The sequence below is a fragment of the Pantoea sp. ACRSB genome (assembly GCF_022346905.1).
Lineage (GTDB): Bacteria > Pseudomonadota > Gammaproteobacteria > Enterobacterales > Enterobacteriaceae > Pantoea > Pantoea piersonii.
On sequence record NZ_JAKRNL010000001.1, the window covers coordinates 1,182,565 to 1,239,731 of the forward strand.

A 57,167-nucleotide genomic window follows, 5' to 3' on the forward strand; every position below is an offset into this window, starting at 1 on the left:
CAGCCGCTCGCGCAGTTTGGCCGCCAGCGGATCCTGAATCGTCTTCGCCAGATCGGCGACCTGAATCTGCGTCGGATCGATCTGGCCGCCCGCGCCGCCGGTGGTGATCAGTGGGATCTTATTGCGGCGGCACCAGGCGATCAGCGCCGCTTTCGGACGCACGCTGTCGATCGCATCGATCACATAGTCATAGCCCGCCGCCATCAGTTCCGCCGTGTTATCCGGCGTAATAAAATCGTCGATGCAGATCACTTCGCAGTCGGGATTGATAGCGCGCAGGCGCTCAGCCATCACTTCGGTTTTCGCCTTACCGACGTTGCCGTTCAGCGCATGGATCTGACGATTGGTATTGGTGATACAGACATCATCCATATCGATCAGGGTAATTTTGCCAATGCCGGTGCGCACCAGCGCTTCCGCCGCCCAGGAACCGACGCCGCCGATACCAATAACGCAGAAGTGCGCCGCGGCGAAACGCGTCAGCGCTTCCTGCCCATAGAGACGTGCCGTACCGCCAAAACGCTGACGCCAGGCCTCGTTAACCACACTCATAATCAACCTTGTCACGTCATACGGGCCACACGGCCCGCAGAGAAATCAGTTTGAACCCAGTAACAGAGAGCCATTATCGCCGTTTTGCGGGTTGCTGAACAGCGGCTGTCCGGCGCCCGGCGCGGCTTTCAGTACCCAGACGCGGCCGTAGTGGTTGTAAAAGCCCGCCAGGTGCGCCGCATCAGGCCCGATGCCCTGATAGATATCAAAATGCTGGCCCTTAATCGCGCCGCCAACGTCCAGCGCCACCATCAGGCGCATCTCATATTTACCGTTGAACTTGCCCTTTTCATTTAGCTGCGGCACTTCCGCCAGCAGCGCGGTTCCCGCCGGGATCAGCGAGCGGTCCGACGCTACCGAGGCTTTCGCCACCAGCGGCACCGCGCTGGCGCCACGCACCGGCGTATAGGGTTCCGGCTTAAAGAAGACGAAAGACGGGTTCGTCTCCAGCAGCGCGCGCACCTCTTGCGGGGAGTGCGCTGCCGCCCAGTCGCGGATAGCCTGCATCGACATATCTTCGCGCTTAACTTCGCCGCGATCGATCAGCTCTTTGCCAATGCTGTGATAGGCCCAGCCGTTTTTGCCGCCGTAGCCGAAAAAGGTCATCGGGCGGCCGTCGCCGTAATCCACATAGCCGCTGCCCTGCACGTCCATAATAAAGTTATCGATTAGCGAGTTGCTCCAGCCGATAACATAGCGGTCGTCCAGCGCGCCGCTATAGATAGAGGCGCGGCTCGGCAGCTTCGCTCCGCGCTTGCGCGGCGGCATCCGGTAGATGGGATACTGGAATTCGCCCTGACGCGTGTAGCGCGCCTGCACAACCGGCGTGTAGTAGCCGGTAAACTGCACGTTGCCATAGTTATCGGTCCCCTCCATCTGGAAGGCGTTCAGACCGAACTGACGCAGCTGGCGCGTATCGGCACCGGCCATCAGCCAGTTCTCAATCGCGCTGTAGGTGCCGGTGTGGCGTCCATAGAGAGCCGAGGAGGCGTACTGTATCTGTCGTACCTGCTCGCCGAAGTCTCTGCCGTTTACCGGTCGGCCTTTGGCGTTGGGCTGATTGACCAGCGCCAGCGGCTGTTCCAGCTTGCCATCTTTATATTGCTGCCCGCGATCGGTTGGTTTTGAGCTACAACCCGCCAGCAGCGCAAACATTGCACCAGTAAGTACATACTTCGCCCAGTGTCCTTTATTCATCGCCGTCTCTTATTCATTAGTGTTCGTCGCCACGCGACGATAGCAAAGCGCCTGACAGATTGAAATCCGCTAGCTCTTTCCACGCGCGCAGCTGTGCGATAATTAGCCAGATGGAGAAAATATTCAGCAAACAGCAGTCAATTTGGCGCTTCGCGGCAAAAAGGGGTTGCATCATCAGCTCCGCGAGGTATAGTGCGCATCCACGGACGCGGGATGGAGCAGCCTGGTAGCTCGTCGGGCTCATAACCCGAAGGTCGTCGGTTCAAATCCGGCTCCCGCAACCAACTCTTCTGATGAAGAGACAATGTGAAAAGTCGCAATGCGCACTACGGACGCGGGATGGAGCAGCCTGGTAGCTCGTCGGGCTCATAACCCGAAGGTCGTCGGTTCAAATCCGGCTCCCGCAACCAACTCTTTTAACGAAGAGCCAAAGTAGCAAGACGCAAAGCGCAAGACGGACGCGGGGTGGAGCAGCCTGGTAGCTCGTCGGGCTCATAACCCGAAGGTCGTCGGTTCAAATCCGGCCCCCGCAACCAATCATTTAAGCACCTGAAAGGGTGCTTTTTTGTTTTTGTGCTTTATGAAAACGGGACAGCATGCGCTATCCCCCTCTTCTTTAACGACGCGCCAGCGCCCCGCCATTATCAAAATAGGCTTTTATCCCGTGAAAAATCGCCTCGGCAACCTGCTGCTGATAACGGCTGGTGCGTAGCTTTCGCTCCTCTTCCACATTGCTGATAAAGGCGGTCTCCACCAGAATTGACGGGATATCCGGCGCCTTCAGTACCGCGAAGCCAGCCTGATCGACGGTACGCTTATGCAGATGGTTGATGCGCCCCATACGATGCAGCACCTCTTTGCCAAACTTCAGGCTGTCGTGAATGGTCTGCCGCTGCACCATATCGAACATGGTGTGGTCGAGGTAGCGATCGCCGCTTTTGCTGACGCCGCCAATGAGATCCGATTCGTTTTGCGTCTGCGCCAGGAAACGCGCTGCCGCCGAGGTCGCCCCTTTGGTCGAGAGCGCGAACACCGAAGAGCCACGCGCGCTGCGGCTGGTAAAGGCGTCGGCGTGGATAGAGACAAAGAGATCGGCGCGCTGCTTGCGCGCTTTCGCCACCCGAACCCGCAACGGAATAAACACATCCTCGTTGCGCGTCATATAGGCCTTCATATTCGGCTCTTTGTCGATCAGCGCTTTTAGCCGTCGGCCAATCTTCAGCACGATATCTTTTTCGCGCGTCTTGTATTTGCCATGCGCGCCGGGATCTTCGCCGCCGTGGCCGGGATCGATCATGATGATCATCGGCCTGTCGCGCCCCGCCTTACCAGGCAGCGGCGCGGTCGCCGGTTCATTGCGTTCCAGATCGCCCTGGTTGTAATCCTTAAGCAGCGCCAGCAGCGGATCGTCAACCGAGGTGTCCTGGCTGGGATAAAGATCTACCACCAGCCGGTGTTTGATCCCAGCCACCGGCGCCAGAGTGAAGGTTTTTGGCGCGACGTTGCGCTTTAGCTCCAGCACGATACGCACAGTACTGGCGTCGAACTGCCCTACCCGCGCATTTTTGATAAAGGGATCGTTAACGCGTACCAGCTTATCGACGCCTTTCAGCACCGGGTTGAGGTGCATATCTTTAATATCGATTACCAGCCGATCCGGATGCGTAAGCGCAAACTGCTTATAGTGAAGCGGCACGCTGGATTCCAGCGTCATGCGCGAGTAGGTCGAGGAGGGCCAGATACGTACCGCGACAATATGATTTTTCGCTGCCAGGCCTGCGCGGCTGACACTCAGCAGCAATAATGCGCCTGTACCCTGCAAGAGCCTTCTGCGGGAAATAAGAGGATTTGATTCTGACATGCCGCCCCAGCTGCTCTGTTCTGTCTAAAAAAGCGCCACTTCAATAAACGGCGGTAAAAACTTTAGCCCATACCTTTGGCCAAGTCATCCTGGAAAAGCTAAATAATGCAGCCTCTTAGCGTCTGACGCACCCGAAAAAACGTAAATTTACGTCAGGTTTAATCCTTGCAAAAGTGGCGCTGAAAGAATAAAAATACAGAAATTACGAATAATCATTCATTGAGGTTTGCCGTGAAGGAACGTAGTACTGAGCTGGTTCAGGGTTTTCGCCACACCGTTCCCTATATCAATGCCCATCGGGACAAGACCTTTGTCATCATGCTGGGCGGCGAAGCGATCGAGCACGAAAATTTCTCCAGTATCGTCAACGATATTGGTTTACTGCACAGCCTCGGGATACGTCTGGTGGTGGTGTATGGCGCGCGTCCGCAGATTGACGCCAGCCTGGCGGAGCATCAGCTGGAGCCGGTTTACCACAAGCACACCCGCGTCACCGATGCGCAATCGCTGGAGCTGGTGAAGCAGGCGGCGGGACGGTTACAGCTCGATATTACGGCGCGGCTTTCAATGAGCCTTAACAACACGCCGCTGCAGGGTGCGCATATCAATGTCGTCAGCGGCAACTTTATTATTGCGCAGCCGCTGGGTGTGGATGACGGCGTGGATTACTGCCATAGCGGGCGTATTCGCCGCATCGACGAAGAGGCGATCCATCGGCAGCTGGATAACAATGCAATCGTGCTGCTCGGCCCGGTGGCGGTTTCCGTTACTGGCGAGAGCTTTAACCTGACGTCGGAAGAGGTCGCCACCCAGCTGGCGATCAAGCTGAAGGCGGAAAAAATGATTGGTTTCTGCTCCGAGCAGGGGGTGACCAGCCGCGACGGCGCGATTATCTCTGAACTCTTCCCGAATGACGCGCAGGCGCGCATCGAGGAGATGGAGAGCGACGGCGACTATCTGTCCGGCACTGTACGTTTCCTGCGCGGCGCGGTAAAAGCCTGCCGGAGCGGCGTGCGCCGCAGCCATCTCATCAGCTATCAGGAAGATGGCGCGCTGTTGCAGGAACTCTTTTCACGCGACGGTATTGGCACGCAGATCGTTATGGAGTCGAGCGAGCAGATCCGCCGCGCCACTATTAACGATATCGGCGGCATTCTGGAGCTGATCCGCCCGCTGGAGCAGCAGGGTATTCTGGTGCGTCGCTCGCGCGAGCAGCTGGAGATGGAGATCGACAAGTTCACCATTATCATCCGCGACAACCTGACTATCGCCTGTGCAGCGCTCTACCCCTTTATGGATGAGAAAATTGGCGAAATGGCCTGCGTGGCGGTGCATCCAGACTATCGCAGCTCCTCACGCGGCGAGATGCTGCTGCAGCGCGTTGCGCTTCAGGCGCGACAAATGGGGCTGGAGAAGCTGTTTGTTCTGACGACGCGCAGCATTCACTGGTTTCAGGAGCGCGGCTTTACGCCGGTGGATATTGAGTCGCTGCCGGAGAGTAAAAAGCAGATGTATAACTACCAGCGGCGCTCTAAGGTGCTAATGGCGGATCTGACCTGATTCAGGCCAGCCACTGTACTCTCGCCTTTTCAGGCGGCGCCAAATCCTGAAGCGTGGGCGGCATGGGCCGTGGAGCAAAGCGTCCCGCGCCAGGGAAGGCGCGGGCCGAGCGGGCAAGGATGCGAAAGCGACTTTGCGTAACGGCCCATGTCGCTCGCGCCAGCGCCTGATGCGTCCTTTTAAACCAGACTAAGCCTTTCCACCAGCCCGCTGCGGCGCTGAGTTTGCAGCTGCACCGCGCGCTGAAACACCGCAGGCTCGCTGTAGAGCGTCAGCCGCTTGCGCGCGCGGGTAATCGCGGTATAAACCAGCTCGCGCGTCAAGACTGGCGAAAACTGAGCGGGCATCACCAGCGCGGTATGTTCGAACTCCGACCCCTGCGACTTATGCACCGTCATCGCCCAGGCGGTATCGTGCGGCGGCAGGCGGCTCGGCTGTACCGCCTTCACCGAACCATCCGGCAGCGGGAAAAAGACCTTCAGCTGATTCTCTGCATCGCGCAGGGTAATGCCGATATCGCCGTTGAAAAGCCCCAGCGCGCTGTCGTTTCGCGTCACCATCACTGGCCGTCCCGCATACCAGCGGCTGCCAACTGCCGGACGGCGGATACGCTGCAGCTGAACCAGACGCTGCTCGATGCGCTGATTCAATCCCTGAACGCCAAAGGGCCCGTCGCGCAAAGCGCAAAGCAGCTGATAGCGGCTGAACGCCTGCAGGATCTCCTCAACCGGCGCGCGCGCCTGCACTAATTTCAGGTAGGGACGGTAGCCCTCCGCTACGGCATCAAGCATGGCCTGATAGGCTTCGCCACTCTGCAGCGCCTGAAAATCGATATCCTCAAAGGCGGCGTTAATCACCGCCTCGACCTCACGCGCATCGCCGAGATTGACCGCGCGCGCCAGCTGACCAATGCCCGATTTCGCGTCGAAACGGTAACTTTTGCGCAGCAAACAGATACTGTCACGCACGTCGGGCGCGCGCGCGTCATCCGCACCGTCGAGCGCACACTGCGTCAGCGCCACCAACTGCTGCGCGCGCGACAGGCTGTAGCCCGTTTCAGCGCAGCGACAGATATCGCCCAGTACCGCGCCCGCTTCCACCGACGCCAGCTGATCGCGATCGCCAAGGAAAATCACGCGCGCATGGTCGGGCAGCGCCGCGATCAGCTTCGCCATCATCGAGAGATCGACCATAGAGGCTTCGTCCACCACCAGCACATCGAGATGAAGCCGGTTCGAGGCGTGATAGCGCAGCCGCTGCGTATCGGGCTGCGCGCCCAGCAGGCGATGCAGCGTTGTGGCTTCGCTGGGAAAACGCGCCCGTTCCTCGTCGCTTACCGACAGCGCCTGCAGCGCCTGACCGAGCGATTCGGTAAGGCGCGCCGCCGCTTTACCGGTCGGCGCCGCCAGTTGAATACGCAGGCTGCTGCGGCTCAGGCGGATCATCGCCGCCAGCAGCTTCGCCACGGTGGTGGTTTTGCCCGTCCCGGGGCCGCCGGATATCACCGCCGTTTTGCGCGTCAGCGCTACGGCGGCGGCAATTTTTTGCCAGTCATCGGGACGATCGCCGAACAGCGTGCTCAGCACGTTCTGCGCCGCGGCGATATCCATCTCCGCCATCTCCGCCTGTCGGGTGAAAAAGCGCGCCACCTGGCCTTCGCTTTGCCACAGGCGATGCAGATAGAGCCGCTCATGATTGAGCACCAGCGGCGTGGCGATGCCGCCATCGCTCAGCGCCGGCCAGCCCGATAGCGCCGTTTTCCAGCATGGCGGCGCGCCCGCTGCGCGCCATAAAGCCTGCGCCAGTTCGGGGTGACGTCCGGCAAACAGCGTCTCTGGGGTCAGATGCGCCAGCGGCAGGCAGACATGGCCGTCGCCCGCTTCGGCGCTGACGCAGGCGGCCGCCAGCAGCCATGCAGGCTGTGAGGCGTCGGCCAGCAGCCGCGCGAACTGGAGATCGAGCGACCGCAGCAGACGTTTCTCTACCGCCTGATCGAGCAATGACACTATCTCCGTCATACTTCCTCCTCTTTCGGGCGACGAAACAGCGCGTCCAGCCCGTCGACGAATGCCGCCGACGGCCGCGCGGTAAAGATGCCGTTTTCTGGCGAACTGTCATCGACGCCGCGCAAAAACAGATAAAACACGCCGCCAAAGTGGCGCTGATAATCATAACCGGGCAGACGATGCTGCAGATAGCGATGCAGCGCCAGCGTATAGAGCTGGTATTGCAAGTCGTAGCGGTGATCCACCATCGCCTGCGCCATCGCCTCTGGGGTATAGGCCGCTTCGCTGTCGCCTAGCCAGTTGGATTTATAATCCAGCAGATAATATTGACCGTTCCAGCGAAATACCAGATCGATAAAGCCTTTCAGCATGCCTTGCACCTGATGAAACTCCAGACGCGGCGCGCGCGCCGACAGCGCATCGTGCTGGCGCATCAGCGCATCCAGCTCCGCTGCGTTAAGCATGCGCTCCAGCGGCAGATAAAAAGCCATCTCCACCAGCCGGTCATGGTTTTGCAGCGCGCCCAGCGTCAGCCCGTCGCGATTAAGCGGCGTATGCAGCACGCGCGCGATCCACGCCTCCAGCACCGGCAGCCAGTGCGGGGGGTAGCCGTTCTGTTCCAGTTGCGTCTCCAGCAGCGTCCGATCCGGCGGCCGGGTAAAATCGAGCGATTCAAACAGGCCGTGCAAAAAGGTGCCCGGCGCCGCGCCGCGTGGAAAGTGATGCGGCGTCAGCACGTTCTCCGCTTCGCCGCCCTCTTCGCCAGCCGCGTCGATATCGAAAGTGGGCATCGCTTCCAGCAGCGGCGAGCTGTTGTGCTGCTGTAAACCTGAGTAGCTGGTGACGCGCCAGGCGTCACGTAGGTCGCGCGTGACCTGACGGCTGCTGAGCGCATCGTCGGGCGGTGCCTGCTCGCGCCAGTTTTCGCCGGGGATCAGATCGTCGCTCACTACCTCGGTATCACCATCCGCCAGCGTCGCCAGGCAGGTGCGCAGACGGTCGGCGTCGCCGCTCTCTCCCTGCTGCACCAGATAGCCCAGCGCGCTTTTGTGCAGATCGCTGTCGCCCTCTTTTTTGCGCGCGCCTTTAAACAGCGGCGCAATGCCGACGCTGCAGTGGTACACCGAACGCGTCAGGGCGACGTAAAGCAGGCGCAAATCTTCCGCCAGTCGCTCCTGCTCCGCCAGCTCCATGCTCTGCTCGTCGCCCTGCACGTCGAGCAGCGTCGCGAAGCTCTCCCGGTCGTGATAGAGCGCGCTGGCTGCCTCGCGAAAGCCAGCGGCGAAAGGCAGCCACACCAGCGGGTACTGTAATCCTTTGGATTTATGGATGGTAACGATCTGTACCAGATGGCGATCGCTCTCCAGGCGCAGCTGCTGATCCGCCGACTGGCTATTGGGCCGGGCGATCTGCTGGGCGAGAAAGCGCACCAGTGCATGGGGACTGTCGAGCTGCGTCGAGGCCTCTTGCAACAGCTCGCCAAGGTGCATCAGATCGGTGAGCCTGCGCTCGCCGTTCTCCGAGGCCAGCATATTTTCCGCCAGCTGCCGCTGATTCATCACGTCGCGCAGCATTGGCAGCACGCCGCGCTGGTGCCATAGCTGCTGCCAGCCGGCGAACTGCTCTACCAGCGCATCCCATTCGCGCTCGTTCTGGCTCAGCGTATCCAGCGAGGCGGCGTCGATAGCGAAAATCGAGGTGGCGAGCGCGCTGCGCAGCAGACGCTCCTGCTCCGGCGCCTGTATCGCCTGCAACAGCCACAGCAGCTCACGCGCCTCGGGAGTGGTATAGACGCTGTCGCGGTTGGAGAGGTAAACCGATGGAATCGACAGGCCGTTCAGCGCGTCACGAACCAGGCCTGCTTCGTTGCGGCTGCGCACCAGTACGGTAATATCGGACGCCTGAACCGGCCGCAGGTTATCGCCCTTGCCCAGCAACGCGCGCCCCTGCTGTCCGGCCACCAGCCAGCGGCTGATATCGGCGGCGCACTGCTGCGCCATAAATTGCTGATAGTCGCTTACGCCCACGCCGTCGCCGGGCTGCAGCCAGAAACGCAGCGCCGCCTGCGGCTGCGCATCTTTCAACAGCGTCAGATGCTGATTCGGCTCGGCAGGATTAACCGGCAGAAAAGGGATAGCTGAAAAGAGAAACGGCGAATCCATGCGGGCGAAGAGGCGGTTTACGCTCTGCACCATTCCCGGCGACGATCGCCAGTTGGTATCAAGCGTGTAGTGGGCGCTGACCTCGCTGCGCGCGCGCAGATAGGTAAAAATATCGGCGCCGCGGAAGGCGTAAATAGCCTGTTTGGGATCGCCGATCAGCAGCAGCGCCAGCTCAGGCTGATTAAGATAGAGCGTGCGGAAAATACGGTACTGTTGCGGATCGGTATCCTGAAATTCATCGATCAGCGCCACCGGAAAACGGGTGCGGATAGTGTCGGCCAGCAGCGTGCCGCCCGGCTGCTGCAGCGCCTCGTCAAGCCGGCTCAGCAGATCGTCGAAGCCGAGCAGCGCGCGCAGGCGCTTCTCTTTGCGCACCGCGTCGCGCACTTCCACCAGCGCGCGGGCGATAACCAGGTCACGTAGCGACAGCGGCTCAGCGAGAAAGGCCTCTACCGCCTGAAACAGCGGATGCTGCGGCGGCTCGCCTTTTTTGGTTTTTTCCAGCAGCACGCGCTGGGCGAAACGCTCCAGCTCTTTAGGAAAGAGATAGTCCACCGTTTCGCTGTTGGCCCACTGGGTGATCTTCGCCACCCAGAGCGGCAGATATTTGCTGCTGTAGCTGCGCTTATCAACGCCGGACTGGCTGACGATGCCTTCAACTTCGTCGCTTACCGCCTGCCACTGCTGCTTCATGGCGCTGATGCGCGCCAGGTTGGCGGCGTGGCGCGTCGCAAGGGTTTCATCGTCGGCAGGTGGACGCTTCAGGCGCGGCGACTCGCCCTGCAGCCAGGGCCGCAGCGTCGTCAGCAGGCTTTCGGGTCCGTTCCACTCAGCGATAATGGCGCGCGCCACCTCCAGCGTCAGCGGATAGCAGTGGCGTCGCCAGAAGTCCGCCGTCGCCTGTTTAAACAGCGCCGCCTCATCCTCTATCAGCTCTTGCTCGAACAGCATGCCGGACTCAAAGGCGTTCAGGTTAAGCATGCGCTGGCAGAAGCCGTGAATAGTGAATATCGCCGCCTCGTCCATCTGACGCTCCGCCGCCAGCAGCAGCGAAGCGGCCTGTGAGAGATCGTCAATCTGGCCCAGCAGCTGCGCCAGCATCGGATTACTGCTGGCGCCGCGCACGCAGGCCAGCCGCAGCTCATGAATATTTTCGCGGATGCGTCCGCGCAGTTCAGCGGTGGCGGCCTCGGTAAAGGTCACCACCAGAATTTCTTCGACCGACAGCGGGCGGCTGTAACTGTTTTCGCCGCCCAACCCCAACAGCAGGCGCAAATAGAGCACGCCGATAGTAAAGGTTTTGCCGGTTCCCGCCGAAGCCTCGATCAGACGCTCGCCGCGCAGCGGCAGCGTCAGAGGATTCAGCGACTCAGGGTAACTCATTGCGTCTCACTCTTAACCGGTAGCGACTGCTGCAGTTTCGCCACCTCATTCCAGGTTTTCCATCCGGGCAGCCGCGCAAAGGCGACTTTTTCCGCGCTGTTGCCCGCAATCTGCGACGTCATCGCCATGCCCTCTTTTTTCATCACGGCACGGTGGAAGAAGTCCGCCAGTTCGCCCGGCGTCAGCTGCTGGATCGCTTCTATAACTTTCTGTCGGGTATCGAAGGCGTAATTCTGGCGATCGAAATCCCGGCTGTAGCGCGACGCCTCTTCATCCAGGGTTTGCGGCCGCTGCTTCAGCTGATTAATCATTGCCTGCTGATACTGGGCGAAGTCGCTCTGCGGCATGGCGCGCAGCCGTTTTTCCGCCTGCGGATAAAAAGCCTGATAGCGCTGCAGCAGGTAAGCGGGCTGCTTGCTGTTGCTTTGCAGCAGGAAGCCGATGCCCCACTGGCGGCCGACCGGCATCTGGAAAGCGAATACCGCATAGCCCAACTGCTCCTCGGTGCGCAGCTGATTGTAGAACCAGGGCTGCACGATCTGACTCAGCATAGAGCTGTTCGCCATGCTCTGATATTCGCCGTAGCCGAGCGGCACATAGAGCGCCGCCAGCGCCGAATCGGTGCTGCTGCCGGTTTTTTGCAGGTTGGCTTTCACGGGCTTAGCGAAGGAAACATAGTTGTTGCGCCAGAGCTGCGTACCCTGGGTCTGCATCTGCTGCTTCAGCTCGCGGCCAAGCTGCGTCACGCTGTCGGCGCTGAGATTGCCGACCGCCAGCAGTTCAGGCGTCGCATGATGGATCAGATTGTCGCGATACGCCACTACCTCGTCGAGCCCGATCGCTTTGACCAGCGCGCGGCGCGTCTCGCGCTGCGTATAGGGCAGCTGCGACAGCATCTGCATCGGCTGGATAGCCATCTCAAACGCTTTGCCTTTGTCCGCCGCGTCCAGCTGATCCAGATACCAGGATTTCGCCTGCTCCAGCTGCTGCGCCGTCGGCTGGAACGTGGCATAGCCTTCGACCAGTTTTTTCAGCAGCGTCGGCAACCGCTGGGTAAAGCCGCTGGCGGTGAACACCAGCCCGTCATTTTCACTGGTAGAGAAGCTGATGCCGCCGACCGAGGCCTGCGAGTTAAGCTCATCCAGCGCCAGGCTGGAGAGATAATCGTTCAGGCCGAACAGCACCTGCTGGCGCGCGTCGCTGATGGCGTGCTGATTGCGCAGCGCCAGCATCACCGAGGCTTTCGGCTCGCTGGCGTAAAACTGGCTGGGCATCCAGTAGATGGGCATGCCGAAGTCATTGGCCAGCGAAACCGGATGGGTATAGCTTTTGCCGTCCTGCGTGATCAGGGTGAAATCGTCAGGAATATAGGGGTTCAGCGTCGGCATTGAGAGCTGGATATGGCTGGCGCGCTGTCGCCAGTCGGCGAAGGTCTGCTCGCTGATACGATCGACCTGATAGGGCGCATTAACAAAGTAGGCCACTTTGTTGTGCGGCTCCTGCGGGCTGATATACCAGATGCGCGCATGCTGCGGCGTCATCTCATCAAGGCGCGCCTTAATGGCGGCGGCGTCGTAGTCATCGGCCAGATAAGGCGCATCCAGCGTATGCTCAACCGGCACGCGCAGCATGGTGTCCGCCAGCCATTCAATGTAATCCATATCGCGCGTCAGCGAGGGATAACGAAAATCGAGCGCCAGCACGTGGGAGACTTCGTCAAAGTAGCGCTTGTCGATGCCCTGCTCGCGCAGCATGGCGATATAGCTGAAGATCGCCGCCACCACTTCATCGCGCTGCGCCAGACCTTTATCGGTGAGCGAGGCGGTAATAGCGAAGACGCCGCTGCTGCGTTCGCTCATCGGGTCGGCGCCGGCATTGACGCCGTCGGCCAGCCCCTGCTTTTGCAGCCAGTCGACCAGGGTATTTTTGCTGCGGTTGCCGATCAGATAGCCGATCAGCGTATCGGTTTTGCTGCGGAAGCGATCGCTGTTATTCGCAATGCGGAACTCAATCTTGAGCTGCTTGCGCGGCTGTGCCGGGACATAGTGGATCACGATGCCCTGCTGCGCCTCGGTAACCACAGGCGCCTCGATAGCCGGAACCGCCGCATCGTGATTCGCGATGCGGCCAAAGGTGTTGGCGGCGATCTGCGCCATCTCCGGCAAGGGTTTGTTGCTGTAGAGCACCGCTTTCATCAGGTTGGCGGAGTAATGGGTATGGTAGAACGCCGACAGCGCATCCAGCAGCTTGCTGTCCGGCTTATCTTTCAGCGTATCGAGATTGCCGCCAGAAAAGCGCGAGCCGGGATGCGCCGGATTCAGCGTCTCCGCGCCGACCTGCGCCATACGCAAGCCGTCGCGCGAGCGCGCCATCGTCAGCTCGGCGTTGACGGCGTTACGTTCGCGATCGGCGTTAACCGGATCGAGCAACGGCGCAGCCAGCGCGTCCGCCATGCGGTCCACCGCCGGTTCCAGCGCATCGTTTTCCACCTCCAGGTAGAACGCGGTGCGGTAAGAAGCGGTGCTGGCGTTGTGGCTGCCGCCATGCTTTTTCAGGAACTCCGCCAGGTTATCCGGCTGCGGATAGCGCTGCGAACCCATCAGCACCATATGCTCCAGAAAGTGCGCCAGTCCGAGCTGTTGATCCGGATCATCCAGCGAGCCGATCGGCAGCGTCAGCGCCGCCAGCGATTTTGGCGCCTGCGCGTCGGAGACCAGCAGTACGGTCAGGCCGTTGTCGAGCCTGATAGCCTGATACTGGCGCGGATCTTTTTCGCTTTTGCGAATGGCTTCATTAACCGGCGTCCAGCCCGTCGCGGCCTGTGCCAGCGAGGCGCAGGTCGCCAGGCTCAACATTAGCGCCGCTATCCAGCGAGCGTATCTACGCATGTAAACCCCTTCTGTTACCCTTGAAACTGCGCTGCCGGGCAGGCGCAGCCGAAAATGGTTCAAACTGACGTGACCTTTTTATCGGGCGTCGACGCGTCAGAGCTCGTCGCGCCGCTTGCTATTCATCATCCAGGTGGGCCTGCAATACCGGCAGATACCAGCGTTGCGCGGCCTCGGTGATCTGCGCTATCTGCGCCTCGTTCAGGACGCGGCACAGTCGTTGCAGGTAGGGATCGCCGCCCTCACCTTCCTGCTGATAACCGCCTGTCCAGGCCTGCAGCAGCCGATTGCGCGCCTTGACCTGGGTGGCTTCATCCAGCAGCAACTGCTGCGTTTTTTTGTCGTAGCTTGCCGTCAGCCAGGCGCCGCCGCTCTTGTTCAGCAGCAGCAGCGGTTGCGACATGCCTTGCTTATAACCCTGCATATAGCGCGTCAGCATCGCCTCGGCCTCTGGCTGCGGCACCGCCGCAAAGCGCCAGCGGCTGTTTTCTCTGCCCATCATGCGGCTTTCGCCGCTGCCGCCCAGCGCGCAATAAATCAGGTGCTCCAGCCAGAGCAGCAGGCCGTCGTTCATATTAAGCACGCCGGGACGCCAGCGCAGCAGACCGTCGTGCTGTACCTGCGTCAGCCAGCCGGTCAGCGTAACGCCGTCAAGCGGCAGATTCACCTCCCAGCTCTCGCCCTCGCTGCGCTGCTCAATGACCGCCGCCGCTACTTCCTGCATCTCCTCCTGCTGCGCCTGCCAGAAGAGTTCGCCGAACGCGCCGTAAGGCAGATTGCCCGCCGCGCGATGCAGGGCGTACAGTCGCTGCGTATCTTCGCCCTCCACCAGCGCGTTCAGCAGCTCGGCGTTGATCTGGTACCGCTCCAGACTGTCGAGCGCGAAAGGCTCATTGTCTGACAGCTCCGTCTCCTCCAGCCAGAAGGTGACGCCGAGCCGCTGATGAAACCAGGCGCGCACCGGATGACGCCAGAAGCGCAGGAACTGTTCGCAGGAGACGGACTCCATCTCCGACAGCGGCAACGGCTGGACAAAGTCGGGCTGCGCCTCGCCTTTTCCCTGCGCGGCGGGCAGCCATTCGCGCGCAAAGCTGTGGCATCGTGACTGCGGCTGAAAATTTTCCGCGGCGAACGGCATACGGCTGTGCAGATGCTGAATATGCTGCTGTACGCGCTGCGCGCTCTCATCCAGCTCTTTTGCCTCATCGCCGGGCAGACAGAAGCTCTGGCCAATGTAATCCAGCAGCTCTGTGACCAGCACAGAAGGATAGCGTTCCGTATTATCCTGAATTGCGCGACCGATATAGCTGATATAGAGCCGATCCTGTGCCGAAAGCAGCGCTTCAAGAAACAGATAACGATCGTCGTCGCGTCGGCTGCGATCGCCTTTGCGCGTCTGTTGCTGCATCAGGTCAAAGCCCGGCGCCGGCAGCGTGCGGGGATAAACGCCGTCGTTCATGCCAAGCAGACAGACCACGCGGAAGGGGATCGAGCGCATCGGCATCAGCGTGCAGAAGTTAATCTGTCCGGCGAGGAAGCGCTGGCTGATGCGCTGCTGATCGAGACGCGCGCGCAGATCGTCGCGCAGCAGCGTCACCGGGATAGCGGCCTGATAGCGCGCGGCCTGCCCATATTCGATCAGCTGCTTCCACTGCTCCTCTACCAGCAGCAGCGCCGCGTCCGCTTCGGCGTCGCCGTGAAAGAAGTCATTAATCATCTCCCGACAGAGCGGCAGCCACCCCTCCAGCGGTCGGGATTCGCTGAGACGCGCGCGCCAGTGGTTCAGACGCATCAGCAGCTCCGCCAGATGACCGGCCAGCTCGCCGACTAATCCGCTCGATTCGTCATAGGGCAAAATGCCCTGCCAGTCGCCGTGATGGCTCTCCATCGCATAGCCCAGCAGCATACGCTCCAGGCCGAAGCGCCAGGTATGCTGGCCGGTGACCGGCAGCGCCAGCGCTTCGGCGCTGTCGTCGTCCAGCCCCCAGCGTACGCCGGATTCATCTACCCAGCGGCGCAGCAGGCGCAGGCCGCTCTCATCTACGGAGAACCGGTTCGCCAGCGCCGGAACCTCCAGCAGCGCCAGCACATCTTCCGCCGCAAAGCGGCTGTCCGGCAGCGCCAGCAGGCTCAGAAAGGCGAAGATAGCCGGATGCGCCTGGCTGGCGCGACGATCGGAGATAGAGAACGGCAGATAGCGATCGGCGGGCGCATTGGCGAAGACCGCCTGGATAAAGGGCGCGTAGCTGTCGATATCGGCGACCATCACAATGATATCGCGCGGCTTGAGTGAGGGATCTGCTTCCATCATCGCCAGCAGGTGATCCTGCAGCACCTCCACTTCGCGCTGCGCGCTGTGGCAGATCTGCACGCTAATCGAGCGATCGTCGGGATCGAGCGGACGCTTGTTGCCGCTCCAGGCCAGCTCCTCCGCATTCAGCCCCAGCACCGCGTTGTCCTGCAGATTCAGCAGATCGTGCTGCATCGCGTGCAGCAGATTGTCCTCTTCCACCTCGACAAAGGCATCGACGTCATCCGCCTCGTCCATCTGGCTGAGCAGAAACAGGTTGTCGCGGCCCAGCTTGCCCCAGGAGGCGAGCAGCGGATTGCTGAGCTGCTGTTCGCCTTCGGCGTTGAAACGCGCCGGCGCCTCAAGCGGATCGCTGAAGAGATCGCGCGACTCATCGCTGTCGAGGCGACGGCGCTGGCGGCTCTGCAGCTTCGCGAGGAAGGCATAATCCTGAATATCACCCCAGTAATCGCGGCAGGGATTGGTGAACAGCAGATGAATATCAATATGGCGGCCCAGCGCCTGAAGCGCCTGTAAATAGACCGGCGGCAAGGCGGAGATGCCGCAGATAAACACGCGCTTCGGCAGGCCAGAGGGGGGCCGCTCCGCCCGCTCCAGCGTCTGGATAAAGCGCGCGTAGAGGTTGGCGCGATGCCATTTTGGCTGTCCCAGCGCTTCGGTGTAGGCCACCAGGTCGCGCCAGAGCGCCGACTGCCACAGCTGCGCGTCGCCTAACCCTTCGACCAGCTCACCCTGCTCCCAGCGGTTCAGCCAGTCGGCTCGATAGACCAGATACTGGTCAAAGAGATCGGCGACGCGAGAGCAGAGCTGGAAGAGTTTGCGCTTATCGCTGTCGTCGTGCAAATAGTGGCGCAGCGAGACAAACGCCTCCTGCGTCAGCAGCTCAGGCAAGCGATGCATCAGTTTCCAGCTCATGCTGGCTTTGGTAAAAGCGCTCTCGGCAGGAATGTCTGGCAGCACGCGCACGAACATATCCCAGATAAAAGAGGCGGGCAGCGGAAATTCAATATTGGCGGCGATACCGAAGGTTTGCGCCAGTTCCATCTGCAGCCACTGCGCCATGCCGGGACTCTGCACAAGCACAGTTTCGGCGGAAAAAGGATCGCTGAGGGGGTCATGTTCTATCACCGCTGCCGCGAGAATCTTCAGAACATCGAGCTGGTTTGAGTGATAAACGTGAAACATGAAAACTCCTGTGGTGACACTGTCTGGCGCGGCAAAGCGGCAGACTGGTCACTCTACCGCGGATCGCCGGGGTTGCCCATAGCGTGCGGGCTCTTTTGCCTCTCAGCAACGTAAACGCGTCAATATGGCGTGCCCCTGATGCGCTCCGCTGACCTCAGCGCGTTCCAGCGTACAGTTCAGAGCGTTGCTGCGCTCAAGCGACGTGCGCCAGCCCGGCATCTCATGTCCCATCAGACGCTGCGCGGCGACGCGTACGGCGACGCGTTGCTGCCACTGCTGGCTGAAGCCCTGCGCCAGAGCGAGGTGATAGTGCAGCAGCGCGCTCACGCTCGTCGCCAGCAGCAGGAGCGCGAACAGCGCTTCCGGCAGGCTAAAGCCGCGCTGCTTACAGACAGAGTTTCGCCGTCGCCAGCGGACAGTAGTCAATCCAGCCGTGTGGCAACGGCCTGAGCCGGTAGCCCTCCTTTGCCACCCAGCGCCATAGCGCCAGTTCGCCTGCCGCCGCGCGGCCTTTAAGCAACGCCCGTTCATCGCTTACCTTCTGTAAACAACTTTCCCAGCCATGCCGCCGCTCCTGCTGGCAGCCCTGCACCTGCGGCCAGCTCAGCGTCAGCCCCCACTGCAGCGCCGACTGCGCCGCCCAGAAATCTTGATAGTGCTGTCGCTCGTCGGCGACCAGCGACATGCCCTGCTCCAGCCGTTCCCGGCTGGCGTGCAGCGTCAGGCTACCCATCAGCAAAATCATCAGCACCATACCCAGCGCGCTGTTGCCTTTTTGATTCACAGGTTTTCTCCCTCGACCCAGCTCTCCAGCGTTTCCTGCTCGCTGCCGGCGCGCCCAGCCAGACGCAGCTTAATCAGCGCGCCCGCTTGCTCTACGCTGAACTGCTCAACCGCGAGAAAAGCGGGATCGGTGAGGCGTTCCCAGCCTGTTCCGCCGCATCCGTCCGCGCCGCGTCGGGTTTCCAGCTGCTTTTGCCGCAGCCGAAAGCCGTAATAATCGCTTTCGCCGTGTGCCACGCCTTCCCATTTTCCATTGCTGTTGTCGTCCCAGCGCAGCAGCAGGCAGTCGCCGGAGGCGCTAAACCCCGCCGCGCCGCAGTCGCCGTTACAGTAGCCTGCGCGGCGCACCGCTTTTTCCAGCGTCTGCATCACCTGCTGCAGATCTTCGCGCAGCTGAACGCGCTGTTGCAGGCGCAGGCTTTCCCCCATCAGCAGCGGTAAAAACCGACCTGCGCTCAGCATCAGCACCCCGCTGATGGCCATCGCCAGCAGCATCTCCAGCAAACTGAAACCGGCCATCTTCAGTCGCATCCCTGCTCCTCCGGCTGGCAGAGCCGAATGCGGGCGCGGGCGGAGATAATCAGCCGCAGCCTGCCGCTCGCGTTGCCAAACTCCAGGCTGCCCGCTTTCGCCATATTGCGACGACCGTAAAAGCCCGGCTCGCCGCGCACGCCGGTCAGGCTAACGCCGGGATAAGGCGCGATAAACTGCAGCCGCCTGCCACGCTCACAGCCAGCGTCAGGTTTCGGCCCGCTGCCCAGACACCAGCGTTCGCCCGGCATCAGCCAGAGCGCGCGATCCTGGTTCTGCCAGTTGGCCTGCGCCCGCAGGCGCTGTAAAAATCCCTGCAGCTGTTGCGCGGTCTCGCGTAGCTGCTGTCGCTGCTGCCAGCGCTGCCAGCCCTGAAGCGCGCCGAGGCTGAGGATACCGACGATAACCAGCACGAACAGCAGCTCCGGCAGCGTAAAGCCATGGTGGAATTCTTTTTTCATGGCGCAACTTTGCCGCTTTGCCCGCATAGCCGCGAGCGGCGTTGTGCCGGATGGCGCGCCGCGTTCCAGCAAAGATGTCAGGGTTGCATCAGGCAGCAAAAGCGTGTGAGAGGGCGCGCTAAAAAGCATAAAAAAAGCCCCGGCGAGCAAGGCGGCGCCAGGGCTTTATAACAGCAGGCAGAAGCGTTATACCGCTACCGGCGCCTTGATGGCCGGGTGAGGATCGTAGCCTTCGATCTCAAAATCCTCGAAGCGATAATCGAAGATGGAATCGGGCTTGCGCTTAATCACCAGCTTCGGCAGTGGGCGCGTCTCGCGCGTTAGCTGCAGGCGCGCCTGCTCGAGATGGTTGCTGTAGAGGTGCGTGTCGCCGCCGGTCCAGACGAAATCGCCCACCTGCAGATCGCACTGCTGCGCCACCATATGAACCAGCAGCGCGTAGCTGGCGATATTAAACGGCAGGCCGAGGAAAATATCGCAGGAGCGCTGATAGAGCTGACAGGAGAGCTTGCCGTCCGCCACGTAGAACTGGAAAAAAGCGTGACACGGCGCCAGCGCCATCTCGTCCAGCTCGCCGACGTTCCACGCCGAAACGATAATGCGGCGCGAGTCGGGGTCGCGCTTCAGCTGTTCGATAACCTTCGCGATCTGGTCGATCTCTTCACCGCGCGCGCTGCCCCAGCTGCGCCACTGTTTACCGTAGACCGGGCCGAGGTCGCCCTTTTCATCAGCCCACTCGTCCCAGATAGTGACGTTATTCTCTTTCAGGTAGCCGATATTGGTCTCACCCTTCAGGAACCACAGCAGCTCGTGAATAATCGAGCGTACATGCACTTTTTTGGTGGTCACCAGCGGAAAGCCATCCTGCAGATTGAAACGCATCTGGTGACCGAAAATTGACAGCGTGCCGGTGCCGGTACGGTCAGATTTCGGCGTGCCATGGTTCAGCACATGTTGCATCAGGTCCAGATACTGTTTCATTTTACCTCTCGAGTCTGTTGCTGCGGGCGACGACGATACGCCCAGACCATCATAATAACGCCTGCCAGGATCATCGGAATGGAGAGGATCTGCCCCATACTGACGCCGCCCTCAAACAGGCCGAGCTGCGCATCCGGCTGGCGGAAGAATTCAACGATAATGCGAAACGCGCCGTAGCCGATCAGGAACAGGCCGGAGACGCTGCCCATCGGACGCGGTTTGCGAATAAACAGGTTCAGAATAATAAACAGCACTACGCCTTCCAGCATCAGCTCATACAGCTGCGACGGATGACGCGGCAGCACGCCATAGGTGTTCAGCAGTTCCTGATAGCGCGGATTGCTTGCCGCCAGCGCCACATCCTCGCTGCGCGAGCCGGGGAACAGCATGGCGAATTTGAAGTCAGGCGCGACGCGGCCCCACAGCTCGCCGTTAATAAAGTTGCCGAGACGACCGGCACCAAGACCGAACGGGATCAGCGGCGCGATAAAGTCAGAGACCTGGAAAAAGGTGCGTCTGGTGCGGCGCGCGAAAATCATCATCACCACGATCACGCCGATCAGGCCGCCGTGGAACGACATGCCGCCATCCCATACTTTGAACAGATAGAGCGGATTTTCCAGAAACAGCGGCAGGTTATAGAAGAGCACGTAGCCGATGCGGCCGCCAAGGAAGACGCCGAGGAACCCCGCGTAGAGCAGGTTTTCAACTTCCTCTTTTTTCCAGCCGCTGCCGGGTTGATTAGCGCGGCGAACCGCCAGCCACATGGCAAAAATAAAGCCGACGAGATACATCAGTCCGTACCAGTGCAGCGAAACCGGTCCGATAGAGAAGATCACCGGATCGAACTGCGGAAATGCGATATAGCCGTTATTCATCATTCACCATTCAATTTTCAGCCCTGAAAAAGGGGCGCCAGGCGGATATGTTAAAGGCTGCGCATCATAGCACAGCCTGGTTTTTTACAGAGCAGCGTAAATGTAAACGAGGATAACGCTCAGCGCCCGCCGCGGATCAGACCGCCCAGCCCGCGCCGCTCCATAAAGGCGGCGACCAGGTGGCGAACCTCCGACGCGGTATGCGCGCTGAGGCCCTGCTCGCTTAGCTTCTGCGTCTCTTCTTTATCCAGATGGCGCAGCAGATATTTTACGCGCGGCACATTCTTGCCGTTCATGCTGAGATGGTGATAGCCAAGCCCCACCAGCAGCGCGACGCACATCGGATCGCCCGCCATTTCACCACAAAGACAGAGTTCAAGATTCGCCAGACGGGCTTCAGTGGCGATCGACCGCAGCGCGCGCAGCATGGCGGGATGCAGCGGATCGTAAAGATTGGCGACGCGCGTGTTGTTGCGATCGACCGCCATCAGGTACTGCGTCAGATCGTTGGTGCCGACTGAGACAAAATCGACGCGCGTCTGCAGCTGCGGGATCATAAACAACATCGACGGCACTTCGATCATCACCCCGACGCGCGGCTTCGGAATCACGTAGCCCAGCATCTCTTCCACTTCGCGTCCGGCGCGCTGGATCAGCCGCACCGCGTCATCAATCTCGTCAATATGGCTGATCATCGGCAGCAAAATGCTGAGATTGCCGGAGGCGGCGTTGGCGCGCAGCATGGCGCGCACCTGCACCAGAAAGATTTCCGGCTGGTCCAGCGTCAGACGGATGCCGCGCCAGCCAAGACAGGGATTCTCTTCGCTGATCGGCATATAGGGCAGCTGCTTGTCAGCGCCGACGTCCAGCGTGCGCAGCGTGACCGGCTTGTTGTGAAACAGCTGCAGCATGCCCTGATACTGCGCCACCTGCTCCTCTTCGGAGGGAAAGCCGTTTTGCAGCATAAAGGGAATTTCAGTGCGGTAGAGGCCGATGCCGTCCACCCAGCTGTCGAGCGTCTGCTCATGCTCCGGGCTGAGGCCGGCGTTAAGCATCACCTGGATGCGCTCGCCGCTTTTCAGTTCGCCCGGCTGATCGACCACGCCTTCCGCCATTTTGCTCAGCGCATTCTCTTCGCTGATCAGGCGCTGATACTCCTGCACCAGCACCGGCTCTGGATCGATCAGCAGCTCGCCGCGATAGCCATCGACAATCAGCAGGCGTTTATTCAGCTGCGCAGGCAGGATATCCGCGCCCATCACCGTGGGAATACCCATGGCGCGCGTCAGGATAGCCGCGTGCGAGTTGGAGGCACCGTCGCGCACCACGATGCCCGCCAGCCGCTCGTGCGGCAACTCCGCCAGGGTCGTGGCGGTGAGTTCGTCGGCGACCAGCACAAAGCGCTCCGGCCAGGCGTTGGTGCCAACCAGAGAATCATCGAGATGAAACAGCAGGCGCTGCCCCAGCACGCGCAGATCGCCTGCGCGCTCGCGCAGGTAGCTATCGCTCAGGCTGGCGAACTGGGCGGCGAACTTTTCGATCACCTTTTTTACCGCCCATTCCGCGACCGATCCCTGTTCGATCTCGTCAAACAGATCCTTTTTCAGGCGGGCGTCGGTTAACAGGTGGGAGTAGAGATCGAAGATCGCCGCGCTCTCTTTCTGCACGCCGGCGGCGAAACGTTTGCTGAAGCGGCGAAACTCGCTGGCGGCTTCGCTCATCGCTACCACCAGCCGTTCGCGTTCGCGCTGAACATCGAGCGTCGAGGCGGCGGAGACCTGATCCAGCAGCGGCTGAGTTTCATCGACCCAGCCTGGCGCGACGGCAACGCCGGGCGCGGCAGCGATAGCGCGTACGCGCGTCTGGCGGAACTGGCCGAACAGCTGGCTAAGCTGCGACTGCGACAGCAGGGTCGCCATCTGCGTCGCCAGCGTAACCAGGAAGGATTCTTCGCTTTCGTCGAACTGACGGTGCTCGCGCTGCTGCACCACCAGCACGCCCAGCAGCTGACGGCGGCTGATAATCGGCACGCCGAGGAAAGAGCGATAGCGCTCTTCTTTCACCGCGGGAATATATTTGAAGCTGGGGTGACTTTGCGCATCCGCAAGGTTGATGGGTTCGGCGAGACGTCCCACGAGGCCGACGATACCTTCGTCGAACGCCAGCGTAACGGTGCGCCCGCGCGGTTTTTTCAGGCCTCGCGTGGCCATCAGGTAGTAGCAATGATGATCGTGATCTGCGAGATAAACGGAGCACACTTCCGTGTCCATCGCCAGGCAGATCTCATTGACCAGAATGTCGAGCGCGTCGGTAAGACGTGGCGCGCCCGCCACCTTTTCTACTATTTCGCGCAACTGAGTGAGCATAAGGGCGTGGCCTATCCTCTTTTTCGTCGATGGGCTGGCGCGCTGCGCTGCTGCCCCGCACTCTCCTGCATCGACATCACCACGCCAGCGAATTCCTTCATGACGCGGCGATAAACATCGCGTTTAAAGGAGACAACCTGACGCACCGGATACCAGAAGCTCACCCAGCGCCAGCCGTCGAACTCCGGCGTGCTGCTGTGTTGCACATTGATATCCGCGTCACTGCTCATCAACTGCAGAAGAAACCACTTTTGTTTCTGGCCGATACACACCGGCTTTGTGTCCCAACGCACCAAACGTTTTGGCAATTTGTAGCGCAACCAGTTACGGGTAGATGCAAGTATTCGAACATCTTTACGGTGTAAACCCACTTCTTCGAACAGTTCACGATACATCGCCTGTTCGGCGGTTTCACCGGGATTGATGCCTCCCTGAGGAAACTGCCAGGAGTGCTGTCCAAAGCGCCTGGCCCACAACACTTGTCCTTGCCTGTTACAGATTACGATACCAACATTCGGGCGGTAGCCATCATCATCGATCACTGGACTACCTCAAAGCTAAATTTGAATAGCCTGATTGTTTCACACTCCTTACAGGCGGTAAACCACTGGATTGACGGGAAGAACGCCGCATCAGGCCTGGATAACTCACAGCTCAGACCAAAGTTATAAACAATTAAGGCGCTAAAGCGCCGATCTTATTCACGTTTTCTGTGGATAGCTTTGTGCAGAACGCGGGAATTAGCTGGATAAACTTTTGCATGACGTAAAGAAGACAATCACAATAATTCTTTATTTATCCCTTAAAAACAGACAATTAAATAACTCTTATTCAGAATTAATTTTCCTGGATTTCCAGTGAATAGCGCAGATCGCTTTTAGCTGGTCAAAGATCAAGCGACGCCGTTTTTATCCACAGACAATGGAGTAAACTTGCTCATCACTGGACAGAAAAGCGCCTTTTTCGTTGAAATCAAGGCTGTAAATGGAACCAGTAATGAGGATGCGGCGGGGTTATCCCACCGATCTGTGGATAACTTAGCTTAAGATCCTGTTCATTATTGCCGTTAGTCCGGGATAACCTTGCCTTGCCGCAGTGAGTTAAAAAAGGGTTCGGCTAAAAAAGCATGACGAATCATGCTATTATCGACGTCCTTTCTTCTGTCGCCGCTGTGGGAAAAGCGCCCAGAGAAAAAATCGTTCATTTTTTAACCAGACAGGTTTTCGCCATGTTCCAGCTCCCTGCCCCGCCCGAAAATGAAGCCGTTCTGTTAACGCGCGCGCATGCGCTGGCGGGACAGACGCTGGAAACCCTCGCGCAGCAGGCTGGGCTGACGATGCCGGCCGATCTGAAACGGGATAAAGGCTGGGTCGGCATGCTGCTGGAGCGCTATCTCGGCGCCAGCGCAGGCAGCAAGGCGGAGCAGGATTTCGCCCATCTCGGTATTGAGCTTAAAACCATCCCCATTGACGCGCAGGGCAAGCCGCTGGAAACCACCTTTGTCTGCGTGGCGCCGCTGACCGGCAACAGCGGCGTGACCTGGGAGACCAGCCACGTGCGCCACAAGCTGGCGCGCGTGCTCTGGATCCCGGTGGAGGGCGATCGCGCTATTCCGCTCGCTCAGCGCCGCGTCGGCGCGCCGCTGCTGTGGAGCCCGAGCGAGGAGGAAGATCGAATGCTGCGCCAGGACTGGGAGGAGCTGATGGATATGATCGTACTGGGTCAGGTTGAGCGCATTACCGCTCGCCACGGCGCCTGGCTGCAAATCCGTCCGAAAGCCGCCAACAGCCGGGCGCTCACTGAAGGCATTGGTGAACACGGCGAGCCGATTATGACCCTGCCGCGCGGTTTTTATCTGAAAAAGAGCTTCACCGCGCCGCTGCTGGCGCGTCATTTTTTACTGTGAGTTCATGAAAACGGATGCGTATAATCGCCGTTTACTTTTCGTTTAAGATTGAGTGTGCGCATGTTTGAGTGGATAACCGATCCCAACGCCTGGCTGGCGCTGGGCACGCTGACCATCCTCGAAGTGGTTCTGGGTATTGATAATATTATTTTCCTGTCGCTGGTCGTCGCAAAGCTTCCTAAACAACAGCAGGCCAGCGCTCGCCGTCTCGGCCTGATGGGCGCGATGCTAATGCGTCTCGCCCTGCTGGCCTCTATCGCCTGGGTCGCGCGTCTGACCCATCCGCTCTTTACCCTGTTCGATCACCCCTTCTCCTGGCGCGATCTGATCCTGCTTGGCGGCGGTCTATTTCTGCTGTGGAAATCGAGTATGGAGATCCATGAAACCATTGAGGGCGGCGAAGAGGAGCATAAAACCAACGTTCACTCTTTTCTTGGCGCCATAGTGCAGATCATGCTGCTGGATATTATCTTCAGCCTGGACTCGGTGATCACCGCCGTCGGCCTCTCTGACCATCTCTTCATTATGATGGCGGCCGTCGTGATCGCCGTTCTGCTGATGATGTTCGCCGCGCGCGCCATCGGCGAGTTTGTTGACCGTCATCCGTCAATAAAAATGCTGGCCCTCTCCTTTTTGATTCTGGTGGGTTTTACCCTGATCCTGGAGAGTTTCGCGGTGCATGTACCAAAAGGTTACATCTATTTCGCTATGTTCTTCTCCATAGCCGTCGAGTGCCTGAACCTGATGCGCAGCAAGAAAAACGCGGCGTAAGGGGTAAAAAAAGTCAAGGGCGGCCACAGGTCGCCCTGTTATTTTCAGACTCATGCGATAACGCAAAGCGCCAAAACGATTTATTACTACACTTTTTGCTGTTGATGCTGCGCGGTCCTGTCACCGGGACGACGCAGCCCACTGGCTGACGGGAGTGAGAGGAATAAGCGTGATGAAAGAGTTGGCAGGCGTAGCAGTATTGATTTTTGCCGCCGTTACACTGAGCGGATGCAGTTCAGATTATGTGATGGCCACAAAAAATGGACAGATGATCATGACGAAGGGCAAGCCGACCATAGATAAAGAGACGGGACTGGTGAAATATATCGATCAGTCCGGTCATGAAGTGCAGATCAATGGCGACGAAGTGTCGACCATCATTGAGCGTTAAGTGCCATTTCAGCTCACCTGTCCCGCAATTTGCCCGGACAGGTGATTTCCCCGATTTTCCCCACTTCCTTCCCTGTTGATTCACGCGTTATAGTCCCAACGGACACATCATTACATTCCATAAAAATAAGGAAGACGGCTATGCACTATCACCGCATCCCCCATAGCACGCTGGAGATAAGCCAGCTGGGGTTGGGAACCATGACGTTTGGTGAACAGAACAGCGAAGCCGACGCCCACGAGCAGCTCGATTTCGCCATCGCCAGCGGCATTAACTTTATTGATACCGCTGAAATGTATCCGGTGCCGCCGCGCCCGGAAACCCAGGGTTTAACCGAACAGTACATCGGCAGCTGGCTGAAGAAGCGCGGCAGCCGCGATAAAGTTATCCTCGCCAGCAAAGTGGCTGGTCCAGTGCGCGGCGCTGACGCCTCGATTCGACCGCATCAGGCGCTGGATCGTAAAAATATCCGCGAAGCGCTGGACGCCAGCCTGAAGCGCCTGAACACCGATTATCTCGACCTTTATCAGCTGCACTGGCCACAGCGCCAGACCAACTTCTTCGGCAAACTGGGCTATCAGTACAGCGAGAACACCATTCCCGTCACGCTGCTGGAGACGCTGGAAGCGCTGGCCGAGCAGGTGCGCGCCGGGAAAATTCGCTATATCGGCGTGTCGAACGAAACGGCCTGGGGCGTGATGCGCTACCTGCAGCTGGCAGAGAAGCACGAGCTGCCGCGCATCGTGACCATTCAGAACCCCTACAGCCTGCTGAACCGCAGCTTTGAAGTGGGCCTGGCGGAAATCAGCCAGCATGAAGGCGTTGAACTGCTGGCTTACTCCAGCCTCGCTTTCGGCACGCTGAGCGGCAAGTATCTTAACGGCGCTAAACCAGCCGGCGCGCGCAATACGCTGTTCAGCCGCTTTACGCGCTACAGCGGCGAGCAATCGCAGCAGGCGGTCGCGGAATATGTGGCGCTGGCGCAGAAGCATCGGCTGGATCCGTCGCAGATGGCGCTGGCCTACGTTCGTCAGCAGCCGTTTGTCGCCAGCACCCTGCTGGGCGCAACCACCATCGAGCAGCTGAAGATCAATATCGACAGCTTTAACCTGACGCTGAACGAAGAGGTGCTTGAGGGACTGGAGGCGATTCACCGCCGCTATACCTATCCGGCACCTTAACGGCTAGCTTGCTTCGCAAGCAAGTCGCCTCGCCCGATGAGCAAAACGGCCCGCGCCAGCAACGGGGCGGGTCGATCGCTCAGAGATGAGGAGCCGCAACGTTGCGATTGGTCGATGCTACCTGCACTGGCGCCGTTCAGAATGCCGCTGGTTTTGCCCTTTGTGATTACAGCCCCAGCAGCAGCTGTCGCTCTAGCTGCGGGTCCAGCAGCGTCACATGCAGCCCCACCAGCCGCACACCGCGCCCGGCGCGTCGTTCATCCCAGGTTTTACGCGCCACCGCAATCAGATCCTCTTTATTCAGCTCCGGCCAGATATGCTCCTGGGTCGTCAGCTGGAAATCATTGAACTTGAGTTTGACTCCCTGCCGCGCAATCTGTTTGTCGGGGCGCACCTGGGTCAGGCGACGCTCCAGCTCCGCATAAAGAAAATCGATAATCTCCAGGCAGGCTTCCCAGCTGTGAATATCTTCCGCCAGCGTCCGCTCGACGCCGACGGACTTTCGCTCGCGTTCTACCACCACGCCGCGCTCGTCAATGCCGTGGCTGCGCTCCCACAGCACGCGGCCAAACTTGCCGAAACGCTTGAGCAGCTGCGCCACGTCCGCTTTCTGCACATCGGCGCAGGTATGCAGCCCCATCTCTTCCAGCTTCTTTGTCGCCACCTTGCCGACGCCAGGGATTTTCGCCAGCGGCAGCGACAGCAGAAAGCCGGGCATCTCCTGCGGGGTAATCACGTACTGCCCGTCGGGCTTGTTGAGATCGGAGGCGATCTTGGCGAGAAACTTAATCGGCGCGATGCCGGCCGAGGCGGTCAGCCCCGTCTCACGCTGAATAGTGGCGCGGATCTCGCGGGCAATCAGCGTGGCGGAGCCGTGACAGTGCGGACTGTCGGTAACGTCCAGGTAGGCCTCATCCAGCGACAGCGGTTCGATTAAAGGGGTGTAGCGCAGGAAAATATCGCGGATCTGTTGTGATGCCTCTTTATAAGCGTCAAAGCGACCCGGCAGAAGTTTCAAATGTGGGCAGAGCTTCAGCGCCATCGCGGTGGGCATCGCGCTGCGTACGCCGAATTTACGCGCCGGATAGTTCGCCGTACTGATCACGCCGCGTCGTTCCCGGCTGCCGCCAATGGCGATAGGGATATCGCGCAACGCCGGATTGTCGCGCATCTCCACTGCTGCATAGAAGCAGTCCATATCGACATGTATGATTTTCACGCTTGCCCGCCATCAGGTTTTCGCCACACCTTATGATACTGTATAGATGTACAGATGCAAAAGCGCCGCCGCGCGCCCGCTGCTTCGGGCGCGGAAGAAAGCGGGCATTAACGCAAATTGCCATTAAAGTTTACAAATTTCTGGCCGTCATACCTTGAGGAAAACGCGAATTTATCCGGCGGCATCTTGATAAAAAAACAGACAATGCTAATGTTGCGCTGCGGTAGCGGAGTTTTCCGATAATGCAAGTCTGGACGCGTTTCGCGTCACCGTTCTTCCTCACTCAAGGTATACACAGCATGGGCAAAATCGCACTTCTGTTTGCGATGATTTTGATGCCAGCCCTCAGCATGGCAATGACTCCCGAGCCGACGCAGCAGATGTCGACGCCGGTGAGTAAAGAATTAAAGAAACAGCTACTCGGCACGCCGGTTTATATTCAGATCTTCAAGGAAGAACGCACGCTGGAGCTTTATGGCAAAATCGGCAACGAATTTCGCCTGCTCGATACCTACCGCATCTGTAACTTTTCCGGCGGCCTCGGACCGAAGCGCCGTGAAGGGGATTTTAAGAGTCCGGAAGGATTTTACAGCGTCAGGCTAAACCAGCTTAAGCCGGACAGCCGCTTTTATCGCGCTATCAACGTCGGTTTTCCTAACCAGTACGATCGCGAACACGCCTACACCGGCAACTATCTGATGATCCATGGCGACTGCAAATCTATCGGCTGCTACGCCATGACCAACGCCTATATGGATGAGATCATCACTTATGTGAACGCGGCGCTGCGTAACGGCCAGGCGCAGGTCAATATCAGCATCTTCCCGTTCCGCATGACCGACACCAATATGCAGCGTCATCGCTACTCTACCTACGCCAGCTTCTGGCGCGAGCTGCAGCCGGGCTACGCCTATTTTGAGAAGTATCATCAGCCGCCGACGGTCAATGTCGCCAGCGGCAGCTATGTGATGAACAACAGCAGCCCGGTGATTGTTAATCCCGAAGCCGCGTCTAAATCATTCCTGGCGCTCTCCAAGGCAGAATAACGCCCACTCGCCTGGCACGATGCGGTGCCAGGTTTCATTTCCCGTCAGCGGCTGCGTTGCAATCACCGTCACCACATCGTTGGCGGTGGTGTGCTGCTGGAAATCGATCTCGACGTCCTGATCGAGCAGCTGCGCTTTGCCGAAGGGCGCGCGGCGCGTGATCCAGTAAAGATTGGTTGAGCAGAACGCCATCAGATAGCGTCCGTCCGACAGCAGCATATTAAACACCCCTTTCTGCCGCAGCTCGCCCGCCAGTTCCGCCACATAACGAAACACCGCCGGCCAGTTGGCGGGCGTGCGCGGATAGCGCGTCGCCAGCTTGTGCAGGATCCAGCAGAACGCTTTCTCGCTGTCGGTCTCACCGACCGGGCGGTAATGGCCGGTTTCCAGCTGACGATAGCCTTTTAGCTGCCCGTTATGCGCATAGGTCCAGTTGCGTCCCCATAGCTCGCGGGTAAAGGGATGGGTATTTTCCAGCGAGACCGGCCCGCGATTCGCCTGGCGAATATGCGCCACCACCGAATGGGACTTGATCGGGTACTCCTGCACCAGCCGCGCGATGGGCGAGTTATAGCTCGGCAGCGGATCTTTAAAGGTGCGGCACCCTCTGTCTTCATAAAAGGTGATGCCCCAGCCGTCTTTATGCGGCCCGGTTCCCCCGCCGCGCTGCACCAGGCCGGTAAAACTGAAACAGATATCGGTTGGAACGTTGGCGCTCATCCCGAGCAATTCGCACATAGCTACCGCCTTAGTCAGAAAGGCCGCCAGCACAGAAGATGGCGGCCGGGACTTTTATTTCACCATCTCTTTTTCGATCAGCAGCATCAGGATATGGATCACCTTGATGTGGATCTCCTGAATGCGGTCAGCATAGCCGAAGTGCGGCACGCGGATTTCGATATCCGCCGAGCCCGCCATCTTGCCGCCATCTTTGCCGGTCAGGGTAATCACCTTCATGCCCTGCGCGCGCGCCGCTTCGATCGCCTTAATGATATTGGCGGAGTTGCCGGAGGTAGAGAGCCCCAGCAGCACGTCGCCCGGACGCCCCACCGCTTCGATATAGCGTGAGAAAACGTAGTCGTAGCCGAAATCGTTGCTGACGCAGGAAAGATGGCTGACGTCGGAGATGGCGATTGCCGGATAGCCCGGACGGTTTTCGCGATAGCGGCCGGTCAGCTCTTCGGCGAAGTGCATGGCGTCGCAGTGGGAGCCGCCGTTGCCGCAGGAGAGCACTTTACCGCCCGCTTTAAAGCTGTCGGCCAGCAGCACCGCCGCGCGCTGAATCGCGTGAATGTTCGCTTCGTCGCTAAGGAACGTATTCAGCGTATCCGCTGCTTCATTCAGCTCAGAGCGAATGATGTCCTGGTACATAGGGATGTCCTTGTTAGTAAAAGAGTGACTTTTCAAGTTTAACGGAATGGCGGGTTGCCGCAAAGCGTGCGCCGCGTGAAAGCCCGCGCGCCCTGCGCAGCTGACTTTCCGATTTTGTGAGTAAGGTTGTAATTGCGATGTAAACGGATTGCTAATTAATCGCCAGTGTCATACACCTCTACCAATAACAGGTCAGACCTCTTACTACTTACGGAGCCGTGATTATGATGGTTGTGTCGATCCTCGCGACGCTGGTGTTAATCAGCGTCCTGTTTTATCACCGCGTATCCCTGGCGGCGAGCAGCGTGATTTTACTGTTGTGGACCGCCGGCTGGGCCGCGGCGCACCTCTGGACTCCCTGGCTGCTGCTGCCGCTGGCTATTGTGCTGCTGCCGTTTAACCTGCCCTCAATGCGCCGCGCAATGTTTTCGAAGCCGATGCTGCAACGCTTTCAGCAGGTGATGCCGCCGATGTCGCGCACTGAAAAAGAGGCGATCGACGCCGGGACCACCTGGTGGGAAGGCGATCTGTTTCAGGGCAAGCCGGACTGGCAGAAGCTGCATAATTACCCGCAGCCGCGCCTGACGCCAGCAGAGCAGGCGTTTCTCGACGGGCCGGTGGAAGAGGCCTGCCGCATGGCGAACGATTTCGCCATCACCCATGAGATGGCGGATCTGCCGCCGGAGCTGTGGGCTTATCTGAAAGAGCAGCGCTTCTTCGCCATGATTATTAAAAAAGAGTATGGCGGCCTGGAATTCTCCGCCTATGCGCAGGCGCGCGTGCTGCAAAAGCTGGCGGGCGTCTCCGGCATTCTGGCGATTACCGTTGGCGTGCCCAATTCGCTTGGCCCTGGTGAACTGCTGCAGCATTACGGCACTGACGAGCAGAAAGATCACTATCTGCCGCGTCTGGCGCGCGGCGACGAGATCCCCTGCTTTGCGCTGACCAGCCCGGAGGCAGGTTCCGACGCCGGGGCCATTCCCGATACCGGCGTAGTCTGTATGGGCGAGTGGCAAGGCAAGCAGGTGCTGGGCATGCGCCTCACCTGGAATAAACGCTACATTACGCTGGCGCCGGTGGCGACCGTGTTAGGCCTGGCCTTTAAGCTTTCCGATCCTGATGGTTTGCTGGGCGATACCGAGTCGCTGGGCATTACCTGCGCGTTAATCCCTACCAGCACGCCGGGCGTCGAAATCGGCAAGCGTCACTTCCCGCTGAACGTGCCGTTCCAGAACGGCCCGACGCGCGGCAAGGATATTTTCGTGCCGATCGATTTTATTATCGGCGGCCCGCAGATGGCCGGTCAGGGCTGGCGCATGCTGGTTGAGTGTCTGTCGGTAGGACGCGGCATTACCCTGCCGTCGAACTCGACCGGCAGCCTGAAAAGCGTGGCGCTGGCGACCGGCGCCTATGCGCATATCCGTCGTCAGTTCAAAGTCTCTATCGGTAAGATGGAGGGCATCGAGGAGCCGCTGGCGCGCATTGCCGGTAATGCCTATGTCATGGACGCCGCGGCGACGCTGATTACCACCGGCATTATGCAGGGCGAGAAGCCGGCGGTGCTGTCGGCGATTGTGAAGTATCACTGCACCCATCGCGGTCAGCGCGCTATCGTGGACGCCATGGATATCGCGGGCGGCAAAGGCATTATGCTTGGCAACAATAACTTCCTTGCCCGCGCCTATCAGGGCGCGCCCATCGCCATCACGGTAGAAGGCGCGAATATTCTGACGCGCAGCATGATTATCTTTGGTCAGGGGGCGATCCGCTGTCATCCGTTTGTACTGAAAGAGATGGCGGCGGCGGCGAGTCAGGATCTCAACGCCTTCGACGCCGCCCTGTTCAGTCATATCGGCTATGTGGGCAGCAACGCCGTACGCAGCCTGTGGCTCGGCCTGACGGCGGGACGCAGCAGCGCCTCGCCGACGCGCGACGCCACGCGCCGCTACTACCAGCACCTCAACCGTCTGAGCGCCAACCTGGCGCTGCTGGCAGACGTTTCGATGGCGGTGCTCGGCGGCAGTCTGAAACGACGCGAGCGTATTTCAGCGCGTCTGGGGGATGTGCTGAGCCAGCTTTATCTCGCCTCCGCCACGCTGAAACGCTATGACGATGAGGGCCGTCACGAGGCCGATCTGCCGCTGGTTCACTGGGGCGTGCAGGATGCGCTGCATCAGGCCGAGCAGGCGATAGAAGATCTGCTGCGCAACTTCCCGAGCCCGCTGGCGGCTGGCGCGCTGCGCATGATGATTTTTGCCGGTGGCAAGCACTGCCCGGCGCCGAGCGACCGTCTGGATCATAAACTGGCGAAGCTGCTGCAGCTGCCCTCCGCCACCCGGACGCGTCTGGGACGCGGCCAGTATCTGACGCCGAGCGAGCATAACCCGGCGGGCCAGCTTGAGCAGGCCTTGCAGGAGGTGATGGCGGCGGAAGCGATCCACGATCGTCTGTGCAAACAGCAGAAAGAGCACTTCTCTTTCACCCGGCTCGACGCGCTGGCGCAGCGGGCGCTTAAAGCGGGATGGATTGATGCCGCTGAGGCGGATGTGCTGACGCGCGCCGAAGCGAGCCGCCTGCGCGCCATTAACGTCGACGAGTTTGAAGCGGATGCGCTGGCGGTGCCGGTAAAGCAGCCGACGGTTAAGGCCGCGCGAGAAAGCGAGGCGGCGTAAGCAAAAGGGTCGCGCACAAGGAGCGTGCGCGGCCTGTAAAAAGAGACTTTTGCTCGCCCTTAGCCCGCCTGCCGAATACGCGCAATCAGCGCTTCTACATCTTCCACATGATCCGCCGCCAGAATCAGCGTGCGTCCCAGCGTAATGGCGCTGCGGATACACTCGGTGCGCATCGCCTCATCCTTAATCAGCTTCATATCCGCAACGTGCGACATGCCGACGGTGCGGCGAATCAGCTCGGTGCCGCAGTAGCCGATCGTATCGGCCCACACCTTGCGTAAAAACGCCTGCGCATAGCCTGGGTATGCCAGCGCTACATCGCGGGTTTTCTCTTGCGCCAGCGCCAGGAAGCGCGCGGCGAACCTGTTCCATACCTCGCGCACGTCGTTCAGCCGCAGCTCGCGCCCTTCCGCCGCCTCACGCGGGGCCAGCAGCCCCGGCAGACCGCAGTAGTTAAGCAGCAGGTTGCCCAGCGCCGTACCGACATCAAAGCCAATCGGGCCGAAATAGCCGAACTCCGCGTCGATCGCCTTCAGGCTGTTATCGGCGACGAAGATCGAGCCGCTGTGGATATCGCCGTGTAGCAGCGCTTCGGCGTTTGCAAAAAAGCGGTGTTTCAGTCCGGCAACGGCGATCCTCAGCGCATCATCACTGCGCAGGCTGGCGACCAGCGGCTCCAGCGCCTGCGGATAGCTGTTGCGCTCGTGATCGGTATAGGGGTCGTTAAAGAAAAGATCTTCGGTGATCTCGCACATTTCCGGATTAATAAAGCGCGCCACTTCCGCCTTTTTCGTGTGGGGATGCAGCATAAAATCGGATGTGTGAAACAGCGTCTGCGCCAGATATTCGCCCAGCTGCGTCGCCGCCTGCGGATAGTAAGCGCCCTTCACCAGCTCGCTGCGCCAGATGCGGTGGCTCGAGAGATCTTCCATCACCATCACCGCCAGCGTCTCGTCGTAGTGCGTCACCTTCACCGTGTGCTGCGGACAATATTTATAGTGCTCGACCAGGGTTTGCGCCTCCAGCCGCGCGCGATCCAGCGTCAGCGGCCAGGACTCGCCGACGCAGCGCACATAAGGCAGGGCCTGTTTTACGATGACCCGGCTGTTGCCCTGGCGGTCGAAAATTTTAAATACCAGGTTGAGATTGCCATCACCTATCTCTTCCGCCGCGACCAGCGAAGCGGGGTCCTCTACGCCGCCAAACTCTCTGGCATAGGCTACGGCGTCAGCCGCGGTGAAGGTACGGTATTGCGACATTGCCATTCCTCTCCAACAAAAGTCTCTGCAACGAAAACTCCGCCAGGGCGCTATAATAAGCCGTTCAGACGTCTATACATCCGTTCCGCATGTTGGCACAATACGTGATAACAACGCAACAGGGTTTTCACAGACAATGCAAACACTCCGCACCACCAGCTTAGAGGTTCGTGACAATCAGCTCTGGATCCTTGACCAGCAGGCGCTGCCGCAGCAAAAAAACTGGCTTCCGGCGTACGACGTGCCGCAGCTGATTGACCATATCCATGCCCTGCGCGTGCGCGGCGCGCCGCTGATCGGCCTCTCCGCCTCGCTGCTGCTGGCACTGCTGGCCGAAGCGGGTGCCAGCCGCGACGCGCTGGCGCAGGCGCTGGCTGTATTACGCGCCGCGCGTCCGACGGCGGTCAACCTGATGAATAATCTGGACCGGATGAAACAGGCGCTGGCGCAGGAGGATTTCGTCGCCGCGCTGGGTCATGAAGCGCTGCGTCTGGTGGAGGAAGATCGTCAGCTGTGCGACAGCATCGCCGAGGCGGGCAGCGCGCTGGTTAAACCGGGCAGCCGCCTGTTAACCCACTGCAACACCGGCGGGCTGGCGACGGCGGGCGTCGGCACCGCGCTGGGCGTTATCGCCCGCGCGCATCAGCAGGGCAAGGTGGCGAGCGTCTGGGTCGATGAGACGCGCCCGCTGCTGCAGGGCGGGCGGCTTACCGCCTGGGAGCTGGGCGAGCTGGCGATCCCCTATCGGCTCATCACCGACTCGATGGCGGCCAGCCTGATGGCGAGCGGCCAGGTCGACGCGATCTGGGTCGGCGCGGACCGCATTGCGGCCAACGGCGACGTGGCGAATAAAATCGGCACCTATAGCCTCGCAGTGCTGGCGCACTACCACCAGATCCCGTTCTATGTCGCCGCGCCCTACACCACGCTGGATCGCCAGTGCGCCAGCGGCCGCGACATACCGGTTGAACAGCGCGCCGCCAGCGAAGTCACTGGCGTGGCGGGTAGTTTTGGCAGCGTACAGTGGGCGCCGGAAGCGGCGGCCGTTTATAACCCGGCTTTCGATGTGACGCCCGCAGCGCTGATCAGCGGCTGGGTGCTGGATACCGGCGCGGTGTCGCCGGACGAGGTAAAGGCGGGGATTTTTCAGCCCTAAATAAAAGGGCGCGCTCAGCGCGCCCCTCAGACATTAAGGCAGGCGCGGATAGGCGTCGGCGATGGCGTCGCCGGTAAAATGCGCCACCCAGCCTTCCTGATTATCGAAAATGCGAATGGCGGTGAAGTGCGGTGACGAGCCCATATCGAACCAGTGCGGCGTACCCGCCGGCACCGAGATAAGATCGTTTTTCTCACACAGGATCTGATAGACCTGACCGTCGAGGTGGAGGCAGAAAAGGCCCGAGCCCTCGACAAAGAAGCGCACCTCATCTTCGCCATGCGTATGCTCGGCGAGAAACTTCTCGCGCAGCGCCTCTTTTTGCGGGTGGTCGGCGCGCATGCTGATGACGTCCCAGCTCTGATAGCCCTTCTCCGCCACCAGCAGATCGATAGCATGCTGATAGGCTTCAATCACGCGGGCAGGCTCTGGATTTTCGCCTAAATCGCGATCCGCCGCCCAGCGCTCGAAGCGCACATTTTTTGCGTTCAGCCGCTCGCGGATCATCTCCGCATCGGTACTGTGCCACACCGGCAGCGTGGCCTCGGTATCGGTAAAAATGGTCAATGCACTCATGCTAAAACGACTCCCGAAAAGGTGTTCACCTGATGATGGCGGCTTTCGCTGTCTGCGGGGCCGCGAATTAACTGCACTGTATTCCATCCGGCTTCCGCTGCCGCATCCAGCTCCTGACGAATGTCGGAGAGGAACAGCAGCTGCTCAGCGGGCAGGCCGGTTTTTTCAGCAATATTGCGGTAGGAGGCGACCTCGCGCTTGGCGCCGACGCGGGTATCAAAATAACCGCTAAACAGGCCAGTAATATCACCTTCATCACTGTAGCCAAATAACAGTTTTTGCGCTGCAACCGAACCGGAAGAATAAACGTAAAGCTGAACGCCCTGCTCCCGCCATGCGCGCAGCGCTGGCAGGACGTCGGGATAGAGATGACCGGTAAAGCTGCCGTTCACATAGCCGTCGCGCCAGATCATCCCCTGTAACGCTTTCAGCCCGGTGGATTTGCGATCCTCGTCCATAAAGCGCAACAGGATCTGCGTTACCGCCGCCAGATCGGCCTCCGGCTGCCCTGCTTCGGCGCGCACCGCGTCGAGCGCGGCGCTGACGTCGGGCTGCTGATGCTGCGCGCGGATAAACGCGGCAAGATGCTGACGCGCGTACGGGAACAGCACCTCATGTACGAAGCGGATATCGCTGGTAGTGCCTTCAATATCGGTGACAATGGCGCGGATCATTAAGCCTCCAGCAGGCGACGCTGACGTTCGCATTCAAATAAAAATTCCAGACCTTCCAGATGGCGACGCGCCTCGTTAACGTCCCGGCCCCAGCAGGTTAAGCCGTGGCCGCGCAGCAGAAAGCCGTAGCGAAACGGATTGTTTCGGGCATATGCCTCAATGCGCTGCGCCAGCGCGTTGATATCCTGGTCGTTATCAAACAGCGGGATCGCCACGCACGCAAGGTGGGTATGCTGCCCCGCCAGGGTTTTCTGCATTTCATAGCCTTCCAGCCGCAGCGCGCTGTCCTTTTCAACCCGCGACAGCACCGTCGCATTGACCGTATGGGTATGTAGCACCGCGCCCGCGTCGGGAAACAGCCGGTAGATCAGGGTATGGAGTCCTGTTTCCGCCGAGGGCCGACGTCCGGACGGCACGCTGCTGGTGGCGATCTCCACCTGAATAAAGTCGTCGCGCGTCAGGCTGCCTTTATCCTTGCCCGATTCGCTGAGCAGGCAGAAGCGGTCATTTTCACGAACCGACATATTGCCGCCGGTGGCGGGCGCCCAGCCTTTTTCACCAATCCAGCGGCAGGCCGCCACCAGCTGGTCGAGCGGAGAGAGTGCAGACATAGCGTATCAGGCATCCTGTAACGTGGGTTTTAGACGTCTAAGCGTCTCGATTGCCAAATATTAACATCCTGTTTATAGTGGCTTCAACACAGGGTTACTCCGCAACGACATTCGCGCTTAAGGCAATTAACCATGACGCAGCCCAATCTGACGCCGGAGAGTAAACTTCCCGCTCTCGGCACCACCATTTTTACCCAAATGAGTGCGCTGGCGCAGCAGCATAACGCCATTAACCTCTCTCAGGGTTTTCCCGATTTCGATGGCCCGCGCTATCTGCAGGAGCGCCTGGCGCATCACGTCAGCCAGGGCGCGAATCAGTATGCGCCGATGACCGGCGCGCTGCCGCTGCGCGAAGCGATCGCCGGGAAAACCGCTGAGCTTTATGGCTACCGGCCCAACGTCGAAACCGAGATCACCGTGACCGCTGGCGCGACCGAAGCGCTCTACGCGGCGATCACGGCGCTGGTGCGCCAGGGCGATGAGGTGATCTGCTTCGACCCAAGCTACGACAGCTATGCGCCTGCCGTCGAGCTGTCAGGGGGCGTGCTGAAGCGCATCGCGCTGCAGCCGCCGGGCTTTCGCGTCGACTGGACAGCGTTCGCCCGTCTGCTCTCCAGCAAAACGCGTCTGGTTATCCTTAATACGCCGCACAACCCTTCCGCCACCGTCTGGCGTAAAGCGGATTTCGCCGCGCTCTGGCAGGCGATTGCCGATCGGGAAATTTACGTGCTGAGCGACGAGGTCTACGAGCATATCTGCTTCGATGAGGCGGGTCACGCCAGCGTACTGGCGCATCCGCAGCTGCGCGAACGCGCTATCGCCGTCTCCTCATTCGGCAAAACCTTTCATATGACCGGCTGGAAAGTGGGCTACAGCGTCGCGCCCGCCGCCATCAGCGCGGAGATCCGCAAGGTGCATCAGTATCTGACCTTTGCGGTCAATACCCCCGCGCAGCTGGCGATTGCCGATATGCTGCGCAACGCGCCGGAGCACTACCGCGAGCTGCCGTCGTTTTACCGCGCGCGCCGCGACCGCCTGGCGCAGGCGCTGGAGAAGAGCCGTTTTAAGGTGCTGCCGTGTGAAGGCACCTACTTTCTATTGGCGGACTACAGCGCCATCTCCGATCTCGATGACGTAAGCTTCTGTCAGTGGCTGACGAAAGAGGTGGGCGTGGCGGCGATCCCGCTATCGGTGTTCTGCGCCGGCCCCTTCCCGCACAGGCTGATCCGCCTCTGCTTCGCCAAACAGGAGGCGACGCTGGACGCCGCCGCGGAGCGCTTATGTCAGATTTAAAGATTACCGTTTTGCAGGAAACCCTGCACTGGATGGATGGCGAAGCGAACCTGCGCCATTTCGATGCCGTCCTTGAGGGCGTGACGGGCCGCGATCTGATCCTGCTGCCGGAGATGTTCACGACCGGATTCGCCATGGAAGCGGCGCAACGTTCGCTGCCGCAGGCGCAGGTGGTGGAGTGGCTGCACCGCCACGCCGAGGCGAGCGACGCGCTGGTAGGCGGCAGCGCGGCGATCCAGACTGAGAAAGGCGCGGTGAACCGCTTTCTGCTGGTAGAGCCGAACGGCACGCTGCACCAGTATGACAAGCGGCACCTGTTCCGCATGGCGGACGAGCATCATCACTATCAGCCAGGGACGACGCGTGAAGTGCTGCAGTGGCGCGGCTGGCGTATCCTGCCGCAGATCTGCTACGACCTGCGCTTCCCGGTGTTCGCGCGCAACCGCAACGACTACGATCTGGCGCTCTATGTGGCGAACTGGCCCGCGCCGCGTGCGCTGCACTGGCAGGCGCTGCTGCTGGCGCGCGCTATTGAGAATCAGGCTTATGTGGCGGGCTGCAACCGCGTTGGCAGCGACGGCAACCAGCATCACTACAGCGGCGACAGCCGGATTATTTCGCCGCAGGGCGAGATCCTCAGCGAGGCGGCGCCCTTTACGCAGGCGCGGCTCGACGCAACGCTGTCGCTGGAGGCCCTTAACGCTTATCGCGAGCGCTTTCCGGCCTGGCGCGACGCCGACGATTTTACGTGGGCGCAATAAAGCACCGATCCCCTTCGCCCGCGGAGGAAGCGCTGACAATTCGCGCCAGTTAAGGCGCGGGCCAGGGCGATGGCAATAAAAAAGCCGCAGCGGTTCAGGCTGCGGCTTTTTACTGACTGCTAATGCGTCAATCAGATATCGAAGCGATCCAGATTCATCACTTTGGTCCAGGCGGCCACGAAGTCAGTAACAAACTTCTGGTGCGCATCGCTGCTGGCGTACACTTCCGCCAGCGCGCGCAGAATGGCGTTAGAACCAAATACCAGATCGGCGCGGGTCGCGTGGTACTTCACTTCCCCGCTCTGACGATCGCGCCCTTCAAACAGCTCTGCGCTCTCATCGGTGGCGCGCCATGCGGTGCGCATATCCAGCAGGTTCACGAAGAAATCTGTGCTCAACACGCCGGGGCGCTCGGTAAAGACGCCGCGGTCGCTGCCGTCGAAGTTGGTTCCCAGCACGCGCAGACCACCCAGCAGCACCGTCAGTTCCGGGGCGCTCAGGGTCAGCTGCTGCGCTTTGTCCAGCAGCAGCGTTTCGGTCGATGAACCGCCCTGCACGCGGCGATAGTTACGGAAACCATCCGCCAGCGGCTGCAGTAAAGCGAAGGATTCGACATCGGTCTGATCCTGACGCGCATCGACACGGCCCGGCGTAAAGGGCACCTGTACCGCCACGCCAGCCGCCGCGGCCGCCATTTCGATCCCGACGTTGCCCGCCAGGACAATCACATCCGCCAGTGAGGCTTTGCCTGAGGTCTGCTGAATATCCTGCAGCACCGGCAGCACGTCGCGGATAACGCTGGCGTTAACTGCCCACTCTTTCTGCGGCGCCAGCGCCAGACGCGCGCCGTTCGCACCGCCGCGCTTGTCGCCGCCGCGGAAGGTTGAAGCGGACGCCCAGGCTACGGAAACCAGCTGGCTGACGCTCAGTCCCGACGCAGCGATTTTTGCTTTCAGCTCGCTGATGTCGCTGTCGTTCGGCTGATGGATCGCCGCCGGCAGCGGATCCTGCCACAGCAGATCTTCTTTCGGCACTTCCGGGCCGAGGTAGCGCGCTTTTGGCCCCATATCGCGGTGGGTCAGCTTGAACCATGCGCGGGCAAAGGCTTCGTTAAACGCCTGCGGATCGTTAAGGAAGCGACGAGAGATCTTTTCAAATTCCGGGTCGAAGCGCAGCGTCAGATCGGTAACCAGCATGGTCGGCTTACGCTTTTTCTCCGGATCGAAGGGATCGGGAATAATCGCGTCGGCGTTGCTGGCTTCAAACTGGATCGCGCCTGCCGGGCTGTGCGTCTGTACCCACTCATATTTGAACAGGTTTTCGAAGAAGTAGTTGCTCCACTGGGTCGGGGTTTGCGTCCAGACCACTTCCAGACCGGAGGTAATGGCGTCCGCGCCTGCGCCGCTGCCGTAGCTGCTGCTCCAGCCAAGACCCTGCGCTTCAATCGGAGAGGCTTCTGGATCGACATCGAGATGGCTGGCGGCGCCCGCGCCGTGTGTTTTGCCCAGCGTATGACCGCCAGCGATCAGGGCGACGATCTCTTCATCATTCATGCCCATATTGCCGAAGGTGGCGCGAATCGCCGGCGCGGCTGATGCCGGGTTGCCGCTCGCTTCCGGCCCTTCCGGGTTGACGTAGATCAGGCCCATTTCCGTCGCGCCGAGCGGCGCATTGGCGAGGCTTTCCGGATGGCGGTGCGCCAGCCATTCGGTTTCGTTACCCCAGTCGACATCCATATCTGGTTCCCACACGTCTTCGCGTCCGGCGCCGAAGCCAAAGGTACGGAAGCCAGCGTTTTCCAGCGAGACGTTGCCCGCAAGGATATAGAGATCGGCCCAGGAAATTTTCTGACCATACTTCTGTTTCACCGGCCACAGCAGACGACGTGCTTTATCCAGGCTGACGTTGTCCGGCCAGGAGTTGAGCGGCGCAAAACGCTGCTGACCGCGGCCAGAGCCGCCGCGACCGTCAACGGTGCGGTAGGTGCCCGCGCTGTGCCACGCCATACGGATAAACAGGCCGATATAGCTGCCCCAGTCGGCTGGCCACCAGGATTGCGAGTCGGTCAGCAGCGCGCGGATGTCCGCTTTCAGCGCTGAATAGTCGAGCTTGCTGAACTCTTCGCGGTAGTTGAAATCGTCGCTGAGCGGGTTGGAACGGCTGGAGTGCTGGTTTAACAGATCGACACGCAGCATGTTGGGCCACCAGTCGCGGTTGGTGGTGCCGCTACCGGCGCCGCGCGCCAGAACGCTTTTCTCTTCGGAAGCGCCGTGGTGGAAAGGACATTTACCTGCTTCGGCTCCACTCGCGCTCGGGCTTTTTTCTTCCGTGGCTCCATGTGGAAAAGGGCATTTACCTGCGGCGGCTGCATTATCGTTATTTTCTGGCGTGCTCATTATCGGCTCCGTTGGCTTTTGATTACCCGGCTACGATAACGTTACGCTTGTATAAACACTATTTGGCTGAACCGACGGTATTGATAGCCGCAGGCTTTCAAATTTAGCTACCGCGATAGGTCGACCACGACCAGGGCGAAATCAAAAAAGGCAGATGAAAATGGCTGCCCGCTTCGGCAATCACAAAGTCGATTTGCGCAGAGACATAGAGCGCATCGCGCCCGTCCATGGCAAAGTAGTCGCCAATCTCTGCGGTCAGGCGATAGTGGCCGGGGGCGAGCGGCTCCGGCGTTAACTCGCTGACGCGCCCGTCGCTGTCCGTGGTGCCTTCGCAGACAGGCAGCCAGCCCTCCGGGCTATTCTGCTCAAGCGAGACGGCGACGCCGACCGCCGGTTTGCCCAGCGCGGTGTCCAGAATATGGGTAGTGATAGTGCTCATGTCAGGCTCTCCTTCAGACGCAACAGGGTGATTTCGCGTAGTTGCTGCAGCGCTTCGCGCGTTTCGGTCTCTTCATCATGGCTCAGGCGACGCTGAAGTTGCGCCAGCATCTCTTCGCCGCTGCGCCCACGGGCGCGAATTAAGAAAACGCGGCCAAAGCGCGCTTCATAGGCCTGATTGCCCGCCAGCATCGCCTGCTTCAGCGCCGCGTCGGCGTCGCCCATCGCTGACTGCTCCTGACGCGACAGCGCCGCTTCTTTGTCCGCGCCGCTGGCGCGCTCGCCGATGCGCGGATGCGCCGTCAGCGCCTGTTCAAGATCCTCGCTGTCCCACGCCTGCGCCAGCCTTTCCGCCTCCTCCAGCAAGGCCGACACGGAGGCAAAGGGACGCGCGGCCGTCAGCGCCTGCTGCCAGCGCGGGATCGCCACGCAGTGGGCGATTGCGGCCTGCGCCGCGTCATAAGGCAGCGTGTTAAAGGTCGCAAGGTTCATCACGCGCTCCGCTGCGCCAGGTGGCACACGGCGTGCAGATAAGCGCGCACCGCCAGCGCCACGTCGTCGGTCATCACCGCCTCCGCCGGATGGTGGCTGATGCCGCGTTCGTTGCGCACAAACAGCATGCCGACCGGCCAGCGCTCGGCGATGGCGATGGCGTCATGGCCCGCGCCGCTCGGCAGCGCCAGCGTGCGGCCCTGCACCGTCTCTATGGCGCTGCTCAGCGCCTGACGCAGCTGGCTGTCGCAGGCGGTGGCGCTGATACGGTAATACTCCTCCGCCTCGAAGCGCAGGCCGCGTCGCAGCGCGATCGCTTCGCCCTGGGTCAGCAGGCTCGACAGCAGCCGTTCCAGCGGCAGATCTTCCGGGCCGCGCACATCCAGTGACAGAGTGACTTCGCCGGGAATAACGTTAACCGCGCCGGGCGCACAGCTCAGGGTACCGACCGTCGCCACCAGCTGCGGATCCTGCTCGCGCGTCGTCGCCTCGATAAACACCATCCACTCCGCCGCCGCCGCCAGCGCGTCTTTGCGGTGCGTCATCGGCACCGTACCCGCATGGCCCGCCTCGCCGGTGAAGCGGCAGCTAAGACGACGCGCGCCGTTGATGGCGGTGACGACGCCCAGCGCCAGCCCGGCCTGCTCCAGGCAAGGCCCCTGTTCGATATGCAGTTCAAGATAGGCGACGATGGCGTTAAGTTCACGGGCGGCGCGCGGAATAGTGTCAGCATCCAGCCCCACATCCGCCATCGCCTGCGCGACGGTAATGCCGTTGCCGTCCGGGTGCGTCGGCCAGCTTTCCGGCCAGCTGCCGGCGATGCCGCGGCTGCCAAGCAGCGTAATGCCAAAGCGCGTTCCCTCTTCATCGCCGAACCCGACCACCTCCACCGCCAGCGGCAGGCGTAGCTGTTTCTCATGGAGCCACTGTACGGTTTCAATCGCGGTCAGCACTCCCAGCATCCCGTCGTAGCGTCCGGCGTTGCGCACCGTGTCGAGATGCGAGCCGAGCAGCAGCGCGGGCGCCCCGCTGCTCGCGCCTTCGTAGCGGCCGCAGATATTGCCGACTTCATCCTGCCAGACGCGCATGCCAGCCTGTGCCATCCATTCGCCTACCTGGGCGTTGGCGCGCAGGTGCTCCGGCGAGAGATAGACGCGCGTCAGGTGATCGGGCGATTCGCTGATCGCCGCCAGCGCGTCGCAGCGCGCCATTACGCGTTCGGCGGCCAGCTGTGCCTCAGCGGCGTTCATCATCATGCGCCGCTCCCGTAGTGATCCCAGGCCGCCTGCATCGCCGCGCCCTGCGTCGCGCGGAAGCCGACGTGCGTCAGCACCGCCTCCAGCGCCGCCAGCGTGGTCATTACGCAATCTTTACGGGCGTTATAGCCCATGGTGCCGATGCGCCATACCTTGCCATGCAGCGGGCCAAACGAGGTGCCGATCTCAATGCCAAAATCTTCCAGCATCAGCTTGCGCACCTGGTCGCCGTTGACGCCCTGCGGGATCACCACGCCGAGCACGTTGTTCATCTTGTGCTTCAGGTCGCCGAACGTTTCCAGTCCCATGCCCTGAATGCCCTTCAGCAGCGCGTCGCCATGCAGCTTGTGGCGCGCGATGCCTGCGTCCAGCCCTTCCTGCAAAATTAGACGGGCGCATTCGCGCGCGCCGAACAGCGCGGTGGTCGCCTCGGTATGGTGGTTAAGCCGCTCCGGCCCCCAGTAATCCATGATCATGCCGAGATCGAAATAGTTCGAGTAGATCATCTCCTCATCGCCATCCTGATGCTGGGCGGTGCGGATCCCCTCTTCAACGCATTTACGCCTGCGGATAGCCTCTTCCATCTGCGGGCTTAAGGTGATGGGCGAGGTGCCGGACGGGCCGCCGAGGCACTTCTGCATGCCCGCCGATACCGCATCCAGCCCCCAGGCGTCGGTTTCCAGCGCGTTGCCGCCGAGCGACGCGGTGGCGTCGGTATAGAAGAGCACGCCATACTTTTTGCAGATCGCGCCCAGCTCCGCCAGCGGTTGCAGCATGGTGGTTGAGGTATCGCCCTGTACCGTCAGCAGCAGGCGCGGCTTAACGCGCTTAATGGCGTCTTCGATCCGATCCGGCGTAAAGACCTCGCCCCAGGGCACCTCAATGGTGTGCACCTCGGCGCGGCAGCGGCGAGCAATCTCGCACAGCAGATGGCCGAAGCGGCCAAATATCGGCACCAGCACCCGATCGCCAGGCCGGATCGCCGACAGCAGGATCGCCTCGATCCCGGCGCGTGAGGTACCGTCAATCAGCAGCGTCCAGCGGTTTTCCGTACGGAAGACGCCGCGATAGAGCGCCATCACCTCGTTCATATAGTGCGTCATCGCCGGATCGTACTGGCCGATCAGCTGAGTTGACATGGCGCGCAGCACGCGCGGATCGGCGTTGATCGGGCCAGGCCCCATCAGCAGACGCTGCGGCGGATTAATTTGCGGGTAGCGGTTTTCCATATTGGTTTCCTTATGAAATTAGAGTCGCACCGAGGAGATAAACTGCTTCAGCTCCGGCGTCTGCGGCGCGGCGAACAGGGTTTTGCTGCTGCCCTGCTCCCAGACGCGCCCCTGATGCATAAAGACCACGCGATCGCCGACGTCGCGCGCGAAATTCATCTCATGGGTGACCAGGATCAGCGTCATTCCTTCGGCGGCGAGCTGCTCCAGCACTTTCAGCACCTCGCCCACCAGCTCAGGATCGAGCGCCGAGGTGATCTCGTCGCACAGCAGCACCTTCGGGTTCATCGCCAGCGCGCGGGCAATGGCGACGCGCTGCTGCTGGCCGCCGGAGAGGTTCGCCGGGTAGTAATCGAGGCGCTCGCCGAGACCGACTTTCTCCAGCATCTGCGTCGCCAGCGCGCGGCACGCCGCCTCGCCTTTCTTCAGCACCCGGCGCGGCGCCAGCATCACGTTTTCCAGCGCGGTCATATGGGGAAAGAGATTGAAGTTCTGAAACACCATGCCAACCGAACGGCTGATGTCGCGCGCCTGGCTATCGCGATCGGTAATCGTCATGCCGCCCAGCTTGATGCTGCCCTCCTGATAGCCCTCCAGACCGTTCATACAGCGCAGCAGAGTGCTTTTGCCTGAACCGCTGCGGCCGATGATGGAGATCACTTCGCCCATTTCGATATCGAGATCGACGCCTTTCAGCACGTGATTATCGCCGTAGTACTTCTGCACCTGATTAATGGTGATGAGCGGCATGGAATTTTTTCTCCAGATACTGGCTGTAGCGGGACAGCGGGTAGCACATCAAAAAGTAGCCCAGCGCGACCAGCCCAAACACCTTAAACGGCTGCAGGGTCACGTTGTTCAGAATGGTTCCAGCTTTCGTCAGTTCGATAAAGCCGATAATGGAGGCGAGCGCGGTGCCCTTGATCACCTGTACGGCGAAGCCCACCGTCGGCGCGATGCCGATACGCAGCGCCTGGGGTGCGATAACCCGCCAGAGGGTCTGGCCGAAGCTGAGGCCCAGGCAGCGCGACGCTTCCCACTGGCCTTTCGGCAGCGCGCGGATGCTGCCGAACCAGATATCGAGCAGAAAAGCGCTGGTATAAAAGGTCAGGGCGAGCGAAGCCGCGGTCCAGGGCGCGACGTCGATGCCAAACAGCCCGACGCCGAAAAAGGCGAGAAAGAGCTGCATCAGCAGCGGCGTGCCCTGGAACAGCTCGGTATAGGCGCGGATGAGCCGCGTCAGCCATTTCCGCTGCAGCAGGCGCAGCAGAAGCAGCGGCAGCGTCACCAGCGTGCCGCCGACAAAGGCAGTCAGCGAGAGCAGCAGTGTCCAGCGCGCCGCCAGCAGCAGATTGCGCAGAATGTCCCAGTCGGTAAAGGTCGTCATCATCGCTGCGCTCCAAACCATTTACGCCCCAGCGCCAGCAGCACCTGCCGCATGGCGATCGATAACAGCAGATAGATCAGCGTGGTCACCAGATAGACCTCGAAGCTTAAAAAGGTGCGCGACTGGATCAGGTTGGCGGCGAAGGTCAGCTCTTCATAAGAGACCTGCGACACCACCGACGAACCGAGCATCACGATAATGCACTGGCTTACCAGCGCAGGATAAATGCGCTGTAGCGACGGCGGCAGTACCACGCGCAAAAAGGTCTGCGCGCGCGTCAGGCCCAGCACGCGTCCCGCTTCCCACTGCCCTTTCGGCGTCACCTGAATCCCGGCTCGGATAATCTCGGTGCTGTAGGCACCGAGGTTAATCAGCATCGCCAGCAGCGCCGCCTCGCCCGCCGTCAGCTTCAGTCCCAGATTAGGCAGACCGAAAACGATAAAGAAGAGCTGCACCACGAACGGGGTGTTGCGGATGATCTCCACATAGAGGCCCCAGAGACGGCTGGCCCAGCTCGCTTTACCGCTGCGCAGCGCCGCGCCGAGGATCCCCAGCCCGACGCCGCCCACGGTGGCCAGCACCGTCAGCTGAAGGGTGACCCACAGCCCGGCAAGCAGTTCTGGCCAGTAGGGCCAGAGCGCAGGGAAATTAAGTTGCCCGAGCATCATGCGCCCTTATGCGCCGAGGCTGGCGGGCAGCGGCGCTTTCAGCCACTCTTCCGACAGCTTGTTGAGCGTGCCGTCTTTGATGCCCTGCTCAATCAGCGCGTCGATCTTCGCCTTCAGCGCCGGCTCACCCTTCTTCAGACCGATAAAGCAGGGCGAATCTTTCAGCATAAACTGCGCTACCGGCGCTTTTTGCGGGTTCTGCCGCGCGATCGCCGCGATCACCAGGTTGCCGGTCGCGACGTACTGTACCTGTCCAGAGAGGTAAGCCGACAGCGTGGTGTTGTTATCCTCGTAGCGCTTCACCTGCGCCTCTTTCGGCGCGAGGCTGCTCAGCACCATATCCTCTACCGCGCCGCGCGTGACCCCAATACTCTTGCCGCTGAGCGCCGCCGCGTCTTTCAGCGTCTCGCCTTTTGGCCCAAAGACGCCAAGGAAAAAGGGCGCATAGGCGCGGCTGAAGTCGATCACCTTCTCCCGCTCAGGGTTTTTACCCATGCTGGAGATCACCAGATCGACCTTGTCGGTTTGCAGATAGGGCACGCGGTTGGCGCTGGTGACCGGTACCAGCTGCAACTTAAGTTTCATCTGTTTCGCCAGATAGCGCGCGGTGTCGATATCATAGCCTTGCGGCTGCAGATCGGTGCCCACCGAGCCGAACGGCGGGAAATCCTGCGGCACCGCCACGCGCAGCACGCCGCGCTTCTCAATATCCTGTAACTGATCCGCCAGCGCGCTGCCGGTTTGAATCACTAATAATGCTGCCGCCGCTACCGCCATTAATACCTTTTTCATTATGCACCCCGGTAAGTTGACCTGAAACAAAAGATTCTTGTAATTGTGATTTGCAACTAATGTGCCAAAGCAGTACGAGGCGAGGTAAACGGCAAGAAGGCTTAATTTAGGCAGGTAAGGCGGGTTTTCACCGCCCGACGCAGGAGGATCAAAATGAGGCAAAGCACCAAAAAGGTGCTCTTTAACGGTGCTCCAGCTCGTCCAGCTGCAGATAGAGATCGGCGATCTGGTGGATACGCTGGCGACCTTGCGACAGCATTTCATGCAGTAGCGCATTGGTCAGTAAATTGATCAGGCTCATTGCCGAAGCGTAGCTGTCGAAGGCGGATACGCTGTCGAGCGGCGCGCAAAGCTGCCAGCGCGCCAGACCCGCCATCGACTGCGCCTGCGGCTCGCACAGTACCAGCAGCGGAATATCGCGCTGCTGCAGCTGCTGTATCAGCGGGCGGATCAGGCGCGGACGACGGCGAAACGCCATTACGATCACCATATCGTCGGCGGTAATATCCACCACCTCTTCCGCCAGCGTCTGGCCCGGCTGCGGCAGTACGGCGACGCTGGAACGGGCCTGCAGCAGCTGCTGGCGCAGGTGCAGCGCCAGCGGCCAGGAGTTACGCATACCGATAACGAAAATACGTTTCGCCTGCGTCATCTGCTGCACCGCCTCGCCAAACTGCTGCGCGTCAAGCGCGTTCACCCACTGCGTCAGGTTCGCCATCTCCTGCTTATAGTGGCGCGCCAGCAGCGTATTGCCCTGCACCGCGTCGCGGTTGTCGGTCAAGGGCATACCGCTCTGCCGCAGAATACGCAGTTCGTCGCGCATATCTTTATATTTGTCATAGCCCAGCCGTCGGAACAGGCGGCTGACGGTGGCTTTCGACACGCCGCTGAGCCGCGCCAGTTCGGCGCTGTTGTAGCTGATCAAATCGTCGAAATGGTCAAAGACGAAATCCGCAATACGCTGCTCCTGAGGAGAAAGCTGCGGATAGTGGCTTCTGAGTCGTTCATCGAGCTGTTTCATGCGTCGTCCTGTAACTTTCGTTTCAGCAGAAGCTAGCATAATTCGATCCAGGTTACCGCTGTCGTGCGCGACCGCAAAAACTGGAACGGCTCTTGCTTGGATCCTCGCTCTGTCACCCGATAAGAAGCGTAAATATGATTCAGAGCAATATGGCTCCGCTGGGCATGGCGGTCGCGCCGCACCACCTGGCGAGCGAGAGCGCGCTGGCGGTGCTACGCGACGGCGGCAACGCCCTTGAGGCGATGGTCGCCGCGGCTGCCACCATCGCAGTAGTTTATCCCCATATGAACGGCCTCGGCGGCGACGGCTTCTGGCTGGTGCTGCCGCCCAACGGCGATCCGGTGGCTATCGACGCCAGCGGCGCGGCGGGTTCGCTGGCGCATCCCGACTTCTACCCTGGCGAAGACAGGATCCCGCATCGCGGTCCGAAAGCGGCCTTAACGGTGGCCGGGACGGTGAGCGGCTGGCAGGAGGCGCTGACGCTCTCCCGCGAGCTGGGCGGCGCATCGCTGCCGTTGCCGCGCCTGCTGCGCGACGCCATCCGCTATGCCGCCGACGGCATTCCGGTCACCGCATCGCAGGCGGCCGCCACCGCCGCAAAACGGCACGAGCTGGAACATCAGCCGGGATTTGCCGCCACCTTTTTGCCGGACGGCGAGCCGCCGCGCCAGGGCAGCCGCTTTACCCAGCCAGCGCTGGCGCAGACGCTCAGCCTGCTGAGCGAACAAGGCCTCGACAGCTTCTATCGCGGCGAGCTGGCGCGCCACCTGGCGCGAGAGATGTCGGCGCTCGGCATGCCGGTGACGCTGGCGGATCTGCAGCAGCAGCGCGCGCGTCGCTGCGTTCCGCTGCACGTAGCGCACAGCGAAGGCGATCTGTGGAATATGGTACCGCCGACTCAGGGCCTGGTCTCGCTGGCGATCCTCGGCATTATCGATCATCTTGCGATGGCGCAGGCTGATGAGGCGCAGACGGTGCACCGCATTGTGGAAGCGACGAAAAAAGCGTTTACCCTGCGCGATCGCCATATTACCGACCCGCGCCATATGAACTGCGAAGCGCAGTCGCTGTTAACGCTGGATCATTTCGCCACTCTGGCGAGCCAGATTGACGAGACGCAGGCCGCGCCCTGGGGAACCGGACGTGGCCCAGGCGACACGGTATGGATGGGCGTAATGGACAGCAGCGGCCTCGCCGTCTCCTTTATTCAGAGCATCTATCACGAGTTCGGCAGCGGCGTGGTGATCCCCGGAACCGGCATCACCTGGCAGAACCGCGGTGCCGCCTTTAGCCTGGATCCAGATCATCTGCTGGCGCTGGCGCCGGGCAAGCAGCCGTTTCACACCCTTAATCCCGCCGCCGCGCGCCTGAAAGATGGCCGCACGCTGGTCTACGGCTCAATGGGCGGCGACGGACAGCCGCAAACCCAGGCGGCGATCTTTACCCGACATGTGATTCAGGGCATGCCGCTGCAGCAGGCGGTAAGCGCGCCGCGCTGGCTGCTGGGGCGCACCTGGGGCAACGCATCTGACTCGCTCAAGCTGGAAGGCCGCTTCGCGCCGGAGACGGTCGCCAGACTGCGCCAGCTGGGGCATGAGGTAGAACTGCTGCCCGATTTCAGCGAGGCGGTTGGTCACGCGGGCGCTATCGTGCGCCATATCAACGGCATGCTGGAAGGCGCATGCGATCCGCGCAGCAACGGCAGCGCAAGCGGATTCTGACAGGAGAAATAAGATGAATCAGACAACAGACTGGGCGTGCTATCTGGCGCAGATGGAGCAGTTGCTGACGCTGGAGCTAGACGACGCGCGCCGCGCCGAGCTGGTCATTCAGCTGGAGCGCATCGCCGCGCTGGCAGCGCCGCTGATGGCGTATCCTCTCGACGAGAGGCTGGAAGTGGCGGGAGTATTTCATCCATGAACCTTAGCGAATTTTCTCTCCAGGCGCTGCAGCAGGCGATTCAGCGCGGCGATCTCAGCGCGCGCGAGGTGGCGCAGCAGACGCTGCAAGGGATTGAGCGCCACCGGGCGATTAACGCCTGGACCGAGGTTACCGCCGAACGCATGCTGCGCGAGGCTGACGCGATCGATGCGCAGCGGCGGCGCGGCGAGAACCTGCCGCCGCTGGCGGGCATTCCTTATGCGGTGAAGAATCTGTTCGACGTGGCGGGACATACCACGCTGGCGGGCGCCGCCTTGTTTCAGGATCGTGCTGCGGCGACGCAGGACGCCTGGGCGATCAGGCGTCTCAGCCGCGCCGGGGCACTGCTCTCCGGCATGCTGAATATGGATGCCTACGCCTATGGGTTTACCACTGAGAACACCCACTTCGGCGCGACGCGCAATCCCCATGACCTGACGCGCGTGGCGGGCGGATCGTCGGGCGGCTCCGCTGCTGCGGTGGCGGCCGGGCTGGCGCACTTCTCTCTCGGCACCGACACCAACGGGTCAATTCGCGTGCCTGCGTCGCTGTGCGGCATCTTCGGCCTGAAGCCGACCTTTGGCCGCCTGTCGCGCAGCGGCAGTCATCCCTTTGTCGGCAGCCTTGATCATATCGGCCCCTTCGCGCGCCGCGTCGAGGATCTGGCGCTGGTGTATGACATATTGCAGGGCCGCGACGCCGATGACGCCTTTCAGGCGGACCGGCCTGCCGATCCGACGCTGGTCGGGCTGGAAGCGCGCGGCCAGCGCTGCGCGCTGCTGGGCGGCTTTTTCTCTGCCTGGTGCGACGACGACGCCCGCGACGCGCTGGCGCGGGCCGCTCAGGCGCTGGGTATCAGCGATGAGGTAACGCTGCCGGAAGCGGAGCTGGCGCGTTCCGCGGCCTTTATCCTGACCGCCTGCGAAGGCGGCAATCTCTATCTGCCCGCGCTGCGCGCCTCGCCGGAGCGTTTCGAGCCCGCCTCGCGCGAGCGGCTGCTGGCGGGCGCGATGCTGCCCGCCGCCTGGTATGTGCAGGCGCAGCGCTTCCGCCGCCATTTCCAGCAGCAGGTTCTGCCGCTGTTCGAGCGCTTCGATGTGCTGATCGCGCCCGCTACGCCCTGCGTCGCGCCGCCGATCGGTCAGGAGAGCATCCGCATTAACGGCGTCGATCTGCCCTCGCGCGCCAGCATGGGCATGCTGACGCAGCCGATCTCCTTCCTGGGGCTGCCGGTGTGCAGCGTGCCGCTGGCGACGAAAAGCGGCCTGCCGATCGGACTACAGCTGATTGCCGCACCCTTTAACGAAACCGCCGCGCTGCGCGTCGCCTTTGCGCTTGAGCAGCAGGGCATTACCCTGGCGCCAACCTGTCTGGATAAACGAAATGAGAACTGAAGAGATTAATTTGCCGCACGTCGTGGCGGAGGTAACGGCTGCTTTTCACCGCTACGAACAGGCGCTGGTGAGTAATGATATCGATACGCTGGACGCCCTTTTCTGGCACGATGAGCGTACCGTACGGCTCGGCGCGGGCGAGAACCTCTATGGCATCGAGCAGATCCGCGCCTTTCGCGCCCAGCGTCCCGCCGCCGGACTGGCACGCACCCTGCGTAACAGCGTCATTACCACCTTCGGTGAAGAGTATGCGGTCTGCAGCACCGAGTTCACGCGCGAAGGCACAACTAAAACTGGCCGCCAGCAGCAGAGTTGGGTCCGGCTGCCGGACGGCTGGCGAATCGTCGCCGCGCAGGTCAGTTTGATGAGCGAAAGCTGAGTTTAGCGGGCGCGCTGCGCCTGGCGCTGAACCGCAATCGCTTCGGCGCGCTGCAGCAGCTGCTGGATATCGTCTTCATCAATATCCAGCAGCTGGCCGCTCTCCAGCGCCTGATGCAGATCGTCACGCGTAATCGGCACATCGATCGCGACCGGCTCCGGTTTCGCCTCGGTTGAGGCCAGCGGATGCGGATAGCGACGGCCCGCCAGGTTGTTGAAGATAATCGCCAGCAGCGCCAGACAGAGGGAGTTAAGCAGCACAGGCGTCAGAATATAGTGATAGCCCAGCTGATGTACGTTGCCGCCGCCGAGAATGGCGGTCAGCGCCACCGCGCCGCTGGGCGGATGCAGGCAGCGCAGCTGAAACATCACCGCAATGGCCAGGCAGGCGGCGACGCCGCAGGCCAGCGGAGCATAAGGAATAGTTATGGCGGCGGTCACGCCAATCGCGCCTGCCACCATATTGCCGCCGACAATGGACCAGGGCTGCGCCAGCGGGCTGTTGGGGATGCCGAACAGCAACACGGCGGAAGCGCCCATCGGCGCGACAAACCATAAATTGACCTGTCCCAGCAGCCAGTGGCTGATCAAACTGGTAATGGTCAGGCCAAGGCCAGCGCCGATACTGGCGATAACAATTTGTTTTTTCGCCACCGGCAGCGGATGCGGCCAGAAGCGGGCAAGAAAAGTGCGCAACGTGCCTCTCCACTTCGCCTGACGCGGTTCAGCTATCTTCACGACGCTCACTCATCAGAAAAAATTATGGAAACGGCCATTGTCGCTGATTGCTTTAACCGTAACAACCATGGGTTTCGCAGGTGCTTCAGGATTCAGACAACTACGCAGGGCTGGCGCAGCGCCAGCCCTGGCGGTTATTTGATTACCGGATTCTTTTGCAGAGAGAGCGCTGACAAAAACGCGTCGTCAAGCTGCAGGTGCTGCGCCACCAGCTCGCGCGGCGTGCTGGCGAGCCACTGGTTAAGCGAGATATCGGCATAGTAGTCGCTCTTGAACAGCTCCAGAAATCGCAGCGGCCCTTTACCGGTATTCTCAATATAGTGGCCCATGGCGAAAGGCACGTACCCGACGTCGCCCGCCCGGTAGTCGAAGGTTCTCGCCTGACCGGATGAGGCGAAAACGCCCATGCGCCCCTCCCCCTCCAGATAGTATTGCCATTCATCGTTATTGGGATGCCAGTGCAGTTCGCGCATACCGCCCGGCGCAATCTCCACCAGCGCGGCCGCAATGGTTTTTGAAACCGGGAAGTTAGAGGAGTCGGTAATTCTCACCGTACCGCCCGGCGCGGTTATCGGCTTCTGCGCCAGCATATGATGCGTGAAAACTTTTTTTGATTTCGGCGCGCCCTGAATCGCATCTGAGGCCAGGCTACCCGGCACCTTGCCGGCAAAGATATATTCGTCATCCGGCGAAGGCAGTTTTGCAAAGGTTGAGACCGGCACGCTGAAGTTCTTCGCCAGGATATCGGGCGGTATATGTTTGAACCAGTCTGACAACAGAAAGGTACTGTCCTCATCAAAGCTGCCGTCGTCAAAAGCCAGCAGGAATTCGCAGCCGTCGGGTCCCAGTCCCTGAATCGAATGGGGTATGCCCGGCGGAAAATACCAGAGATCGCCGACGCCGATATCATCGACAAACCAGCCGCCTTCGGTATCAAAAGCGGTAACCCGCGCCTGGCCGAAGGTCATATAAGCCCACTCGCCCTCTTTATGCCAGTGCAGCTCGCGGATGCCGCCTGCGTTAAGACGCATATCGACGCCCGCGATGGTGGTCGAGATACCCAGCTCGCGCTGCGTCACCTGTCGCGTCCATCCGCCGCTGCCTTTGCGAACGTGCGCGTCGCTAAAAGAGAAGCGCAGGTTGGGCAGCGTACCGCTGTCGGTAGCGGGCGGGTCGACGATATCGGGATTTTGCGCCTCTCTCGCAGGATCGTGCGGGCCGGGATCGCGCGGCGTACCGGCGGGCCAGGAGGCGATGGTGTCGTGGGCGTGCACCTGGCCTGCCGCCAGCGCCACCGTTCCGCCTGCGGCGAATGCCATAAAGTTCCTTCTGGAAAGCTTGCTCATCAAAACGATTCCTTATTCCGTTAGTAAAAATCTCAGCGGAATATCTATAAGCGCAAAGCGAAAACCAGGCGGCAGGCAATATGTAACATTCCACTGAGCGGCGTGGAACCTAACGGTTGTTAATTAATTTTGTTGCGGAAATATTTTTATTTCATTTATGAAACGTTAATAAAACGCGGAGTAAGGCGCTTTATGACGCGCACAAAAGGCTAACGGTTGAGGGGAAGTATTAATTTTTCTGCTAAATAGTCGGTTACAGTTTTTTAACGGCAGCAGGCGGGTAGGCGCGGCTGGCTATACAGCCGCGCCCTGTTTTTCAGGGTTGCGGCGCCGGATGGGTTGCGATCCAGTGATCGGCAATCTGCTGGCGCGTACAGATCCAGACGTCGCTGTACTGCTGGATATGGTCGAGGAAGTTTTGCAGCGCTTTGAATTTCCCTGGCCGCCCCAGCAGACGACAGTGCATGCCGACCGACATCATCTTCGGCTGGGTTTCGCCCTCTTCATACAGAACGTCAAAGGTGTCGCGCAGGTAGGTAAAGAACTGCTCGGCGGTATTGAAGCCCTGCGGCGTGGCGAAGCGCATATCGTTGCACTCCAGCGTGTAGGGGATAATCAGATGCGGCTTCACGGTGCCGTCCTGACAGGTGACCTGCGTCCAGAACGGCAGATCGTCGCCGTAATAGTCGCTGTCGTAGCTAAAGCCGCCCTGCTCGACCACCAGCCGCCGCGTGTTGGGGCTGTCACGCCCGGTGTACCAGCCGGTCGGCGCTTTGCCAAACAGGTCGGTGAGGACGTCTACCGCCTGCTGCATATGCTGCCGCTCGGTTTTGGCGTCCATCGACTGGTAGTGGATCCAGCGCCAGCCGTGGCTTACCACGTCGTAGTCGGCCTGCTTGATCGCGTCGACGATCTCTGGATGACGCGCCAGCGCCATCGCAATGCCGAACACCGTCAGCGGCAAACCGCGCTTCTGGAATTCGCGGTGGATGCGCCAGAAGCCGGCGCGCGAACCATATTCGTAGAGCGAATCCATCGACATATGGCGGTCGGGATAGCTGGCCGCGCCGATGATGTCGGAGAGAAACTGCTCGGAGCCGGCGTCGCCGTGTAGCACGTTGTTCTCTGCGCCCTCTTCATAGTTGAGCACGAACTGCACCGCCACGCGCGCCTTGTTCGGCCAGGCCGCATGCGGCGGCGTGGCACCGTAGCCGATCAGATCGCGCGGATAGTTTTTGTTGAAGCTGTACTCTTTTTTGGCTGAACTATCCATTCATCAGTTCCTGTGTAATTGCGGCAAGGTCACGTTAGTTTAGATGCTGAAACGCGCCTGAGAGAGGTTTAGCTATCGGCCAGTCAAGATCGCCATGCTTGCTGGTGCCAAAGCCAAGCGCCACCAGCGCTTCAACCATTTTCACCGCCGCGCTGACGCCGTCGATAACCGGCATACCCAGCTCCTGCGTCAGCTCACGCGCCAGCGTCGCCATCCCGCCGCAGCCCAGAACAATTGCGCCGCAGCCATCCTGCTGCTTCGCCTGCAAACAACGCTGGCGCACCTTTTCCTGCGCGATACCCGAACCATCCTCCAGCGCCAGCACCGGCAGATCGATCGCGTGCAGCGCGGCGCAGTGGTGGGTGAAGCCGTACTGCTGCAGCAAATGGCGCGCAATCGTCAGCGTACGCGGCAGCGTGGTGACGATAGAAAAGCGCGTCGCCACCA

The 57,167-nt window shown here is 60.6% G+C and carries 50 protein-coding genes and 3 tRNA genes (2 of these 53 only partly in view); 17 read left to right on the forward strand and 36 right to left on the reverse strand.

What is annotated here, in order from left to right; translation table 11 throughout:
* Together tcdA and mltA are read right to left on the reverse strand one after the other, a co-directional pair.
* On the reverse strand, positions 1-552 hold the 5' portion of the coding sequence (tcdA, locus tag MHZ89_RS05780; protein ID WP_311782184.1) for a tRNA cyclic N6-threonylcarbamoyladenosine(37) synthase TcdA. It extends 252 nt beyond the left edge of the window; only the first 552 of its 804 coding nucleotides appear in the window; it begins with the start codon at positions 550-552; its stop codon lies off the left edge, out of view.
* Positions 553-597: 45 nt separating this feature from the next.
* Positions 598-1,749 (reverse strand): murein transglycosylase A, encoded by a 1,152-nt coding sequence (mltA, locus tag MHZ89_RS05785; protein ID WP_120451169.1) that lies wholly within the window; start codon positions 1,747-1,749, stop codon positions 598-600.
* Positions 1,750-1,956: 207 nt separating this feature from the next.
* Here mltA and MHZ89_RS05790 point away from each other — a divergent pair.
* From MHZ89_RS05790 to MHZ89_RS05800, 3 genes are all read left to right on the forward strand, one after another.
* Positions 1,957-2,033: transfer RNA gene (locus tag MHZ89_RS05790), tRNA-Met, on the forward strand.
* 49 nt (positions 2,034-2,082) lie between these two features.
* Positions 2,083-2,159, forward strand: a tRNA-Met gene (locus tag MHZ89_RS05795).
* Between the two features lie 49 nt (positions 2,160-2,208).
* Positions 2,209-2,285 (forward strand) — tRNA-Met (locus MHZ89_RS05800).
* A gap of 80 nt (positions 2,286-2,365) precedes the next feature.
* Here MHZ89_RS05800 and amiC read toward each other — a convergent pair.
* A complete protein-coding gene (gene amiC, locus MHZ89_RS05805) occupies positions 2,366-3,610 on the reverse strand; it encodes an N-acetylmuramoyl-L-alanine amidase AmiC (RefSeq protein ID WP_311782185.1) in 1,245 nt (414 codons plus the stop codon).
* 231 nt (positions 3,611-3,841) lie between these two features.
* On the opposite strand from amiC, the gene argA reads away from it, so the two are divergent.
* Positions 3,842-5,170 carry an amino-acid N-acetyltransferase gene (gene argA / locus MHZ89_RS05810; protein WP_311782186.1) on the forward strand — a complete coding sequence of 443 codons (1,329 nt, stop codon included), beginning with the start codon at positions 3,842-3,844 and terminating at the stop codon, positions 5,168-5,170.
* Between the two features lie 179 nt (positions 5,171-5,349).
* On the opposite strand, the gene recD is transcribed toward argA, so the two are convergent.
* The 12 genes from recD to rppH all read right to left on the reverse strand — a co-directional run bounded on the left by recD (position 5,350) and on the right by rppH (position 23,647).
* Positions 5,350-7,188, reverse strand: a complete 1,839-nt coding sequence (gene recD, locus MHZ89_RS05815; protein ID WP_311782187.1) for an exodeoxyribonuclease V subunit alpha — start codon at positions 7,186-7,188, stop codon at positions 5,350-5,352.
* A complete protein-coding gene (recB, locus tag MHZ89_RS05820; RefSeq protein WP_311782188.1) occupies positions 7,185-10,721 on the reverse strand; it encodes an exodeoxyribonuclease V subunit beta in 3,537 nt (1,178 codons plus the stop codon). Before recB ends, recD begins: the two co-directional genes overlap by 4 nt.
* Positions 10,718-13,609, reverse strand: a complete 2,892-nt coding sequence (ptrA, locus tag MHZ89_RS05825) for a pitrilysin (protein ID WP_311782189.1) — start codon at positions 13,607-13,609, stop codon at positions 10,718-10,720. The genes recB and ptrA overlap by 4 nt, the downstream gene beginning before the upstream one ends.
* Positions 13,610-13,727: 118 nt before the next feature.
* Complete coding sequence (recC, locus tag MHZ89_RS05830; protein WP_311782190.1) at positions 13,728-17,105, reverse strand: exodeoxyribonuclease V subunit gamma; 3,378 nt, start codon at positions 17,103-17,105, stop codon at positions 13,728-13,730.
* Between the two features lie 102 nt (positions 17,106-17,207).
* Positions 17,208-17,531, reverse strand: a complete 324-nt coding sequence (locus tag MHZ89_RS05835) for a prepilin-type N-terminal cleavage/methylation domain-containing protein (RefSeq protein ID WP_311782191.1) — start codon at positions 17,529-17,531, stop codon at positions 17,208-17,210.
* On the reverse strand, positions 17,491-17,889 hold the full coding sequence (locus MHZ89_RS05840; RefSeq protein ID WP_311782192.1) for a DUF2509 family protein: 399 nt from the start codon (positions 17,887-17,889) through the stop codon (positions 17,491-17,493). Before MHZ89_RS05840 ends, MHZ89_RS05835 begins: the two co-directional genes overlap by 41 nt.
* A complete protein-coding gene (locus MHZ89_RS05845) occupies positions 17,886-18,419 on the reverse strand; it encodes a prepilin peptidase-dependent protein (RefSeq protein ID WP_311782193.1) in 534 nt (177 codons plus the stop codon). The genes MHZ89_RS05840 and MHZ89_RS05845 overlap by 4 nt, the downstream gene beginning before the upstream one ends.
* Positions 18,410-18,880: a prepilin peptidase-dependent protein gene (locus MHZ89_RS05850; protein ID WP_311782194.1), complete on the reverse strand. Its 471-nt coding sequence runs from the start codon at positions 18,878-18,880 to the stop codon at positions 18,410-18,412. Before MHZ89_RS05850 ends, MHZ89_RS05845 begins: the two co-directional genes overlap by 10 nt.
* A 186-nt stretch (positions 18,881-19,066) precedes the next feature.
* Complete coding sequence (gene thyA, locus MHZ89_RS05855) at positions 19,067-19,861, reverse strand: thymidylate synthase (protein WP_311782195.1); 795 nt, start codon at positions 19,859-19,861, stop codon at positions 19,067-19,069.
* Positions 19,858-20,739: a prolipoprotein diacylglyceryl transferase gene (gene lgt / locus MHZ89_RS05860; protein WP_311782266.1), complete on the reverse strand. Its 882-nt coding sequence runs from the start codon at positions 20,737-20,739 to the stop codon at positions 19,858-19,860. The genes thyA and lgt overlap by 4 nt, the downstream gene beginning before the upstream one ends.
* Before the next feature lie 119 nt (positions 20,740-20,858).
* The gene (gene ptsP / locus MHZ89_RS05865; RefSeq protein ID WP_311782196.1) at positions 20,859-23,105 is read right to left on the reverse strand and encodes a phosphoenolpyruvate--protein phosphotransferase; all 2,247 of its coding nucleotides are present in this window, start codon (positions 23,103-23,105) and stop codon (positions 20,859-20,861) included.
* Positions 23,106-23,116: 11 nt separating this feature from the next.
* Positions 23,117-23,647, reverse strand: coding sequence for an RNA pyrophosphohydrolase (gene rppH / locus MHZ89_RS05870; RefSeq protein WP_033752842.1), 531 nt, complete (start codon positions 23,645-23,647; stop codon positions 23,117-23,119).
* Between the two features lie 686 nt (positions 23,648-24,333).
* Here rppH and mutH point away from each other — a divergent pair.
* From mutH to MHZ89_RS05890, 4 genes are all read left to right on the forward strand, one after another.
* Positions 24,334-25,011, forward strand: a complete 678-nt coding sequence (mutH, locus tag MHZ89_RS05875; protein WP_311782197.1) for a DNA mismatch repair endonuclease MutH — start codon at positions 24,334-24,336, stop codon at positions 25,009-25,011.
* Between the two features lie 60 nt (positions 25,012-25,071).
* Entirely contained in the window at positions 25,072-25,782 is a 711-nt protein-coding gene (locus MHZ89_RS05880) for a TerC family protein (protein WP_311782198.1), read from the forward strand.
* 172 nt (positions 25,783-25,954) lie between these two features.
* On the forward strand, positions 25,955-26,173 hold the full coding sequence (locus MHZ89_RS05885) for a YgdI/YgdR family lipoprotein (protein ID WP_311782199.1): 219 nt from the start codon (positions 25,955-25,957) through the stop codon (positions 26,171-26,173).
* Positions 26,174-26,313: 140 nt separating this feature from the next.
* On the forward strand, positions 26,314-27,354 hold the full coding sequence (locus MHZ89_RS05890) for an NADP(H)-dependent aldo-keto reductase (RefSeq protein WP_311782200.1): 1,041 nt from the start codon (positions 26,314-26,316) through the stop codon (positions 27,352-27,354).
* 166 nt (positions 27,355-27,520) lie between these two features.
* Here MHZ89_RS05890 and dinB read toward each other — a convergent pair whose 3' ends face one another.
* On the reverse strand, positions 27,521-28,573 hold the full coding sequence (gene dinB / locus MHZ89_RS05895; protein WP_311782201.1) for a DNA polymerase IV: 1,053 nt from the start codon (positions 28,571-28,573) through the stop codon (positions 27,521-27,523).
* A 299-nt stretch (positions 28,574-28,872) separates the two neighbouring features.
* On the opposite strand from dinB, the gene dpaA reads away from it, so the two are divergent.
* Complete coding sequence (dpaA, locus tag MHZ89_RS05900) at positions 28,873-29,619, forward strand: peptidoglycan meso-diaminopimelic acid protein amidase (RefSeq protein ID WP_311782202.1); 747 nt, start codon at positions 28,873-28,875, stop codon at positions 29,617-29,619.
* Here the strand turns inward: dpaA and MHZ89_RS05905 are convergent.
* Positions 29,590-30,357: a class II glutamine amidotransferase gene (locus tag MHZ89_RS05905; RefSeq protein ID WP_120451151.1), complete on the reverse strand. Its 768-nt coding sequence runs from the start codon at positions 30,355-30,357 to the stop codon at positions 29,590-29,592. The genes dpaA and MHZ89_RS05905 overlap by 30 nt on opposite strands.
* A 54-nt stretch (positions 30,358-30,411) precedes the next feature.
* The gene (gene lpcA / locus MHZ89_RS05910) at positions 30,412-30,990 is read right to left on the reverse strand and encodes a D-sedoheptulose 7-phosphate isomerase (RefSeq protein ID WP_033752849.1); all 579 of its coding nucleotides are present in this window, start codon (positions 30,988-30,990) and stop codon (positions 30,412-30,414) included.
* 224 nt (positions 30,991-31,214) lie between these two features.
* Here lpcA and fadE point away from each other — a divergent pair, with 224 nt between their 5' ends.
* Complete coding sequence (gene fadE / locus MHZ89_RS05915) at positions 31,215-33,662, forward strand: acyl-CoA dehydrogenase FadE (RefSeq protein ID WP_311782203.1); 2,448 nt, start codon at positions 31,215-31,217, stop codon at positions 33,660-33,662.
* A gap of 59 nt (positions 33,663-33,721) precedes the next feature.
* Here fadE and mtnK read toward each other — a convergent pair whose 3' ends face one another.
* Complete coding sequence (gene mtnK / locus MHZ89_RS05920; protein ID WP_311782204.1) at positions 33,722-34,921, reverse strand: S-methyl-5-thioribose kinase; 1,200 nt, start codon at positions 34,919-34,921, stop codon at positions 33,722-33,724.
* Between the two features lie 136 nt (positions 34,922-35,057).
* On the opposite strand from mtnK, the gene mtnA reads away from it, so the two are divergent.
* Positions 35,058-36,077, forward strand: coding sequence for an S-methyl-5-thioribose-1-phosphate isomerase (mtnA, locus tag MHZ89_RS05925; protein ID WP_311782205.1), 1,020 nt, complete (start codon positions 35,058-35,060; stop codon positions 36,075-36,077).
* 33 nt (positions 36,078-36,110) lie between these two features.
* On the opposite strand, the gene MHZ89_RS05930 is transcribed toward mtnA, so the two are convergent.
* Genes MHZ89_RS05930 through MHZ89_RS05940 form a run of 3 tightly spaced genes read right to left on the reverse strand, consistent with a single transcriptional unit; the run spans position 36,111 to position 37,938 of the window.
* Positions 36,111-36,653, reverse strand: coding sequence for an acireductone dioxygenase (locus MHZ89_RS05930; RefSeq protein ID WP_311782206.1), 543 nt, complete (start codon positions 36,651-36,653; stop codon positions 36,111-36,113).
* On the reverse strand, positions 36,650-37,327 hold the full coding sequence (gene mtnC, locus MHZ89_RS05935) for an acireductone synthase (protein ID WP_311782207.1): 678 nt from the start codon (positions 37,325-37,327) through the stop codon (positions 36,650-36,652). Before mtnC ends, MHZ89_RS05930 begins: the two co-directional genes overlap by 4 nt.
* Positions 37,327-37,938, reverse strand: a complete 612-nt coding sequence (locus tag MHZ89_RS05940; protein WP_311782208.1) for a methylthioribulose 1-phosphate dehydratase — start codon at positions 37,936-37,938, stop codon at positions 37,327-37,329. Before MHZ89_RS05940 ends, mtnC begins: the two co-directional genes overlap by 1 nt.
* 132 nt (positions 37,939-38,070) lie before the next feature.
* Here MHZ89_RS05940 and MHZ89_RS05945 point away from each other — a divergent pair, with 132 nt between their 5' ends.
* Positions 38,071-39,231, forward strand: a complete 1,161-nt coding sequence (locus tag MHZ89_RS05945; RefSeq protein ID WP_311782209.1) for a pyridoxal phosphate-dependent aminotransferase — start codon at positions 38,071-38,073, stop codon at positions 39,229-39,231.
* Positions 39,219-39,992: an amidohydrolase gene (locus MHZ89_RS05950; RefSeq protein WP_311782210.1), complete on the forward strand. Its 774-nt coding sequence runs from the start codon at positions 39,219-39,221 to the stop codon at positions 39,990-39,992. The genes MHZ89_RS05945 and MHZ89_RS05950 overlap by 13 nt, the downstream gene beginning before the upstream one ends.
* Positions 39,993-40,123: 131 nt before the next feature.
* Here MHZ89_RS05950 and katG read toward each other — a convergent pair whose 3' ends face one another.
* The 10 genes from katG to hpxU all read right to left on the reverse strand — a co-directional run bounded on the left by katG (position 40,124) and on the right by hpxU (position 49,671).
* Entirely contained in the window at positions 40,124-42,388 is a 2,265-nt protein-coding gene (gene katG, locus MHZ89_RS05955) for a catalase/peroxidase HPI (protein ID WP_311782211.1), read from the reverse strand.
* Positions 42,389-42,491: 103 nt separating this feature from the next.
* A complete protein-coding gene (uraH, locus tag MHZ89_RS05960; RefSeq protein ID WP_126689188.1) occupies positions 42,492-42,827 on the reverse strand; it encodes a hydroxyisourate hydrolase in 336 nt (111 codons plus the stop codon).
* Complete coding sequence (gene uraD / locus MHZ89_RS05965; RefSeq protein ID WP_311782212.1) at positions 42,824-43,318, reverse strand: 2-oxo-4-hydroxy-4-carboxy-5-ureidoimidazoline decarboxylase; 495 nt, start codon at positions 43,316-43,318, stop codon at positions 42,824-42,826. The genes uraH and uraD overlap by 4 nt, the downstream gene beginning before the upstream one ends.
* The gene (hpxK, locus tag MHZ89_RS05970; protein WP_311782213.1) at positions 43,318-44,574 is read right to left on the reverse strand and encodes an allantoate amidohydrolase; all 1,257 of its coding nucleotides are present in this window, start codon (positions 44,572-44,574) and stop codon (positions 43,318-43,320) included. The genes uraD and hpxK overlap by 1 nt, the downstream gene beginning before the upstream one ends.
* Entirely contained in the window at positions 44,571-45,803 is a 1,233-nt protein-coding gene (locus tag MHZ89_RS05975) for an alanine--glyoxylate aminotransferase family protein (protein WP_311782214.1), read from the reverse strand. Before MHZ89_RS05975 ends, hpxK begins: the two co-directional genes overlap by 4 nt.
* 18 nt (positions 45,804-45,821) lie before the next feature.
* Entirely contained in the window at positions 45,822-46,553 is a 732-nt protein-coding gene (locus MHZ89_RS05980; RefSeq protein WP_120451137.1) for an amino acid ABC transporter ATP-binding protein, read from the reverse strand.
* On the reverse strand, positions 46,534-47,190 hold the full coding sequence (locus tag MHZ89_RS05985) for an amino acid ABC transporter permease (RefSeq protein ID WP_311782267.1): 657 nt from the start codon (positions 47,188-47,190) through the stop codon (positions 46,534-46,536). The genes MHZ89_RS05980 and MHZ89_RS05985 overlap by 20 nt, the downstream gene beginning before the upstream one ends.
* Complete coding sequence (locus tag MHZ89_RS05990) at positions 47,190-47,855, reverse strand: amino acid ABC transporter permease (RefSeq protein WP_120452811.1); 666 nt, start codon at positions 47,853-47,855, stop codon at positions 47,190-47,192. Before MHZ89_RS05990 ends, MHZ89_RS05985 begins: the two co-directional genes overlap by 1 nt.
* A gap of 9 nt (positions 47,856-47,864) precedes the next feature.
* On the reverse strand, positions 47,865-48,650 hold the full coding sequence (locus tag MHZ89_RS05995) for a transporter substrate-binding domain-containing protein (protein ID WP_311782215.1): 786 nt from the start codon (positions 48,648-48,650) through the stop codon (positions 47,865-47,867).
* Positions 48,651-48,831: 181 nt separating this feature from the next.
* Positions 48,832-49,671, reverse strand: a complete 840-nt coding sequence (gene hpxU / locus MHZ89_RS06000; RefSeq protein ID WP_126689182.1) for a MurR/RpiR family transcriptional regulator HpxU — start codon at positions 49,669-49,671, stop codon at positions 48,832-48,834.
* A 134-nt stretch (positions 49,672-49,805) separates the two neighbouring features.
* On the opposite strand from hpxU, the gene MHZ89_RS06005 reads away from it, so the two are divergent.
* From MHZ89_RS06005 to hpxZ, 4 genes are read left to right on the forward strand one after another with little or no spacing between them, the layout of a single operon-like run.
* Positions 49,806-51,392, forward strand: coding sequence for a gamma-glutamyltransferase family protein (locus tag MHZ89_RS06005; protein WP_311782216.1), 1,587 nt, complete (start codon positions 49,806-49,808; stop codon positions 51,390-51,392).
* A gap of 13 nt (positions 51,393-51,405) precedes the next feature.
* Positions 51,406-51,591: an oxalurate catabolism protein HpxX gene (hpxX, locus tag MHZ89_RS06010; RefSeq protein WP_311782217.1), complete on the forward strand. Its 186-nt coding sequence runs from the start codon at positions 51,406-51,408 to the stop codon at positions 51,589-51,591.
* The gene (locus MHZ89_RS06015) at positions 51,588-52,985 is read left to right on the forward strand and encodes an AtzE family amidohydrolase (RefSeq protein WP_311782218.1); all 1,398 of its coding nucleotides are present in this window, start codon (positions 51,588-51,590) and stop codon (positions 52,983-52,985) included. The genes hpxX and MHZ89_RS06015 overlap by 4 nt, the downstream gene beginning before the upstream one ends.
* Positions 52,975-53,364, forward strand: a complete 390-nt coding sequence (hpxZ, locus tag MHZ89_RS06020; RefSeq protein ID WP_120451131.1) for an oxalurate catabolism protein HpxZ — start codon at positions 52,975-52,977, stop codon at positions 53,362-53,364. Before MHZ89_RS06015 ends, hpxZ begins: the two co-directional genes overlap by 11 nt.
* Before the next feature lie 2 nt (positions 53,365-53,366).
* On the opposite strand, the gene MHZ89_RS06025 is transcribed toward hpxZ, so the two are convergent.
* The 4 genes from MHZ89_RS06025 to hpxA form a co-directional block, all read right to left on the reverse strand.
* Positions 53,367-54,095 (reverse strand): HPP family protein, encoded by a 729-nt coding sequence (locus MHZ89_RS06025; RefSeq protein WP_311782268.1) that lies wholly within the window; start codon positions 54,093-54,095, stop codon positions 53,367-53,369.
* Between the two features lie 140 nt (positions 54,096-54,235).
* A complete protein-coding gene (locus MHZ89_RS06030; RefSeq protein ID WP_311782219.1) occupies positions 54,236-55,447 on the reverse strand; it encodes an oxalate decarboxylase family bicupin in 1,212 nt (403 codons plus the stop codon).
* 316 nt (positions 55,448-55,763) lie between these two features.
* Positions 55,764-56,720, reverse strand: coding sequence for an allantoinase PuuE (gene puuE / locus MHZ89_RS06035; RefSeq protein ID WP_311782220.1), 957 nt, complete (start codon positions 56,718-56,720; stop codon positions 55,764-55,766).
* A gap of 34 nt (positions 56,721-56,754) precedes the next feature.
* A protein-coding gene (gene hpxA, locus MHZ89_RS06040) for an allantoin racemase (protein WP_311782221.1) crosses the window boundary here: on the reverse strand, positions 56,755-57,167 show its 3' portion. The gene runs 319 nt beyond the window's last position; the window shows 413 of its 732 coding nt (coding positions 320-732); its start codon lies beyond the right edge, outside the window; its stop codon occupies positions 56,755-56,757.

Coding starts and splice junctions, on each gene's coding strand:
- mltA (WP_120451169.1), bottom strand. CDS start 1,749: ATGAATAAAGGACACTGGGCGAAGTATGTACTTACTGGTGCAATGTTT.
- amiC (WP_311782185.1), bottom strand. CDS start 3,610: ATGTCAGAATCAAATCCTCTTATTTCCCGCAGAAGGCTCTTGCAGGGT.
- recD (WP_311782187.1), bottom strand. CDS start 7,188: ATGACGGAGATAGTGTCATTGCTCGATCAGGCGGTAGAGAAACGTCTG.
- recB (WP_311782188.1), bottom strand. CDS start 10,721: ATGAGTTACCCTGAGTCGCTGAATCCTCTGACGCTGCCGCTGCGCGGC.
- ptrA (WP_311782189.1), bottom strand. CDS start 13,609: ATGCGTAGATACGCTCGCTGGATAGCGGCGCTAATGTTGAGCCTGGCG.
- recC (WP_311782190.1), bottom strand. CDS start 17,105: ATGTTTCACGTTTATCACTCAAACCAGCTCGATGTTCTGAAGATTCTC.
- MHZ89_RS05845 (WP_311782193.1), bottom strand. CDS start 18,419: ATGCGACTGAAGATGGCCGGTTTCAGTTTGCTGGAGATGCTGCTGGCG.
- MHZ89_RS05850 (WP_311782194.1), bottom strand. CDS start 18,880: ATGAAAAAAGAATTCCACCATGGCTTTACGCTGCCGGAGCTGCTGTTC.
- thyA (WP_311782195.1), bottom strand. CDS start 19,861: ATGAAACAGTATCTGGACCTGATGCAACATGTGCTGAACCATGGCACG.
- lgt (WP_311782266.1), bottom strand. CDS start 20,739: ATGAATAACGGCTATATCGCATTTCCGCAGTTCGATCCGGTGATCTTC.
- ptsP (WP_311782196.1), bottom strand. CDS start 23,105: ATGCTCACTCAGTTGCGCGAAATAGTAGAAAAGGTGGCGGGCGCGCCA.
- mutH (WP_311782197.1), top strand. CDS start 24,334: ATGTTCCAGCTCCCTGCCCCGCCCGAAAATGAAGCCGTTCTGTTAACG.
- MHZ89_RS05880 (WP_311782198.1), top strand. CDS start 25,072: ATGTTTGAGTGGATAACCGATCCCAACGCCTGGCTGGCGCTGGGCACG.
- MHZ89_RS05885 (WP_311782199.1), top strand. CDS start 25,955: ATGAAAGAGTTGGCAGGCGTAGCAGTATTGATTTTTGCCGCCGTTACA.
- MHZ89_RS05890 (WP_311782200.1), top strand. CDS start 26,314: ATGCACTATCACCGCATCCCCCATAGCACGCTGGAGATAAGCCAGCTG.
- dpaA (WP_311782202.1), top strand. CDS start 28,873: ATGGGCAAAATCGCACTTCTGTTTGCGATGATTTTGATGCCAGCCCTC.
- MHZ89_RS05905 (WP_120451151.1), bottom strand. CDS start 30,357: ATGTGCGAATTGCTCGGGATGAGCGCCAACGTTCCAACCGATATCTGT.
- lpcA (WP_033752849.1), bottom strand. CDS start 30,990: ATGTACCAGGACATCATTCGCTCTGAGCTGAATGAAGCAGCGGATACG.
- fadE (WP_311782203.1), top strand. CDS start 31,215: ATGATGGTTGTGTCGATCCTCGCGACGCTGGTGTTAATCAGCGTCCTG.
- mtnK (WP_311782204.1), bottom strand. CDS start 34,921: ATGTCGCAATACCGTACCTTCACCGCGGCTGACGCCGTAGCCTATGCC.
- mtnA (WP_311782205.1), top strand. CDS start 35,058: ATGCAAACACTCCGCACCACCAGCTTAGAGGTTCGTGACAATCAGCTC.
- MHZ89_RS05930 (WP_311782206.1), bottom strand. CDS start 36,653: ATGAGTGCATTGACCATTTTTACCGATACCGAGGCCACGCTGCCGGTG.
- mtnC (WP_311782207.1), bottom strand. CDS start 37,327: ATGATCCGCGCCATTGTCACCGATATTGAAGGCACTACCAGCGATATC.
- MHZ89_RS05940 (WP_311782208.1), bottom strand. CDS start 37,938: ATGTCTGCACTCTCTCCGCTCGACCAGCTGGTGGCGGCCTGCCGCTGG.
- MHZ89_RS05945 (WP_311782209.1), top strand. CDS start 38,071: ATGACGCAGCCCAATCTGACGCCGGAGAGTAAACTTCCCGCTCTCGGC.
- MHZ89_RS05950 (WP_311782210.1), top strand. CDS start 39,219: ATGTCAGATTTAAAGATTACCGTTTTGCAGGAAACCCTGCACTGGATG.
- katG (WP_311782211.1), bottom strand. CDS start 42,388: ATGAGCACGCCAGAAAATAACGATAATGCAGCCGCCGCAGGTAAATGC.
- uraH (WP_126689188.1), bottom strand. CDS start 42,827: ATGAGCACTATCACTACCCATATTCTGGACACCGCGCTGGGCAAACCG.
- uraD (WP_311782212.1), bottom strand. CDS start 43,318: ATGAACCTTGCGACCTTTAACACGCTGCCTTATGACGCGGCGCAGGCC.
- hpxK (WP_311782213.1), bottom strand. CDS start 44,574: ATGATGATGAACGCCGCTGAGGCACAGCTGGCCGCCGAACGCGTAATG.
- MHZ89_RS05975 (WP_311782214.1), bottom strand. CDS start 45,803: ATGGAAAACCGCTACCCGCAAATTAATCCGCCGCAGCGTCTGCTGATG.
- MHZ89_RS05980 (WP_120451137.1), bottom strand. CDS start 46,553: ATGCCGCTCATCACCATTAATCAGGTGCAGAAGTACTACGGCGATAAT.
- MHZ89_RS05985 (WP_311782267.1), bottom strand. CDS start 47,190: ATGACGACCTTTACCGACTGGGACATTCTGCGCAATCTGCTGCTGGCG.
- MHZ89_RS05990 (WP_120452811.1), bottom strand. CDS start 47,855: ATGCTCGGGCAACTTAATTTCCCTGCGCTCTGGCCCTACTGGCCAGAA.
- MHZ89_RS05995 (WP_311782215.1), bottom strand. CDS start 48,650: ATGAAAAAGGTATTAATGGCGGTAGCGGCGGCAGCATTATTAGTGATT.
- hpxU (WP_126689182.1), bottom strand. CDS start 49,671: ATGAAACAGCTCGATGAACGACTCAGAAGCCACTATCCGCAGCTTTCT.
- MHZ89_RS06005 (WP_311782216.1), top strand. CDS start 49,806: ATGATTCAGAGCAATATGGCTCCGCTGGGCATGGCGGTCGCGCCGCAC.
- hpxX (WP_311782217.1), top strand. CDS start 51,406: ATGAATCAGACAACAGACTGGGCGTGCTATCTGGCGCAGATGGAGCAG.
- MHZ89_RS06015 (WP_311782218.1), top strand. CDS start 51,588: ATGAACCTTAGCGAATTTTCTCTCCAGGCGCTGCAGCAGGCGATTCAG.
- hpxZ (WP_120451131.1), top strand. CDS start 52,975: ATGAGAACTGAAGAGATTAATTTGCCGCACGTCGTGGCGGAGGTAACG.
- MHZ89_RS06030 (WP_311782219.1), bottom strand. CDS start 55,447: ATGAGCAAGCTTTCCAGAAGGAACTTTATGGCATTCGCCGCAGGCGGA.
- puuE (WP_311782220.1), bottom strand. CDS start 56,720: ATGGATAGTTCAGCCAAAAAAGAGTACAGCTTCAACAAAAACTATCCG.